The 56,108-nt window shown below is 60.6% G+C and carries 56 protein-coding genes (2 of these 56 running past the window's edge); 29 read left to right on the forward strand and 27 right to left on the reverse strand.

Features of this window, described 5'->3' with window-relative positions; genetic code table 11:
- Together ACT7DV_RS08805 and ACT7DV_RS08810 are read right to left on the reverse strand one after the other, a co-directional pair.
- On the reverse strand, positions 1-2,045 hold the 5' end (the start) of the coding sequence (locus tag ACT7DV_RS08805; RefSeq protein WP_444661873.1) for an FtsK/SpoIIIE domain-containing protein. 2,410 nt of this gene lie to the left of the window's left edge; only the first 2,045 of its 4,455 coding nucleotides appear in the window; it begins with the start codon at positions 2,043-2,045; its stop codon lies beyond the left edge, outside the window.
- A complete protein-coding gene (locus ACT7DV_RS08810) occupies positions 2,042-3,085 on the reverse strand; it encodes an RDD family protein (RefSeq protein ID WP_444661875.1) in 1,044 nt (347 codons plus the stop codon). Before ACT7DV_RS08810 ends, ACT7DV_RS08805 begins: the two co-directional genes overlap by 4 nt.
- A gap of 146 nt (positions 3,086-3,231) precedes the next feature.
- Between ACT7DV_RS08810 and ACT7DV_RS08815 the strand changes: the two genes are divergently transcribed.
- From ACT7DV_RS08815 to ACT7DV_RS08840, 6 genes are all read left to right on the forward strand, one after another.
- Positions 3,232-3,519: a WXG100 family type VII secretion target gene (locus tag ACT7DV_RS08815; RefSeq protein ID WP_347038139.1), complete on the forward strand. Its 288-nt coding sequence runs from the start codon at positions 3,232-3,234 to the stop codon at positions 3,517-3,519.
- Between the two features lie 117 nt (positions 3,520-3,636).
- On the forward strand, positions 3,637-3,951 hold the full coding sequence (locus ACT7DV_RS08820) for a hypothetical protein (protein ID WP_444661877.1): 315 nt from the start codon (positions 3,637-3,639) through the stop codon (positions 3,949-3,951).
- 30 nt (positions 3,952-3,981) lie between these two features.
- On the forward strand, positions 3,982-5,337 hold the full coding sequence (locus ACT7DV_RS08825) for a putative T7SS-secreted protein (RefSeq protein WP_444661879.1): 1,356 nt from the start codon (positions 3,982-3,984) through the stop codon (positions 5,335-5,337).
- A 174-nt stretch (positions 5,338-5,511) separates the two neighbouring features.
- The gene (locus ACT7DV_RS08830) at positions 5,512-6,024 is read left to right on the forward strand and encodes a hypothetical protein (protein WP_444661881.1); all 513 of its coding nucleotides are present in this window, start codon (positions 5,512-5,514) and stop codon (positions 6,022-6,024) included.
- Positions 6,021-6,611: a hypothetical protein gene (locus tag ACT7DV_RS08835; RefSeq protein ID WP_444661882.1), complete on the forward strand. Its 591-nt coding sequence runs from the start codon at positions 6,021-6,023 to the stop codon at positions 6,609-6,611. Before ACT7DV_RS08830 ends, ACT7DV_RS08835 begins: the two co-directional genes overlap by 4 nt.
- Positions 6,611-7,231: a hypothetical protein gene (locus tag ACT7DV_RS08840; protein WP_444661883.1), complete on the forward strand. Its 621-nt coding sequence runs from the start codon at positions 6,611-6,613 to the stop codon at positions 7,229-7,231. The genes ACT7DV_RS08835 and ACT7DV_RS08840 overlap by 1 nt, the downstream gene beginning before the upstream one ends.
- Before the next feature lie 91 nt (positions 7,232-7,322).
- Here the strand turns inward: ACT7DV_RS08840 and purB are convergent, their stop codons facing one another.
- Complete coding sequence (purB, locus tag ACT7DV_RS08845) at positions 7,323-8,729, reverse strand: adenylosuccinate lyase (protein WP_444661885.1); 1,407 nt, start codon at positions 8,727-8,729, stop codon at positions 7,323-7,325.
- Positions 8,730-8,868: 139 nt separating this feature from the next.
- Here purB and ACT7DV_RS08850 point away from each other — a divergent pair, with 139 nt between their 5' ends.
- Together ACT7DV_RS08850 and ACT7DV_RS08855 are read left to right on the forward strand one after the other, a co-directional pair.
- Entirely contained in the window at positions 8,869-9,141 is a 273-nt protein-coding gene (locus ACT7DV_RS08850; protein ID WP_444661887.1) for a hypothetical protein, read from the forward strand.
- 2 nt (positions 9,142-9,143) lie between these two features.
- The gene (locus ACT7DV_RS08855; RefSeq protein WP_444661889.1) at positions 9,144-10,499 is read left to right on the forward strand and encodes a hypothetical protein; all 1,356 of its coding nucleotides are present in this window, start codon (positions 9,144-9,146) and stop codon (positions 10,497-10,499) included.
- A 66-nt stretch (positions 10,500-10,565) separates the two neighbouring features.
- On the opposite strand, the gene ACT7DV_RS08860 is transcribed toward ACT7DV_RS08855, so the two are convergent.
- Positions 10,566-10,958 (reverse strand): phage holin family protein, encoded by a 393-nt coding sequence (locus ACT7DV_RS08860; RefSeq protein WP_444661891.1) that lies wholly within the window; start codon positions 10,956-10,958, stop codon positions 10,566-10,568.
- Positions 10,959-11,039: 81 nt separating this feature from the next.
- Between ACT7DV_RS08860 and ACT7DV_RS08865 the strand changes: the two genes are divergently transcribed.
- From ACT7DV_RS08865 to ACT7DV_RS08900, 8 genes are all read left to right on the forward strand, one after another.
- Positions 11,040-12,155, forward strand: coding sequence for a histidinol-phosphate transaminase (locus ACT7DV_RS08865; protein ID WP_444661892.1), 1,116 nt, complete (start codon positions 11,040-11,042; stop codon positions 12,153-12,155).
- 121 nt (positions 12,156-12,276) lie between these two features.
- Positions 12,277-13,419 (forward strand): pyruvate dehydrogenase (acetyl-transferring) E1 component subunit alpha, encoded by a 1,143-nt coding sequence (pdhA, locus tag ACT7DV_RS08870; protein WP_444661894.1) that lies wholly within the window; start codon positions 12,277-12,279, stop codon positions 13,417-13,419.
- Positions 13,420-14,397, forward strand: coding sequence for an alpha-ketoacid dehydrogenase subunit beta (locus tag ACT7DV_RS08875; protein ID WP_444661896.1), 978 nt, complete (start codon positions 13,420-13,422; stop codon positions 14,395-14,397).
- A 21-nt stretch (positions 14,398-14,418) separates the two neighbouring features.
- Entirely contained in the window at positions 14,419-15,834 is a 1,416-nt protein-coding gene (locus tag ACT7DV_RS08880) for a dihydrolipoamide acetyltransferase family protein (protein WP_444661898.1), read from the forward strand.
- A 134-nt stretch (positions 15,835-15,968) separates the two neighbouring features.
- Positions 15,969-16,409 carry a carboxymuconolactone decarboxylase family protein gene (locus ACT7DV_RS08885; protein ID WP_444661899.1) on the forward strand — a complete coding sequence of 147 codons (441 nt, stop codon included), beginning with the start codon at positions 15,969-15,971 and terminating at the stop codon, positions 16,407-16,409.
- Positions 16,410-16,438: 29 nt separating this feature from the next.
- Entirely contained in the window at positions 16,439-17,335 is an 897-nt protein-coding gene (locus ACT7DV_RS08890) for a sigma factor-like helix-turn-helix DNA-binding protein (RefSeq protein WP_444661901.1), read from the forward strand.
- A 57-nt stretch (positions 17,336-17,392) separates the two neighbouring features.
- Positions 17,393-18,895: a hypothetical protein gene (locus ACT7DV_RS08895; protein ID WP_444661903.1), complete on the forward strand. Its 1,503-nt coding sequence runs from the start codon at positions 17,393-17,395 to the stop codon at positions 18,893-18,895.
- Positions 18,895-21,471 (forward strand): hypothetical protein, encoded by a 2,577-nt coding sequence (locus ACT7DV_RS08900; RefSeq protein WP_444661904.1) that lies wholly within the window; start codon positions 18,895-18,897, stop codon positions 21,469-21,471. Before ACT7DV_RS08895 ends, ACT7DV_RS08900 begins: the two co-directional genes overlap by 1 nt.
- A 31-nt stretch (positions 21,472-21,502) precedes the next feature.
- On the opposite strand, the gene ACT7DV_RS08905 is transcribed toward ACT7DV_RS08900, so the two are convergent.
- Positions 21,503-23,569, reverse strand: a complete 2,067-nt coding sequence (locus tag ACT7DV_RS08905; RefSeq protein WP_444661906.1) for an alpha/beta fold hydrolase — start codon at positions 23,567-23,569, stop codon at positions 21,503-21,505.
- Positions 23,570-23,613: 44 nt separating this feature from the next.
- On the opposite strand from ACT7DV_RS08905, the gene ACT7DV_RS08910 reads away from it, so the two are divergent.
- Entirely contained in the window at positions 23,614-24,756 is a 1,143-nt protein-coding gene (locus ACT7DV_RS08910) for a hypothetical protein (protein WP_444661908.1), read from the forward strand.
- Between the two features lie 25 nt (positions 24,757-24,781).
- Positions 24,782-25,330: a hypothetical protein gene (locus tag ACT7DV_RS08915; RefSeq protein WP_444661910.1), complete on the forward strand. Its 549-nt coding sequence runs from the start codon at positions 24,782-24,784 to the stop codon at positions 25,328-25,330.
- A gap of 162 nt (positions 25,331-25,492) precedes the next feature.
- Here ACT7DV_RS08915 and ACT7DV_RS08920 read toward each other — a convergent pair whose 3' ends face one another.
- The 8 genes from ACT7DV_RS08920 to ACT7DV_RS08955 all read right to left on the reverse strand — a co-directional run bounded on the left by ACT7DV_RS08920 (position 25,493) and on the right by ACT7DV_RS08955 (position 33,134).
- Positions 25,493-26,965, reverse strand: coding sequence for an amino acid permease (locus tag ACT7DV_RS08920; RefSeq protein WP_444661911.1), 1,473 nt, complete (start codon positions 26,963-26,965; stop codon positions 25,493-25,495).
- 13 nt (positions 26,966-26,978) lie between these two features.
- Positions 26,979-28,394, reverse strand: a complete 1,416-nt coding sequence (locus ACT7DV_RS08925) for an aspartate ammonia-lyase (protein ID WP_444661912.1) — start codon at positions 28,392-28,394, stop codon at positions 26,979-26,981.
- A gap of 45 nt (positions 28,395-28,439) precedes the next feature.
- A complete protein-coding gene (locus ACT7DV_RS08930) occupies positions 28,440-29,435 on the reverse strand; it encodes an asparaginase (protein WP_444661914.1) in 996 nt (331 codons plus the stop codon).
- On the reverse strand, positions 29,432-30,136 hold the full coding sequence (locus ACT7DV_RS08935; RefSeq protein ID WP_444661916.1) for a FadR/GntR family transcriptional regulator: 705 nt from the start codon (positions 30,134-30,136) through the stop codon (positions 29,432-29,434). Before ACT7DV_RS08935 ends, ACT7DV_RS08930 begins: the two co-directional genes overlap by 4 nt.
- Before the next feature lie 137 nt (positions 30,137-30,273).
- Positions 30,274-30,711 (reverse strand): SRPBCC family protein, encoded by a 438-nt coding sequence (locus ACT7DV_RS08940; protein ID WP_444661918.1) that lies wholly within the window; start codon positions 30,709-30,711, stop codon positions 30,274-30,276.
- Positions 30,712-30,720: 9 nt separating this feature from the next.
- Positions 30,721-31,701 (reverse strand): TIGR03086 family metal-binding protein, encoded by a 981-nt coding sequence (locus ACT7DV_RS08945; RefSeq protein ID WP_444661920.1) that lies wholly within the window; start codon positions 31,699-31,701, stop codon positions 30,721-30,723.
- On the reverse strand, positions 31,698-32,045 hold the full coding sequence (locus ACT7DV_RS08950; RefSeq protein ID WP_444661921.1) for an ArsR/SmtB family transcription factor: 348 nt from the start codon (positions 32,043-32,045) through the stop codon (positions 31,698-31,700). Before ACT7DV_RS08950 ends, ACT7DV_RS08945 begins: the two co-directional genes overlap by 4 nt.
- Positions 32,046-32,183: 138 nt before the next feature.
- The gene (locus ACT7DV_RS08955; RefSeq protein ID WP_444661923.1) at positions 32,184-33,134 is read right to left on the reverse strand and encodes a beta-ketoacyl-ACP synthase III; all 951 of its coding nucleotides are present in this window, start codon (positions 33,132-33,134) and stop codon (positions 32,184-32,186) included.
- A 271-nt stretch (positions 33,135-33,405) separates the two neighbouring features.
- Between ACT7DV_RS08955 and ACT7DV_RS08960 the strand changes: the two genes are divergently transcribed.
- The 4 genes from ACT7DV_RS08960 to ACT7DV_RS08975 all read left to right on the forward strand — a co-directional run bounded on the left by ACT7DV_RS08960 (position 33,406) and on the right by ACT7DV_RS08975 (position 36,266).
- A complete protein-coding gene (locus ACT7DV_RS08960) occupies positions 33,406-34,212 on the forward strand; it encodes a metallophosphoesterase (protein ID WP_444661925.1) in 807 nt (268 codons plus the stop codon).
- A 62-nt stretch (positions 34,213-34,274) separates the two neighbouring features.
- A complete protein-coding gene (locus ACT7DV_RS08965) occupies positions 34,275-34,835 on the forward strand; it encodes a histidine phosphatase family protein (protein WP_444661926.1) in 561 nt (186 codons plus the stop codon).
- 97 nt (positions 34,836-34,932) lie between these two features.
- Positions 34,933-35,415 carry a transposase gene (locus ACT7DV_RS08970; protein WP_444661928.1) on the forward strand — a complete coding sequence of 161 codons (483 nt, stop codon included), beginning with the start codon at positions 34,933-34,935 and terminating at the stop codon, positions 35,413-35,415.
- 47 nt (positions 35,416-35,462) lie between these two features.
- Positions 35,463-36,266 carry an IS3 family transposase gene (locus ACT7DV_RS08975; protein WP_444664817.1) on the forward strand — a complete coding sequence of 268 codons (804 nt, stop codon included), beginning with the start codon at positions 35,463-35,465 and terminating at the stop codon, positions 36,264-36,266.
- A gap of 73 nt (positions 36,267-36,339) precedes the next feature.
- Here ACT7DV_RS08975 and ACT7DV_RS08980 read toward each other — a convergent pair whose 3' ends face one another.
- From ACT7DV_RS08980 to ACT7DV_RS08995, 4 genes are all read right to left on the reverse strand, one after another.
- Complete coding sequence (locus tag ACT7DV_RS08980; protein ID WP_444661929.1) at positions 36,340-37,509, reverse strand: acetyl-CoA C-acyltransferase; 1,170 nt, start codon at positions 37,507-37,509, stop codon at positions 36,340-36,342.
- Entirely contained in the window at positions 37,506-38,156 is a 651-nt protein-coding gene (locus ACT7DV_RS08985) for a CoA transferase subunit B (protein WP_060702671.1), read from the reverse strand. The genes ACT7DV_RS08980 and ACT7DV_RS08985 overlap by 4 nt, the downstream gene beginning before the upstream one ends.
- Before the next feature lie 2 nt (positions 38,157-38,158).
- Entirely contained in the window at positions 38,159-38,863 is a 705-nt protein-coding gene (locus tag ACT7DV_RS08990; RefSeq protein WP_444661931.1) for a CoA transferase subunit A, read from the reverse strand.
- Between the two features lie 164 nt (positions 38,864-39,027).
- The gene (locus tag ACT7DV_RS08995; RefSeq protein ID WP_444661933.1) at positions 39,028-39,483 is read right to left on the reverse strand and encodes a VOC family protein; all 456 of its coding nucleotides are present in this window, start codon (positions 39,481-39,483) and stop codon (positions 39,028-39,030) included.
- A gap of 68 nt (positions 39,484-39,551) precedes the next feature.
- Here ACT7DV_RS08995 and ACT7DV_RS09000 point away from each other — a divergent pair, with 68 nt between their 5' ends.
- Positions 39,552-40,343 (forward strand): IclR family transcriptional regulator, encoded by a 792-nt coding sequence (locus ACT7DV_RS09000; RefSeq protein WP_444661935.1) that lies wholly within the window; start codon positions 39,552-39,554, stop codon positions 40,341-40,343.
- A gap of 107 nt (positions 40,344-40,450) precedes the next feature.
- Positions 40,451-41,551 carry an alanine racemase gene (locus ACT7DV_RS09005; protein WP_444661937.1) on the forward strand — a complete coding sequence of 367 codons (1,101 nt, stop codon included), beginning with the start codon at positions 40,451-40,453 and terminating at the stop codon, positions 41,549-41,551.
- Here ACT7DV_RS09005 and ACT7DV_RS09010 read toward each other — a convergent pair.
- Positions 41,548-41,712, reverse strand: a complete 165-nt coding sequence (locus tag ACT7DV_RS09010) for a hypothetical protein (protein ID WP_444661938.1) — start codon at positions 41,710-41,712, stop codon at positions 41,548-41,550. The two genes, ACT7DV_RS09005 and ACT7DV_RS09010, sit on opposite strands and share 4 nt — an antisense overlap.
- Positions 41,713-41,907: 195 nt before the next feature.
- On the opposite strand from ACT7DV_RS09010, the gene ACT7DV_RS09015 reads away from it, so the two are divergent.
- Complete coding sequence (locus tag ACT7DV_RS09015; RefSeq protein ID WP_444661940.1) at positions 41,908-43,596, forward strand: long-chain-fatty-acid--CoA ligase; 1,689 nt, start codon at positions 41,908-41,910, stop codon at positions 43,594-43,596.
- 34 nt (positions 43,597-43,630) lie between these two features.
- Here the strand turns inward: ACT7DV_RS09015 and ACT7DV_RS09020 are convergent, their stop codons facing one another.
- From ACT7DV_RS09020 to ACT7DV_RS09040, 5 genes are all read right to left on the reverse strand, one after another.
- On the reverse strand, positions 43,631-45,226 hold the full coding sequence (locus ACT7DV_RS09020; RefSeq protein WP_444661942.1) for a dipeptide ABC transporter ATP-binding protein: 1,596 nt from the start codon (positions 45,224-45,226) through the stop codon (positions 43,631-43,633).
- Complete coding sequence (locus ACT7DV_RS09025) at positions 45,223-46,020, reverse strand: ABC transporter permease (RefSeq protein ID WP_444661943.1); 798 nt, start codon at positions 46,018-46,020, stop codon at positions 45,223-45,225. Before ACT7DV_RS09025 ends, ACT7DV_RS09020 begins: the two co-directional genes overlap by 4 nt.
- Positions 46,017-46,949 (reverse strand): ABC transporter permease, encoded by a 933-nt coding sequence (locus ACT7DV_RS09030; protein WP_444661945.1) that lies wholly within the window; start codon positions 46,947-46,949, stop codon positions 46,017-46,019. The genes ACT7DV_RS09025 and ACT7DV_RS09030 overlap by 4 nt, the downstream gene beginning before the upstream one ends.
- Positions 46,950-46,955: 6 nt before the next feature.
- A complete protein-coding gene (locus ACT7DV_RS09035) occupies positions 46,956-48,617 on the reverse strand; it encodes an ABC transporter substrate-binding protein (RefSeq protein ID WP_444661947.1) in 1,662 nt (553 codons plus the stop codon).
- A gap of 131 nt (positions 48,618-48,748) precedes the next feature.
- Complete coding sequence (locus tag ACT7DV_RS09040) at positions 48,749-49,357, reverse strand: NAD(P)-dependent oxidoreductase (protein WP_444661949.1); 609 nt, start codon at positions 49,355-49,357, stop codon at positions 48,749-48,751.
- A gap of 83 nt (positions 49,358-49,440) precedes the next feature.
- On the opposite strand from ACT7DV_RS09040, the gene ACT7DV_RS09045 reads away from it, so the two are divergent.
- Positions 49,441-49,845, forward strand: coding sequence for a winged helix-turn-helix transcriptional regulator (locus tag ACT7DV_RS09045; RefSeq protein ID WP_444661950.1), 405 nt, complete (start codon positions 49,441-49,443; stop codon positions 49,843-49,845).
- On the opposite strand, the gene ACT7DV_RS09050 is transcribed toward ACT7DV_RS09045, so the two are convergent.
- A complete protein-coding gene (locus ACT7DV_RS09050; protein ID WP_444661952.1) occupies positions 49,829-50,317 on the reverse strand; it encodes a GNAT family N-acetyltransferase in 489 nt (162 codons plus the stop codon). The two genes, ACT7DV_RS09045 and ACT7DV_RS09050, sit on opposite strands and share 17 nt — an antisense overlap.
- Positions 50,318-50,433: 116 nt before the next feature.
- Here ACT7DV_RS09050 and ACT7DV_RS09055 point away from each other — a divergent pair, with 116 nt between their 5' ends.
- Positions 50,434-51,570: an acyl-CoA dehydrogenase family protein gene (locus ACT7DV_RS09055; protein WP_444661954.1), complete on the forward strand. Its 1,137-nt coding sequence runs from the start codon at positions 50,434-50,436 to the stop codon at positions 51,568-51,570.
- Between the two features lie 7 nt (positions 51,571-51,577).
- Here ACT7DV_RS09055 and ACT7DV_RS09060 read toward each other — a convergent pair whose 3' ends face one another.
- Positions 51,578-52,315, reverse strand: a complete 738-nt coding sequence (locus ACT7DV_RS09060) for an NUDIX hydrolase (RefSeq protein ID WP_444661956.1) — start codon at positions 52,313-52,315, stop codon at positions 51,578-51,580.
- A 238-nt stretch (positions 52,316-52,553) separates the two neighbouring features.
- On the opposite strand from ACT7DV_RS09060, the gene ACT7DV_RS09065 reads away from it, so the two are divergent.
- Positions 52,554-53,333, forward strand: coding sequence for a 3-hydroxybutyrate dehydrogenase (locus tag ACT7DV_RS09065; protein ID WP_444661957.1), 780 nt, complete (start codon positions 52,554-52,556; stop codon positions 53,331-53,333).
- 13 nt (positions 53,334-53,346) lie between these two features.
- On the opposite strand, the gene ACT7DV_RS09070 is transcribed toward ACT7DV_RS09065, so the two are convergent.
- On the reverse strand, positions 53,347-54,408 hold the full coding sequence (locus ACT7DV_RS09070) for a YeiH family protein (RefSeq protein WP_444661958.1): 1,062 nt from the start codon (positions 54,406-54,408) through the stop codon (positions 53,347-53,349).
- A gap of 72 nt (positions 54,409-54,480) precedes the next feature.
- Here ACT7DV_RS09070 and ACT7DV_RS09075 point away from each other — a divergent pair, with 72 nt between their 5' ends.
- Entirely contained in the window at positions 54,481-55,410 is a 930-nt protein-coding gene (locus ACT7DV_RS09075; protein WP_444661960.1) for a LysR family transcriptional regulator, read from the forward strand.
- Between the two features lie 113 nt (positions 55,411-55,523).
- Here ACT7DV_RS09075 and ACT7DV_RS09080 read toward each other — a convergent pair whose 3' ends face one another.
- A protein-coding gene (locus ACT7DV_RS09080; RefSeq protein WP_444661962.1) for an MFS transporter crosses the window boundary here: on the reverse strand, positions 55,524-56,108 show its 3' portion. The gene runs 753 nt beyond the window's last position; 585 of the gene's 1,338 nt are visible here — the last part of the coding sequence; its start codon lies beyond the right edge, outside the window; its stop codon occupies positions 55,524-55,526.

The raw sequence follows: 56,108 nt of genomic DNA on the forward strand, positions 1-56,108 counted from the left end.
GTGCCCTGGCCGATGTAGGCGCGCAGCGTTCCGGCGCGCTTGAGCCGCGGCCTGGAACCGGTGGCGGCGCGGTCGATCACCGAGTTGTTCTGCTTCCAGCGCTCGAGCACCGCCTCGGGGGACTCGGCCAGCTCGGTGCCCAAAACCCGCAGCAGGGACACCGAGTCGGGGATATCCGAGGAGTCGGGGATCAGCGAGCTGGAGTCCACCACCGGGGCCAGCCGGCGGGCGAAGTGCTCGGCGTGCTCGCGCGAGACCCCTTCCACGGTGACCTGCTGCGCTTCCTCGCCGGCCCGGACCCACCCGACCCGGGCAGCGTCCAATCCATCGGTGACATCGAGGAATGTGCGGCAGGCCGCGGGCAGGGACTCGACGGTGGGGGCCACAAAAATCGTGTAGATGCCCACGGCCGGGCCGCGCTCGATAATCTGCGAGAGCCGGGCGCGGTCCACCGGGGCGTCATTGCTGACAAAGAGCACCAGCGAGAGGTCCTTGGCTGGCGGAACCTTGGAATTCTGCTCGCCGACCTCCTTGCCCATTTCCATCGAGGAATCATTGGTGGCCAGCGGGCCCAGGCGGTAGGAGGAGGGGTCGTTGCGCCGGGCGATCAGCTCTTCGAGGGCGTTGAGCAGCACCGTGCCCGAGGGCTGGGTGTCGGCCATCGCGATATTGGCCAGCGGGGAGCGCGGGCCGGTGGTGTGCGGCAGCCACTTGAACCATTCCAGGTCCTCGGTCCAGGCCGGGTCGATGATCGCCGCGGTGCACAGGTCATTGGGAGCATGCAGGCCGAAGAGCTGCACGGCCAGGGAGCGCAGGGCGTCAGCGGCCTGAATGCGCGGCCCGGCGATGCCGATGGCCCCGGCGGCGGGCAGCAGCTCGATGATCGGGACATCGTCGATCATCCGGTATTTCTCGGTGAGCTGCTCCACCCGTTCCACGTAATCCTGCAGCCCTGCACGGTCCGAGAGCTCGGCGACGGTGGTGCGGCTGCGCGCAGAGCCGGAGCCCAATCGTAGGGAGAGGTAATTCCAATGCTCGGGGCGCCGGGTCCACAGCAGCGGGCCGAGCGACTCGGCCTGCTCGAAGACCGTGGCGGTGGCCGGGGCCTCGCTGCGCCGGTGCGCCCGCTCGGCTTCCTCCCCGTCCAGCAGGGCATCTTCGAGCTGCTCGAATTGCCGTTCGAAGGTCTCGATTTCCAGCCGCAGCTTGTTGTTGTTCTGGGTGCGCTGGCCGATCAGGTTGCCCAGCATCATCAGCGGGGAAATCAGGACCACGATCAGCGAGAGAACGCGCTGGGTCAGCGAGAAGATGGTCAGGCCCATGATCATCGGGGCGAAGATCATCGGCCAGGGGAAGAGCTTGGGACTGGCTTCCTGCGGAATCGCGGGGCGGGGCAGCTCCTGGCCCGGATGGCGGATTTCCACGCGGGGGGAGCGGTTGAAGATGATCGAGCCGCCCTTTTCGTGCACCGGGGACTGCCCGGTGGTATGCCGGGGCAGCAGCTCGAAGTAGACGTCGGTGGCGCCGAGGGTAATGAGCTGCCCGGGGATCACGGCCACCCGCTGCACCAGCCCGCCATCGACCAGGATGCCGTTGGCGGAGTTCAGATCCACGAGCTCGATCTTGCTTCCCACCTCGATGCGGGCATGTTTGGTGGAGACCAGCCGGTCGTTGAGCACCACGGTGGATTTTTCCGAGCGCCCCACCGTTGAGGTGCCCGCGGGCAGCGCAAACGCCATGCCGGCATCCGGCCCATTGGCGATGCGCAGCACCGCGGCGGCCGAACCGCCCGAGACGAAGGCATCGGTGGTCGGCACGACCTCGATGGCGAAGCCGGAGCCGAGCTCGGCCTCGGCCAGCAGGGTCTGCGGGTCCAGCTGCACCGGCGCGGTGCCGGCGGCCGTTGCCAGCAAGGTGGGGCGCTCCGGGGACTGTTCGCCAGCCAGGGCCCGCGCCGCGTCGCCCACCGTGGCGGTGGCATCGCAGGTCATCACGATATCGACGGTACTGTGGTCCTGGCGCCTGAGCGTGGCCTTGATTTTCACTGGTCGGTCTCCTGGAAAGTGATGCGGAAGGATCGGCTGCCAACGTGGACGATGTCGCCGTCGTTGAGGTTCACCCGGGTCCGGGACGAGATGTTATAGGGAGCGCCGGAAGCCACGGTGATCTGGGTTCCGTTGCCGGAGTCCAGATCCATGACCCACACGCTCATCCCGTCGCAGCCGAAGGCCAGATGGGTTTTGGACAGCAGGCGCTGGGGATCCTTCAACGCGATCAGCAGCTCGTTGCCGGCACTGCCCTGGGCTTGCGGAGCCCGGCCGATGAGCCCGGATTCGGGCACCGGGATATATGAGCCGTCATCAAATGCGAAGGCCGCGCGCCGGATGACTCCGCCGAAATTCTCCGGCGCCGCATGCCAATCGCTGTTCTGCGCGCCGATGATGCCCGCAGTGGACCTTGGACGGGAGGGCAGCGAAAGCTCGTCCAGCTCGGCGCCGCCATCCACCGTGCCCAGCGATGGCAGATGCTCGGAGACATCGCGTTCGGGCCGGGCGAGCAGATACTCTGCCCGGGCCAGCGCCCGAGGATTGGTGGGGTCCAGCCCATTGCGGACGTCCACCACGAAGGTTTGGGCGATCTTGTCCAGCCAGCTGCGGCCGTGTTCCTTGTCGAACAGGCAGGAGAGCAGCAGCAGTGCCGGGCCGATGACCGGGAGAAGATGGCTGAGCAGGAAGACCAGGCCGGCGACCAGTACGCGGGCGAAACCAGGGGCCTGGAACGTGCCCACCTGGGCCGAGCGCAGGCGCATGGCTGACTTGCCCGGGGAACTGCCCTTGCGGCTGTTCATCGAGATCAGCACTATTGCATAAATCAGCATGAGCAGGGCGCTGACTGCGCTCAGTGCCATGGGGACCGTTGAGAAGGCGCCGCTGACCCGGAAGATCACCAAGCCGATGCCTGCAGGCAGCAAGGCAGCGAGCGCCACGGCGTAGTCAATCAGGTAGGACCAGATGCGCAAGCGAGCATCGGCCGGCCGCATTCCGAGTATGCGGGATTTGGCGAGGGTTGCTGCGACGACGTCCATAGGATCTTTCTACTTCAATGGGATATTGGTCCGCCACGGGGACTTCTCCCCATTGTATTAAAGCCATTTGCCACATTAGCGTAGATTCCGTTACCTGCCATTGCGGTCCGAACAACGGGCTTGCTGAATTCTTGAGGAGAATAGTTATGACTGATTTCAAGGCCAATTACGGTGAAATGGAAGCCATGGCGTCGAAGCTGGATACCGGCCGCGATGACCTGGACGGCATCCTGGATCAGCTGCACTCCGGTGTTGACAAGCTGCTGGGCGAGGATTTCACCACTGAGCACGCTTCGGGCCAGTTCGGCGAGGGCTACAAGGAATTGGACCAGGGCCTGAAGAAGGCTTTCGAGGGCATCAACGACATGGCGACGGCACTGCGCGACATGATGTCGCAGATCCAGGACACCGACCGCGGAATGGCCGGCCAGTAGCATCTGGAATTAGTGCGACATGAGGTGGCCGCCAGGCATATTCAAGGCGGCCACTTCACTGGTCGTTCAAGCAATTCATGTTGTCGTGGATCTATCGAAAAAAGGAGCCGTTGACCAGTGGGCGATATCATCTACTTGGCCCGACTTGACGAGATCGTTGCCGACCTAGGGGCGAGCATCACGGATTTCAAAGATGCTTCCGAGGTCGCGAAGGACATTGCGCGCTCGGTTGGCACGCCCAAGGGCAAGGGGGACCTCAAGGATCGTGTTGAAGATTTCGAGAATGACTGGAATGACACGCGCGACGATCTGGTGGAGAAACTGGACGGCGTTCATAAGCAGTTGAAGGATATCCGAGACGGATTCAAGGAATGGGACACGAAAACCCAACAAGCATTCCTGAATTCGCGGAAAAGCGATACTCCCAAGTAAACACGGCAGACCAACAGAAGGAACGCAGCCATGACCCTGCAATCACCAATCACCGGCGAGAGCCTTGAACTGATTGACGGAGATGCAGAAGACATTCATCGCCATGCCGTGGAATTGATTCGCTCCAGCGAGGCCATGGACCGTGCTGCCAATCGCCTGGAAGACATCAGCAACGGAACTACTGATTTAACCTCTGAAGCCATCACCAAGGTTCGGGAATCAGCCGACGAGGTTTTCCCAGATCTGCGCAAGGCCGCGATCCGATACAACGGCACGGGAGAGGCACTGAAGAATTATTCTTCCGCATTGGCCAGTGTCCAAGGCGCCTTTGCCCAATGTACTGCTCAGGGCGGGGTTGATACCTATGCTTCACTGGGCACTTTGATTGAGGATATCCAGGAAGCCAATACGACCGCGGAGTCGAAGCGGAACCTCGAAGACGATGCTCAAGGCCTTGTCAATGAGCACGACGGGTTCCTCGGCATGGGCGAAGGCACTGACGAGCAGAAGGAAGAAGCCGCCGAGGGCCTGAAGGATGCCCAGACCGCGCGACAGAATGCCGAAGAGGAGCTCGAGGAGCTCTGGGGAAAATTCGACGGCCGTGTCTCCTACTGGGAGGACGCATATGACGAGGCCGTAGGAAAGATCGAGGATGCTTTTGAGGCCGCGGGAAATGACGATACCGCCATGCAACTCATTGGGGATATCCTCAACTATGTCGCTCTAGCCGCCGCGATTATTGCGATCTTCGTCACCGGCCCCCTCGCTTTGGTGCTTGGTGCCATTGCGCTGGTGGCTTCCGTGATTGTTTTGGGCATGGAGATATATAAGATGGCCGTTGGCGACGGTTCTTGGTCGGACCTGGCATTTGCCATCATCGGATTGGTTCCTTTTGGCCGTGTCTTTGGCAAGGTATTCTCCAGTATGGGCAAGGGCTCAAAGGGCTTCTTCAAGGCCCTGACGAAGACACGCACGAGCAGTGCCAAAGGTATCGTCAGGTCTTCGGTCAAGCCTGTTGGAAGACGCCCACGCATGACCCGGGTGAAAGGCAACGGGCCAAGGCGCCAGCAAATCCGTCGGCAGAACGATGTCAAGAAGCAAAGATTCCGAGATGCCCACAACCGGCGAAAAGATGCATATATGCAGGGGTTCGAGGACTCCTTCTCGAAGAATAAATTCAAAATGTATGTGACCTACGCGCTGGATGGAGGTGCGGCGAAGCAACGCGCCTTGGCCGAGTATGTGGAAAATAACCCTCACCAGGTGTCACGAGTCGCCGAAGAATGGGCCAAGGGTGTAGGCAAGGGAGCGACACGGGAAGAATTCGGACAGTGGCTGATCTCGGTGGGCCTCTTCGGGCTCCAGAACAAGATCAATGAAAAATAATGCCTGATTTCCCTGGCCTGGTTCCAGACAGCAAATATCGAGTGGTGGCGGAGAGAAATCATGGCCCAAGGTCAAATGCAAGCTAGCCCAGTGCCTGCCGGGATCCGGTACCGTATGGTTTTCCCTCCTGGATGGCGTGAATTCAGGACCAGCATAGAGTTCGAAGAGGCCCTGGTGAAGCTGGTCACGGCTGAGCCCCGGGCGCAGGGTCGTGCCGATGTCGTGCTTATGCTGCGCCAGAAGGTCCATGAGATGTTCGAGGACCTGCGACGGCGTGGATCGCTTAGCTTCGCGATACCGGCAGAGCGCGGCAAAGCAGGGGTCTGGCCGGTCTCGTTGATCGTGACACCGCTGAAAACCGGCCCGAGCGGCACCTTGGCTGAAGCCGTACAACGTGCCGCTCGCGGGTGCACGGTGGACACGGAATCCGTCGAAGATGCCGATTGGTACTTTTGGAACACGAGTACCAGGGCGAAGGACGCCCCGGAGCTTCAAAGCCATGGCATAAATATGGTGGTGCCCCGCCCGTTGCCAGATGGTGGTGTGGATCCTGATCCCAAGGCGGGGCTTTGGCTGATGTACACCTATGCTGAGTTGGATCAGGTGAAACAGGACGAAGTGAATGAGGGGCTGAGACAGCTGGGATATGCGATATTGGGAAGCTTCAAGTGGGTGCCGGTGCAATGACCGCCTATGAAATCGAGCCGGATCTGGAATTTTGGCTGCCGGTGCCTCGGGAATTTCCCGGAGATGGCTTCCAGACTCCGGAGGAATGGGCCGAAGACCTGTCCCAATGCGCAATTCCCGACGATGCAGACTTGCGCGAGACCTACCGGCAGCTGGCCTTGGAAGTCGCGGTGAACCAATTCGAGGAATCCTCGCACACCTTCTGGTATTCGCCGGAAGACGGACACGCCCTGGGAACGGCGCATCTGGCGATCTTCGAGGATGATCCGGAGTCGAGCCTGGAGGAAATTGCCAAGCCGGAATACGAGTCGGTGACCCCCTTGCACCTGGAATCCTTCAAATCCGGGGTTTTTGGCGAGCTTGTCCAATCTGCATCGACCATCGCTTCGGAGGAAATTGCCGTTGATCAAATTCAGGCTGCCGCCGCAATCGGGCATATAAGGACCGTTGGACGCAGCCATGGAATGATTTTTGTGCTGGAAGCCTATGACGCAGACCTGACCACTTTGGGATTCATGATGGAACCAATGGTCGAATTCTTCGAGGCGGTCTCATTCGCAGAAGACATCGAGGGAGAGGAGCCCTGATGGGCAACGGGAAATCCGGTGCGCCAAGCGTCACCGGGTTCGTGACGCAACCGCACCACCACCTGCCGAGGCTGCGGAAAAGCCTGGTCCTCCTGGCTATCGGCGCGGTACTTGCCTACCTCGGTTACTACCTGATCAGCAACGACCTCCCCGAATCCTCCTCCCGTCGAGCTCAAATCGGCCTGCAAAGTATTCCAGCCGCATTCGGCGGCGCGTTCCTGATCTTTGGAGCTATCGGCTCGGCGACGGCCTTGGCAGGCCTCAAGCGCACCGGAGCTGAAGCTATCGACATGATTGTCGAGAAATCCGGACTTGTGGTGCGAGGAGAACGGCGGATCCCGTGGGAATCTATCGAATCGGTCACCAGCATCCAGTATAAAAATGAGGCGAAGGTCAAGCTCCTGTGGGACCCGTCCCAGCTTCATCGTTCGCTGCTGCTGAAGGTCGCGGGCGACGCAGGCCTGCCCGGACGGCAAACTGCGGATGGCGGTGATGAGGTCAAGATCGCTTTGGTGCGATACCCCGCGGCAGACTATTCGAAGTACTTCAAAATGGCCATGGGCCAATTTTCACTCCACGGCATCGCTGTGGAACATAAGACGAAGTGGATGCAAACGTGATGGCTGTCTGACACGCGGTGCATAGGAAAGGCCCGGCGCATCTTGGAAGTTTCCAAGATGCGCCGGGCCTTTCCCGTGGCGGCGTGGCCTGCTACTTCAGGTGGTCAACCAGCTGGGAAGCAATGCCGTTGTAGGTGCCAGGGGTCAGCGACTGCAGGCGCTGCTCGGCTTCAGCGGACAATCCGAGCTCTCCAACGAATTCCTTGAGGCGGGCTGCGTCTACGCGCTGTCCGCGGGTCAGGTCCTTCAGGCGCTCGTAGGGGTTGTCCATGCCTTCGACGCCTGCGATGGCCTCGGCGCGCATGACCATCTGGATGGCCTCGGCGAGGACCTCCCAGTTGTGGTCCAGGTCGTCAGCCAGCACTGCCTCGGCCACGGACAGTCGGTCCAGGCCCTTGGCAACGTTGGAGATCGCCAGCACCGAATGGCCGATGGCGGTGCCGATGTTGCGCTGCGAAGAGGAATCCGTCAAATCGCGCTGCCAGCGGCTGGTCACCAGGGTAGATCCCAGGGTGTCGAGCAGGCCGTTGGAGATCTCCAGGTTGGCTTCCGCGTTCTCGAAGCGGATTGGGTTCACCTTGTGCGGCATGGTCGAGGAACCGGTGGCACCTGCCACTGGGATCTGTGCGAAGTAGCCGATGGAGATGTAGCTCCAGACATCGGTGCACAGGTTGTGCAGGATGCGGTTGAAGCGGGCGATGTCTGCGTAGACCTCGGCCTGCCAGTCGTGGGATTCGATCTGGGTGGTCAGCGGGTTCCACGTCAGGCCCAGGTGCTCGACGAAGCTCTTGGAAATCTGCTGCCAGTCGGCGCTTGGCACCGAAGCGTAGTGGGCTGCGTAGGTGCCGGTAGCGCCGTTGATCTTGCCAAGGTACTCGGTCTTCTCGATGCGGTCCAGCTGGCGGGTCAGGCGCCATGCCAGCACTGCCAGTTCCTTGCCCAGGGTGGTTGGGGTAGCTGGCTGGCCGTGGGTGCGCGAGAGCATTGGGACTTCGCGGGAATCTTCAGCCATCTTGGCCAGCTGTGCGACAAGGTCGCGGGCTGCTGGAAGCCAAACGCTGGTCACGCCGCCCTGGACGCCCAAGGCGTAGGAGAGGTTGTTGATGTCTTCGGAGGTGCAGCCGAAGTGGACCAGCGGCTTGAGGTTGCCAATGCCGATAGCTTCGAGGCGGTTGGCGATGTAGTACTCCACTGCCTTCACGTCGTGAACGGTGACTGCTTCGATCTCTGCCAGTTCCTTCACGGAATCAGCATTGAAGTCGGTGACGATCTTGCGCAGCGCAGCCTTCTGCTCATCGGAGAGCGGCGAGGTGCCTGGAAGAACGGAATTGTCGGTCAAGTGGATCAGCCATTCAACTTCAACGTGAACGCGATCGCGGTTCAAAGCCGCTTCGGAAAGGTAGTCAACCAGCGGTGCCACGGCGCTGCGGTAGCGTCCGTCGAGGGCAGTCAGTGCCAGTGGTTCATTAGCAAGGGAAGTGCGCGCAATCTCAGCCATACCCATATTCTTCCATTCCTTGCCCGCCTTCACATCTTTTACTTCATGCAGGTTTCCACATCGAGGGCCCTTCCCGCTCTGATTCGTGGCGTCCACGGCCATGATGGGCAACAGAATTCGAATGACGAGGAGCAGGAAAATGATGTTCTCAGCAACATTGGACTCGATGGCTTTTCAGTTGGATGATGCCCAGAAAACCACCCGTTTTGCCATTGCGCAGCTTGATTCCATTGGTTCGTTGACTTGGAAATCTGCGGCGGGCCGGGCCTTTTATGACCGGGTCTTGGAGCTAAGCACCTGGTTGGAGCAGCTGAACCGGGAGCTGGCGGAAGCCGAGTCGTATGTGGGTGCCGCAACCCGGGAAATCCAGGAACTGGAGTTGCAGATCATGAAGCAGAAAATGGCATTCTGATCATGGGGTATGACGTCAATTACAACCAGTTCGATTACGCGAAAGCGGATGAGGTCTGCCGGCAGGTTTCACGCGACCTGGCTGAGGTTCGCGAGCGGGTGCTCTGTGCTCAGCGCGCAGCGAGCCGATGCCAGAATGACCTGGTCGCGGCGGCTGCGGGTGCCTGCGTGGTTGCACGGAGCCCTAGCTTAGACTTCCTCGTATGGCGGCTGCGTGCAGCGATGTTCCGGGCCGAGTCGTCCGCTTCGGAGAGCGAGCAGCTGAGCTCTGCTATTGGGCAGGCCAGCCGTAATTACGAATCAGCCGAGAACCGGGTGGAGCACCGAATTCTCGCCATGACTTTTGTGCAAAAGCTTGGCGATGTCATCCAAAGCATCAAGATCAACAACATGCGCCCGCCCACGGAACAAATGGAGACGATCCTGTGTATGTTGATGCTGATGCGCCCGGATTTAACGTTGGGCTGGGGCAAGAGCTTCGGCGATCAAGTTGAAATCCAGACCAAAGAGCTTACCGGGATGATCCGGCACTTCAGTTCACATCGTGATACCGACATCGTCATTACACAGCAGGACCCGCCGCAAGAAGTTCGCGTGAATGGCGGGCCGGAAAGCTTCTACGAACTCCACAGCATGCTCGAGGACCGCGGCCCCGAGGAAAATGGGAAGTTCATGGTTGTGGAGGTTGATGGGAATACCTATGCGGTGATTCTTCCCGGAACCCAACCTTCGGAAGGGGATGGAGTTCCTTTTGATGAGTGGGGAATTGCTGATGCATTAGGCCTTGAATCTGAGAACTATGTGGATGCGATCGCTGATGCCATTGAAGCCAGCGGTGCCAAAGAGGGAGACGAGATCATTCTTTCCGGGTACTCGCAGGGCGGGATTCATGTGGCGCAGTTAATCAAGAACAAGTTCTTGAATCGCAAGTACAAGATGAACAAGATGATCACACTGGGATCGCCCATCGGTGGAATCGAAATCCCAGATCGGGTCCGCAGCCTATCTGTGGAGGACGATAAGGACATGGTCCCGGGAACCGACGGAACGCCGAATAAAAATCGGGGCCGGAACCATTACACGACAATCTTTGACGGGCCACGCGAGAGGATCAAGCCGTTGCTTGATGACGATTCCTTGTTCGGTGCGCCGCATCAACTCAAGAACTACGGGGATCACTTGCGCGAGTTGGGCGAGAACCCGAAACCTGAAATCCGCGAGCATCTCGGGCACTTCCAATTGCCGAAAACTCCGATGAAAATACGGAAGTTCAAGATTGAGCGCGTACCTCGGAGAATGACTGAGAAACAACGACTAGACAACGAAAAGAGACTCAAGAACATGAGCCTTCCCCATTGATTCGAAAAAGGGCAGTAAAAAGTGGTTTCCGGAGGGAAACCACTTTCCTATGCTACGAACGCCCGATCAGAGTTGGTCTCGGTCGCTTTTGACGAACAATCCCAGGACCGCGGAGACGATCGCAATGATGATCGTGCCTGCAATGGCGTCCCACCAGAAGCGCTCAATGGAAAGCTCGATGGGAGTGAAGCTGGTCAACCAAGAAGTGAGCAATAGCATCAAGGCATTGATCACTATGGTGAACAAGCCCAACGTCAAGCAGGTGATTGGCAAGGAAAAGAACTTCACGATGGGTCGCACCAAGGCGTTAACCAGGCCGAAGATGCCTGCGACAACGAGGTAGGCGATCGCGGTACTTGCCGCTCCATCGCCAACAGCGTGAATCTGCAAGCCGGGAACGATCCAAACAGCGGCCGCGAGGGCCAAAGCATTAATGATGACTCGAATGAGGAAGCTCATGCTTTAACTCTGTCATAAAAAGCTGAGATCGGTATGTGGATGGGATGTAATCAGCCCCCAGATGGAGGATACCCTTTAGCTATGACTGAGAATCCGGTGACCCAGGACCAGGTGCAGCCACGCCCCGTCGTTGCACGTTTGCCAAAATACGCTGCGGGTAAGCCGCCAGCATCTGTAGAAGGCATCACCGCCTTCAAATTGTCATCGAACGAGATCCCATTTGGCCCTCTGGACACCGTGAAACAGGCAGTGATTGAGCAGAGCAGCTTGAATCGCTATCCAGATCCGTTGTCGACCAAACTGCGCGAGGCCCTTTCCGAGTATCTGGACGTTCCCGCCGAGGATATCGTCACGGGTGCCGGGTCGCTCGGCGCCTTGACCCAGATTCTGAGCACCTTCTCGGGGCAGAACGAAGACGGCATCCAAGACGAAGTGATCTACGCCTGGAGATCATTCGAGGCTTACCCGATCCTCGTTCAGTCTGCCGGCGCGCTCCCAGTGGAGATTCCGCTGCTGGAAGATGGACGCCACGATCTTGAAGCGATGATTGCCGCCGTCAACGAAAACACGTCAATCATTTTGCTGTGCACGCCGAATAACCCGACCGGACCCATCCTGACCCAGGCCGAAGTTGATGACTTCTTGGCACGAGTACCCAAAAATGTTCTGGTGGTCCTGGACGAGGCCTATATCGAGTTCGTGCGGGACGAGAAGTCGGTGGATGGACTTCATACTTATAACGCACATGAGAACGTCGTGTTGCTCCGCACCTTCTCCAAGGCTCACGGCCTGGCGAACCTCCGCGTTGGGTACTCGGTGGCCCACCCGGAAATCACCAACAATCTTCGTGTGATGGCCACGCCTTTTGCCGTATCCAGTGTTGCCGAGGACGCGGCGGTCGCATCGCTGTCGCAGATTGACCAGGTGCTCGAACGCGTTGATTCCTTGGTTCAAGAGCGTGAGCGCGTGGTGGCAGCACTGAAGGAACAGGGCTGGAAGATTCCTTCAACCCAGGCGAACTTCGTCTGGTTGCCTTTGGGGGAGAAGACCGCAGAATTCGTTGAGCGGGCGAATGCGGTGGCGCTTTCGGTACGTGGTTTTGCCAATGAAGGCGTGCGGGTATCGATTGGTGAAGTGGAAGCGAACGATCGATTCATCGAGCTGTGTAAGGAATCACTGTATTTGGCGCATAGCTGATTGGTGCTGTTGTCTCGCGTTTTAGCAGCCAATGGCTATAGGCTTAGGAGTTAGACAAGCCGTATATGTCCCATGCGGAATGTATTCCGTGTGGGGCATATTTAAGATCAAAGGAAGATATATGACGCGTGCTGCGACTGAGGCGACGGAGACGGATCTGATTCAGATCTTGACCCCGGACGGCCAGCGTCACTCCCACGAAACGTACGATGCGTATCTGGGTGACGTTGACGATCAGATGCTCCGCGGTTTCTACCGCGACATGGCATTGACCCGCCGGTTCGACCAGGAAGCCACAGCGCTGCAGCGTCAGGGCCAGTTGTGCCTCTGGGTTCCACTGCGTGGCCAGGAAGCGGCGCAGATCGGCTCGGGCCGTGCTACCCGTCCGAACGACTACATCTTTCCTACCTATCGAGAGCACGGAGTCGCCCTGACTCGCGACGTGTCTTTCTCGGAGATGCTTCGCCTCTTCCGCGGCATTTCCGGTGGAGGTTGGGACCCTCGGGAAAACAACTTCCACATGTACACCATGGTTCTTGCCGCGCAGATGCCTCATGCGGCCGGATACGCCATGGCCTTGAACATGGAACAGCAGGGCTGGGACGAAGAACGCCGCGCAGCCGAGGGCAACGCCGTCGTGGCCTACTTCGGTGACGGCTCATCGACGGAAGGCGAAACCCACGAGTCGATGGTGTTCGCCAGCTCCTTCGACGCGCCAGTGGTGTATTTTTGCCAGAACAACCAGTGGGCTATCTCGGTTCCTTTCGAAGTGCAGTCCAAGGTTCCACTGGTAACCCGCGCGGCCGGCTACGGCATGCCCGGCGTCCGGGTAGACGGCAACGACGTCCTGGCAGTGCTCGCTGTGACCCGCTGGGCCCTGGAGCACGCCCGCAGCGGCAAGGGACCGGTGCTCATTGAAGCTGTGACCTACCGGCTTGGCGCGCACACCACCGCGGATGATCCCACCAAGTACCGCATGAGCGAAGAAGAGAAGCAGTGGGCGCCGAAGGATCCGCTGATCCGCCTGGAAACCTACCTGCGCGACAACAACCTGGTTGATGACGCATTCTTTGAACAGCTCGCTGAAGATGCTGACGCGATGGCCGCCAAGGTCCGTGAGGACGCCATGGCATTCCCTGTCCCGCCATTGGCCAAGTCCTTTGAACAGGTGTACGCGGAAGCGCACCCGCTGATCAAGGAAGAACTGGCGTGGCACCTGGAGTATGAAGCCGGATTCGCAGATGCGGCCGAGGGAGAGCAGTAAATGACCACCACAATGACCCTGGCCAAGGCCATCACCACTGGCCTGGACAAGATCCTGGAATCCGATGACAAATCCTTGCTCATGGGCGAGGACATCGGACGCCTCGGCGGCGTCTACCGCATCACCGATGGGCTGATCGACAAGTACGGAACCCACCGAGTCATCGACTCGCCATTGGGAGAGGCCGGCATCGTCGGCACCGCCGTGGGCATGGCCCTGCGCGGCTTCAACCCGTTGGTGGAGATCCAGTTTGACGGATTCGTCTTCCCGGCCTTCAGCCAGATCACCACGCAGCTGGCCAAAATGCATGCCCGCTCAGAAGGACGCCTGACCGCCCCAGTGGTCATCCGCATCCCCTACGGCGGCGGCATCGGCTCCATCGAGCACCACTCCGAATCCCCGGAAGCGCTCTTTGCCCACACTGCGGGTCTGCGCATTATCACCCCGTCCAACGCCCATGACGCGTATTGGATGATCCAGCAGGCAGCAGCCTGCCAGGACCCGGTGATCTTCTTCGAGCCGAAGCGCCGCTACTGGCTCAAGGGCGAGGTGGATACCGAAACGCCGGCCTTGGACGCCTTCAAGGCACAGGTGGTTCGCCCCGGCACCGATGCAACTATCGTGGCCTACGGCCCCTTGGTTCCTATTGCCTTGGCCACCGCGGATGCTGCGTTGGAAGATGGCCGAAGCATCGAGGTGATCGACTTGCGGTCGATTTCCCCAATCGACTTCGACACCATCACCGAATCGGTGCAGAAGACCGGACGGCTGATCGTCACCCACGAAGCCCCGACCTTCGGTGGCATCGGTGGCGAAATAGCAGCCCGGATCACGGAGCGCGCCTTCCTTTCCCTGGAAGCACCGGTGCTGCGCGTCGGAGGATTCCACATGCCCTACCCGATATCCAAGGTCGAGTCGCAGTACCTGCCTGACATCGACAAGTTGCTCGAAGCCCTCGACCGGTCATTCGCTTACTAAAGCGGGACCCAAGGAGTAGAAATGACAGTTTTTAACCTCCCCGATGTGGGCGAAGGCCTGACCGAAGCAGATATCGCCTCGTGGAAAGTCAAAGTGGGCGATACCGTCGAGGTCAACCAGATCTTTGTCGAGATCGAAACCGCAAAGTCGCTCGTTGAGCTGCCGTGCCCTTTCGCCGGTGTCGTCACCGAACTGCATGCCGCCGAAGGCGACACCGTCCTGGTGGACAACCCGCTGATCAGCATCGACCAGGACGGCAACGCCGCACCTCCAACCGGTGTGCCTGAACCGGTGGAAGCACTGAACACTGCAACCCCGCAGGCTTCGGAAGAACCTGGCCCGCTGGTCGGCTCCGGGCCCACCGCGGACTCGTCGGTACGCCGCCAGCGCACCAGCCGTCCGGCCCCATCCACTGCCGGCACTCGCGCCGCAGCGGTGCGCACTTCCGGCTCGGCACTGGCAGACACCATTACCCGACGTGCCCAGTCGCTGGGCAGCGTCGTACGCGAAGAAGTGGACCGCCGCAAGCCCGCGGTGGCAAGCTTTGTCGACCGCGTGCTGGCCAAGCCCCCGGTGCGCCGCCTGGCCAAGGAACTCGGCATCGATATCAATGATGTCGTCGGCACAGGTAGCCAGGGCGAGATCACTCGCGAAGATGTGAACAGCTACCAGGCCCAGCGCGAGGCTGAGCATGCAGCAGCGCCAACCTACTGGGCGCACGGCCAACTGGCCGATGCCCGGGTGGAACGCACTCCGGTGCGCGGCGTCCGCAAGGCCACGGCCAAGGCCATGGTGGATTCAGCCTTCACCGCACCGCATGTCTCGATCTTCGTTGATGTGGATGCCAGTCGCACCATGGAATACGTGCAGCGCCTGAAGAAGTCCCGCGACTTCGAAGGCATCAAGGTTTCGCCGCTGCTGGTGCTGGCTCGTGCAGTCATCTGGGCCGCGGCACGAAACCCATCGGTGAACGCCAGCTGGGTGGAAACGCCAAACGGCGCCGAAATCCACCAGAAGCGCTTCATGAACCTGGGCATCGCCGCGGCCACCCCGCGTGGCCTGCTGGTCCCGAATATCAAGGACGCCCAGAACCTGAACATGAAGGAACTGGCCGTTGCCCTGAACGAGTTGGCCACCACAGCCCGAGCTGGCAAGACTCGTCCAGAGGATATGCGCGACGGTTCGCTGAGCATCACCAACATCGGCGTGCTGGGCATTGATACCGGAACCCCGATCATCAACCCGGGAGAGGTGGCCATCGTTGCCTTCGGCACCATCCGCCAAAAGCCATGGGTTGTAGACGGCGAGGTAGTTCCACGCTGGATCACCACGCTGGGCGGGTCATTCGACCACCGCGTAGTCGATGGTGACCTTTCGGCCCGCTTCATGGCTGACGTTGCTTCCATCCTGCAGGAACCGGCAATGCTGCTCGACTAGCAAACCGCACTGACGCCCCGGGGAAAAACTTTGAAAAGTTTTTCCCCGGGGCGTCACAGTTAAAGCTCCTGAAACGACGTATCTATTGACGGCATAAAAATTGCCGTGAACGCCGAAACAACGGGAGCAATGCCATGCGCATGAACTTGAGCAAGACCCACAAGAAGGGATACGCAGCTGTCTTGGGACTGGAATCCTATGCCAGTTCTGCGGTGCCCAAGGAACTCTATGAACTGGTCAAGCTCCGTGCATCAATCCTCAACGGCTGTTCTTTCTGCACGGACATGCACTCGCATGATGCGATGAACGTGGGCATTCCTGCAGCTAAGCTCTTCGCCGTGGCCGCGTACAACGATTCGCCACTATTCAACGACGCAGAGCGTGCCGCCCTGCGATTGACCGACGAGGTCACTCGACTGGATGCAGCGCACGGTGTGAGCGACGAGGTATTCAACGACGCGGCCGAAGAATTCAGCGAGGAAGAAATCGGAAATCTGATCTTGGCCATTTCAACGATCAACGTCTGGAACCGAATCGCCATCACCACTCAGCTCGAACCACCAGTACGCGGTTAATGGCAAGACCAGCTGATACGATCGGGCGCGTGGAACAACGCGAAGCCCGCATGGCGCTGGAGCAATGGCAAGAGGCCATGCCCCGGCTGACGATGCTGGCCTACAACATGCTCGGCGTGTGGGCTCAAGCAGAAGACGTTGTTGCCGCAGTCGGTGAACAGGTCTTCAGGCTTGAGCCCCATCAGGTCGCCGCAGTGGAGAACTGGCCAGGGTTCCTGACCACGCTGACGACCCGCCGATCCATTGATGTGCTGCGTTCGGCCCAGCATCAGCGCACCGACTATGTCGGCTCCTGGCTTCCCGAGCCGATCGACCAGAATGCGCTGCCCGAAGAGGCCGCGATCAACGATTCGATGCTGCGGCTCGGCGTCCTGTTTCTGCTCGAGGAGCTCTCCGCCCAGTCACGAGCTGCCTACGTGCTTCACCATGCCCTGGGATATACCGCCGCCGAAATCGCCCCGGTCTTGGAAACCTCGCCGGCAGCAGTGAGGCAATTGCTCAGCCGCGCCGCCAAGAAGCTCGGCCAAGCCCAAGCCCCGCAACTTGAAGTGTCCCGTGTCGCGTCGCTGCTGACCGAGATCGTACAAGCCATACATCGTGCCGACATCAACGGGCTGGTCAAGTTGCTGGCCCAAGACGCGGTACTCTACTCCGACGGCGGCGGGAAGGTGCGTGCCGCGCTTAATCCGGTCTATGGTGCGCAGAAGATCGCTCGATTCATGATTGGAGTGGATCGAAAGAACCCGGGGCGCCGGATCTGCACCGGCCGCATCAATGGCGAGCCGGCTTTGCTGTTCGCCATGGAGGGCAGGGAAGACGTGTTGGTCATTGATGTTGTTTCGGGATCCATCCAGCGCATCATGCAAGTTTCGAACCCCGATAAATTAGGCAGGGCCGGGAGCAACTGGACTGAGTTGCGAACCTAGGATTACCCGCGGCGAACCGCAATAGTTAGTCAACGCCCTGTTGATACAGTAGATTTCATGACTCGCATCAGCCGTGGAAGACCACTTCGCTACACTGTTTTGCTGGCCAGTGCGGTGGCCATGGCGGGCGCACTGAGCTTTGGCGCGGTCAGCGCTCCGGCACAGGGGGCCGGCTGGGCAGCTTCCTCTGATTCCGCTGAACCGGTATATCCGTCATCGTCGCCCAGCAGCGAGTCAGAGAACAAAGACACCATTCTGATTCCCTCGGTCACTTCCCAAGAAGGCAAGTTCTACCTGGCAGTGACGGATGCAGCGATCGATGACATCGATTCAGAACAAATCATGGGTGCGGTCCGTGAAGCAGTGGATGGGCAAAACGCCAAGATTCTTCTCGGCGTAGATAAAAAGCCCAATAACCTCAAAGGCGCGAGCCAACTCGTCCGCGGCATGCTGATGTTCGGGGACAGCGACGCACTCAGTGATGACTGGCTGGAGAACGGCAAAACCAAAGGTTACGTGGGCGAGGGCTGGATTGCGGTGGGCGTGATGCTTCCGGAATCGGCCGACGGGGAAGTCGAGGTTTTTGTTGATCCCGGGCGCAACGTCAGGGAAACTGAACCAGGCAGCAAAGACAAGATCCTAGAAGCTGGCAAGGCGGAATTCGAAGCTGGCGACTACACCGCTGGAATCAGCGCTGTCGCGATGTCAACCACTGAAAACCTTCGTGCCCCGCTGGATCAGAAGATCGCCCTGTCGATCGCCCTCGGAGTGCTGGCACTCATCGTTGGCGTGCTCGTGTTCTTCGGATTGCGCAACAAGCGCCGCAAATTGCTGCAAGCTGCTGCCCAAAAGCGAACCAAGCAGGCCGAACGCTGGGAATCCGCTATTCAGCAGGATCTTAATGCGCTTCGGCGTATTCCGGCCACACCCCTTGACGTGCAGGCAGGTAATCGCAGTGCCCTGGCCTTGCACGAAATCCAGGTGCAACGAGAGCAAGCCCTTGCCGACTATGGTTCAACGACAGCCGGCCTCGTCGACACCAGCGCTGGTGCTGGAATTTCTGAAGCCCAGGCACAGCAACTTGAGCAGCAGTCCGAACACCTTTCCCTGTTGCGCCGGGCAGTTGAGCTGGCTCGCAGCCTGCAAGGACCGGCCAGCAGCTCTGTGAAGTCGTGGAACCAGATCATCGAACAGCACCGAGGCGGGCTGGAGCTGCTGGTGCGGTTCCTCGATGGAGACGGGGCCGCCCAACTGGAAATTGCCCCACAAGTTCGCACCGCAATTGTCACACACACCGATGCACTCGACCAGCTCCACGAACGAGCAAAGTCCAAGCCCGGCCCGCAACAGGCCGCCGATTTGCTGGACGACCTATGGGTGCTGCGCGACGAACTGGATTCACTGGTGGATGCTGCCTTGGCCCAAGCCGATGCGGCACGCGTGAAGGCCGACGCAAAGCTGGTTGAGCAGATGCGCTCCTTCCTGCCCAGCGCGGCAGCCGCAAGCAATGATCCGATTTCGGTGCTCAGGACCTTCTGGCAGGAAGGCGGGAAGCACTAATGGCCGCACGATTGATGCACGATTCGATGGGCCGAAGCTTGCGCCGCCCCTATCATTGGACGGCTTTTGCAGCGATTTTTCTTGCTCTGGTGACCACCTTGCTGGGGGTACGCGCCGGGTTCGCAGTGCACGCCGCCAGCGTGCCGCTGCCCTATGAAGTCACCGTCCAGATCAAGGGAGAACAAGATTTCAATATCACCCAGGAGCACGTCGACGCGGAACTGGCTGCGCACCCGGTACGGTCTTCGCAACCGCTGACCCTGATACTGGTGGACCGTTGGCTGACCGGTGACGAAAAGCTGCGCGGCGAGATCCCGGATAACCAGATCATCATCTCTTCCAAGCTGGACAACCTTGAAACCAAGGATACGGATGTCGAGGAACGCTTTAGCGGAGTAGCGCTGGCCAGGAATCTTGCGGGCGGCGATGATGCGCATACCGACTTGAGCTACGACATCGCGAAGGCCTTCACCAAGAATGTTTCTGTAGGCCATGGATCCAAGGCAGTGGTCGCCGCCGCGCACACCGCGTCGGTGGTGCTGGATAAATCGGCGACGAGCTCGGTCATTTTCTGGTTCTCCATAGTCGGACTCAGTGCCATGCTCACGGCGGCTTTCCTTGTTCCTGCATTGCGTTTCCGTTCCCGGTGGGAATCGAGGCACCGCCGCCTGGCTGTGGCCCAGCGCAAGCTGGCCCGTGTGGTGCTGGACTTGGAAGCCTTGGAGGCCACATATTCCGCCACTGAACCCTCGAGGCGTCCCGAAGGTTTCAGCGCAGCATGGACGCAGCTGCAGAAGCTGTCGCTGAATGCCGCCCGCGATGAGGACCCATTGGTCGGTGCACTTTTTGACCGCGAGCAATGCCTGGGCAAGGAAACCGGCGAGAAGCTCGCGGCCTTTGAAGCCACCACGCGCAAGCTGACCGGCTTGGCTGATAGCCTCATGGGTGCCGGTTCGGTGCATGCACGCCTGGCCGGTACCGGTTCCACTTTCGACAAGCTGAGCAGCCCGATCAACGATGCGGCGACAGCGCTGTTGATTCGCCTCGAAGACGCACCGGGAAGGATGGTTGCCGGCGCGGATCTGGCAGCACTTCGCGAAGCGTTGGGAAATCTTCTAGATGCAGCCCAGGGCGATATTGAGCAGATCGATGCCGTGCAGGCGTGGTCTGCCGCTGAAGAAAAGCTTTCAAGCATTGCCCAGCGGCTGATCCGTCAGCTGCGCCGCTACCCCCATGGGAAGAGGCCGCCTATCCCGGAAGTGGGCGTGGAGCACAACCAGCTGCGCTCGACCCTGGGCTTGGCACCCGTCTCGCAACATGGCGCCCTGCATCAGCTGCATGTCGCCAACAGCGTGGCTCGGTCAATTCTCGGCGATACGCTCAGCACGGACCAAAGCCAGAAAACGCAAACCAAGCGCACTTCGTGGCTCGTTGCGTTGCTGAACAAATTCGCTACCGCACGCCCGGGCGGCAAGGATGAACCGGGCAAGCTCGGCCGAGCCAAGATCATCGGACTGCTCGCGGTACTGCTGTGCGCCAGCCTCATTGCCGCCGGAATCATCGTGTCCTCGGTGACCAAAAAACCGCAGGCAACTTACGATGGGTCGGGCCAAGGCATGGTCTTGGAATTCGATGACAAGGCCGGTTTGGTTGACGAGGCCGAGATCCGCCGGTATATGGAGGAAGACTTCGAGGTAGAACAGCACCTGCTGGTAGCCGTTCGCGACGCGGAATCCTATCTGGACCTGCATAACAGGGAAGGCTCGGAATATCGCGAGTCGACGCCTCAAAGCGTGCGGCAGGCCATTTGGAGGATCAAGAACGAATACAAGGATCGGATGGATCCAGTCAGCCAGGAACTGCCCGAAAACCTGACAATCATCCCGTTGCTGATCACCGATGAAGGCAAGGGGATCATGCCCGGCCTGATATCAGGTGCTGTCATCAGCGGGACTGCTTCGTGGGGAACAACTAGCGGTTGGGAGTACGGAAGCATCTATGAATCCCGGTACCCGTCGATGGAAGTGGCCCATGCGGCCGAGGACTTCGCGACGGTGCTCAAGCGCGCTGGATATGAAGAACCTGACTACAACACGGCTCTGTTGTTCTGGATCCTCACGTTCATGTTCTTCTTCACGGTGCTCAACCTGATCCAACTGGTTCAGTACCTATTGGGTGCCACCACGCGCTTCAACCGATTCTCCCGCGGTTCGCGCTCGCTTCAGCAGGCACGGCGGCGGTTGGAGCGCTTGGCCCTGGGCCTGGACGATTCGCAGATCAACGCCGTTGCTGTTTTGGGTGCCTCGGAGTCGGGGCACGCTGATGAAGCGGGGCAGCGTCTCTTCGAACGTGCGCTGATGATGGCTTGGCGCGAAGCCGAGGAGCTGTCCGCCATGAGCCTGTCCGAGCGTCTTGGCTCGGGTTATGCCGCACGGGCTGATCATTTGCAACGTCTGGTCGCCTTGCTCGGTGAACGCGATGAGGACGTGGCCAAGCGTGCCCGCGACCTGGTTCTGGCCAGCCGCGGGGCCGGCGGGGATGCGCCGCGGCCGGTGGTATTGCCGGGGCAGCAGTAAGCGCCACCCCGGCAGCCGGTGCATGCCGTGGCTAGCCTAGGAGCTCAGGCAGTTCGCCGGGCGCGTTGCCCAGGACCTTCTGGGACAGGAATTCGGTCACGACTTCGTACCAGATCTTGGCGTGCTGCGGGGAGAGGATCCAGTGGTTCTCATCCGGGAAGTACAGGAACTGGTGCTCGGTGCTGCCGTCTTCCTTTTGCGGCAAACCGGAATCTGCCAGCAACTCGTACCACAAGCGCAGTCCTTCGCCGATGGGCACACGGTAATCCTTGTCGCCGTGGATGACCAGCATCGGCGTGACAATATTGCCCACCGAATGATGAGGCGAATTCTGCTCGCGCATTTCCGGGCTCATCTCGCGGGTCCAGTAGAAGGCCGCATCGGTGGTTTTGCCGAACCCTTCCAATGCCCACAAGCTTGCGTGGGTGACGATAGCTTTGAAGCGGTCGGTGTGCCCCGCCACCCAGTTGGCCATGTAGCCGCCGAAGGAACCACCCATCGCGGCCGTGCGGGTTTCGTCGATGTCTTCGCGGGCCTCGGCCTCATCGGTGATAGCCATCAGATCCGTAAATGGTTCTTGGCCCCAGCGTCCCCAGCCGCGCTGGATGAACTCCTGGCCGTAGCCGGTAGACAGCGCAGGGTCGGGCAGCAGCACCGCGTAGCCTTGGGCCACCAATAACCAAGGGCTCCAGCGCCAGCTCCACGCGTTCCAGGAACCCAGCGGCCCGCCATGGATCCACAGCAGTAGCGGTGCCTTGTTTTGCGCCGAGGCAGATTCCGGCAGTGCCAGCCAAGCGCGCACCGTGGAACCGTCTTCCGCGGTAGTGCTGACTTCGGTCAATGTTCCCGGAAGCTGCGGGCGGGGAGCAGGGGAGAGCAGCTGAGTCAGATCGGCGAAGTCGCCGGCTTCAAGCTCGTGGACATGGGTCAGGTCAACCGCCACCGGCTCGGCAGGGTACAGATAGCTGGAACGCAGCGCGTAGGCGGTGCGGGAATCACGACTGATGGCCACGTCCGTGAAGCTGCCCTCATCGGTCAGCCGGGTGATCTTGTCGTTGTACAGGCTCAGGTGGAAGATCGGGCTGTGCCCGTTGTCATCGGCGATCAGCAGCAGCGAACGCCCATTGGGAACCCATTGGATGTCATTGGCCCAGTGGTCCCACCCGGCGGCAATCTGGTGGGTGGATCCATCGGCCAAGTGCATCAGCCACAGTTCAAAGACCGGTGCGGTATCTGCTGTTGAGCGGTGCCAGCGAGCGTAGACCAGCTCTTTGGAGTCTGGGCTGATTTTGCCCAGCGTGTACTCGAAAGTGTCATCTGGGGCCAGGAGCAGATCCTGGGCGCCAGTGTGCAAGTCGATGCGCATGAGGCCCGGGGCCAGGGAGGCCCGACCTTCGTTCACCTGCCATTCGGTGATCAGGAATTCGCCATTGGGTGCCACATCAAAGGCGGCCTCCTGGAGGTTCGCGCCGATGCCCGGGGTCAGATCCGTGAGCTCAGTACGGGCAGAATCCTGATCCTCTGGAAGCGTGCCGGTGTAGAGGTGCGGGGTGGATGGGCCGAGGTCATGGTCCCAGTAGCGCACCGGATAACCGGTGTGCAAAATCGCAGAGACCTTCTTGTCCTTGCGGGCCGTGCGCAGCTTCTCTTCGGCATCAAGGTCCATGGCCCGGCTATGAGCACTGGTGCGAAGGACGATGGTTTGCGGGGATTGCTCGCAGATGCGCAGCGAGTCAACGCCGGCCGGGTGGGAGATGACCGGGCGAGCTTCACCGCCTTCCGACGGGAGTAGCCAGCCCTCGGGCTTGGCGTCGTCCTTGCTGGAGCGCTTGGCCACGAAAAGCAGGTCGCCACTGGCGGTGTACTGCGGCTGGGATTCGCCCTGTTCTCCGAAGGTGAGCCTGCGTGCGGGGGCTTGACTTTTGGGATCGATGGCCCACAAGGCGCTGTCGTAGCTGGTTTCATCCTCGGACAGGGTGCTCATGGCGGTGACCAAGCGCGTTCCGTCGGGGGAGAGAGCTAGGCCGCCGAGCCGGGGCATTGAGATGTACGAATCCAATTTATGAAATGAATGCTTAGAGTGTTCCACCTCACTCATCTTGCCACTGATTAGAGTCTGAAACTAGCGCCTGCAAAAAATACTTGAAGCTCAATCCGGAGTTTATTACTGCATTTGTCTATTGCGAAGTAGGGGATTTTGAGGCGTATTTCCCGCTAAATAGCCGTAAGGACTCGGTGCTGACTGTTGTTTCGGGGGTTGCTGCATCGGGGCTCGCTCTTTCGATAGCAATTGCGCCGGCTCAGGCGGCCAATGCATCACGTTCTTCCGTTGCTCCCGAGGCTCGGTCTCTGGTGGTCGTACCGTATGCACTTGGGTGGAAAGACGTCCTGATGACCGCATTCGAATACGTGCTTGAAAATGTCAAGTCACTAAAGAAATACCCGGCAACTTTCTCAGATAATGGTTCCAGAGCGACCGTGACCCCGGGGAGCGTGCAATTCAATAAGGGTAGTAATGGTGTCAACATGGTCGACAAGAAAGTCTACGCGCAGAAAGCTGGACATAGAATTGAAATGTGGGCAAATTCGCAACAGCCTTTCTATAGGGGAAGCATTGGTGTGGTACTTCGTAAGGGGTCATTCAAGCCGATTAATCGTACGGTCGGCCATAACCAATACAGTACATACAAGGTCGGAAGTGGAAGAACCGGTAATTATATAGCGTCGTTTAATTCAACGTCCAAACACAAATGGCGCATAAGGATTGGGTACAACCATTGTGGAGTCAAATCATACCGAGCGTTAGGTGATCTTGACGCGCCGAGTGTTGGGAGTTTCGTCGACGTTGGAGATGAAAAATTTCTAGTCCCATCGGATTCCTTCAAGCGTCCTAAGCCGGCGCTTCGGGCTCTTGGTGGTCCAGAGGGAGAATATGACTTCAGCGGTCTTTATGAGGAGTTTTATGACAGTGAGCTAGACTCCTTGGTTGACGTTCCGAAGACATTGCCTGTGGATTCGTCCGTAGTGGTCAGTAATAAGATCAGCCGAGTTCACTCCAACGCCGAGGAGGACGCGACTTACTTCCATTTTGACAATGCAAGGGTCGCGGTGGAACTGCCATTTGCAGGCAATTTAACGAAAAGGTTTGCGGTAGGAGATCGCGTTAAGTTTAAGTTCCAAATGAATCGTGTTATTGATGGTTATGACTTCGTGACTTTTGATTATACCGATTCGACGTCTGCAGAGGGCGTTTTCCCGAAAATTGAAAAATTTATCGACGGCTAAAATTTTTACGCGAGAAAGTGGATTCATGAAGAATAAGTGGCTGAAAATATCTGTTCTATCGGTTGTTGCCATAGGGATTATATTTTGGATCTTTCGGGGAATTGCGTGGGGTCCGATGACTGCTCAAGAGAGTGAATTTGAGCCGTCTGATATTTCGTCCGCGATAGAAGATTTAGGATATTCAGTTTCTGTACCAAAATACTCGCCTCAGGGTTATCACTTGAGCCAAATCCTAGTGACGCACCTTCCTCCAGTAAAGGACAACAATCCTAAAGAACTAACCCTAGTTTATGAACGTCAGGGATATGACACGTTTGAAGTCGTTGCGCGAAAGATGCAAGTCTCGTTTGCTGAGGAAGTCACCAGACAAAAGTATCCAACGGATGTTCAATCATGGATCAAGATACATGAGTCGGAAGCTGCCATTCTTCAAACGAAGGCGAAAGATAGTCCTTCTCTCCGGATGCTCTATGCTCCAAGCATGGATCGTTCCTACGAAGTTCGAACTGAAAATCGAACGGGTCGATCTCTGGGGGAAGCTGATATGCGTGAAATTCTGGAGTCGATTAAATAAGTTAGGCATCGTAGGAGGCCGCTAACTCTGCATGGAAACTTAGCGGGTAACTAGATGATCCATGTATTCTTTAGGCCTTATAAATAAGAATCAGCGGCCGAGGTAAACCAGTTACTGGATTACCTCGGCCGCTATGGTGTGATTTCTAATTGTTCCCTCAGACTACTCGACCGACGCCTTGGCGTTCATGCGAGCCTGGGCCAGTTCGTTGATGCGGCCGCGGCACAAGTACCAGCCGCCGATGATCATCGGAATGATGATGACCAGCGAGGCGATGGTCCAGGTGCCTACCGGGTTGTCAAAGGCCATCATGATCAGCACCATGACCAGGAAGGCCAAGGTGACCCAACCGGAAATCGGCGCCAGCGGCATGCGGAAGCTCGGGCGATCCTGCTCGCCGCGCTTGGCCGACTTCACCAAGGCCATCTGGCACAGCACGATCATGGCCCACGAAGCGATGATGCCGATGGCGGCAAAGTTCAACACGATCTCGAACGCTGCAGCGGGAACTATGGCGTTCAGGACAACACCGAGCACGGCCACCACGGCGGTGATCACAATGCCGCCGTAAGGCACACCGGCCTTGTTCATGCGTCCGGCGAAACGCGGAGCCGAGCCGTTCAGCGACATCGAGCGCATGATGCGGCCGGTGGAGTACAGACCGGCATTCAACGAAGACAGCGCCGCGGTAAGAACCACCAGGTTCATGATCACGTCCATGCCCTGGATGCCGATCGATCCGAAGAAGGTCACGAAGGGCGATTCCCCGGAGCTGTAGGCGGTGTAGGGCAGCAGCAGCGAAAGCAGGACCAGGGATCCGACATAGAACACGGCGATGCGGATGATCACGGTGTTGATGGCCTTGGGCATGACCTTTTCAGGGTTCTTGGCCTCGCCGGCGGCGGTGCCGATCAGCTCGATGGAAGCGTAGGAGAACACCACGCCCTGCATTAGCACCAGAACCGGCATGAAGCCGTTGGGCAATAGCCCGCCGTTATCGGTGATCAGCGAGAAGCCCACGTCGTGGCCTTCTACCGGGGTGCCGAAGATGACAAAGTAGCAGCCGATGATCAGGAAGGCGACCAGCGCAATTACCTTGACCAGGGCGAACCAGAATTCCATCTCGCCAAAGGCCTTGACCGAGATCAGGTTCATGGTCAGCACTACGGCCAAGGCCAGCAGCGCCCAGACCCACTGTGGGACGGCGTTGATCCAGGCGACGTACTTGCCGAAGAAGCCCATATACAAGGCCACTGCGGTGATGTCCACAATGGCGGTCATCACCCAGTTCAGCCAGTACAGCCAACCGGTGGCGAAAGCGGCCTTCTCGCCGTAGAACTCGCGGGCGTAGGAGACGAAGGAGCCGGTGGAAGGGCGGTGCATGACCAGCTCGCCGAGCGCGCGCAGAATCAGGAAGGCGAAAAAGCCGCAGACTGCGTAGCTGATGACAATGCCGGGGCCGGCATCGGCCAGTCGGCCTCCGGCGCCCATGAACAGGCCGGTGCCGATGGCGCCGCCGATGGCGATCATCTGCATCTGCCGGGAGGAAAGGCCCTTGTGGTAATCGTTGTCGCCGGCGGTCAGCGCGGCGTCAGGCACGTGCGCCGCAGTGGCGTGCGGGGTGGAATTGTCCATCGGGATCCTTGTTTTAGTCGGAGAGGTTGGCGAGGCGCTCGGGGGAGAGCAGCTCATTGAGGTCGTCGGCGGAAAGCAGGCCTCGTTCGAGCACCAGCTCGGCCACGCCGCGTCCGGTGTGCAGCGCTTCGAGCGCCACCGACGTGGAGGCGGCATAGCCCAGGCGCGGGTTCAGCGCGGTCACCAGCCCGATGGAATTCTCCACCTCGCGGCGCAGCGCTTGCTCATCTACGGTGATGCCGTCGATGCACTTCTCCGCCAGCGTCAAGCAGCCATTGGTCAGGTGCTTCAGGGACAGGGCGATGGAATGGGCGATCACCGGCTCGAAGGCGTTCAGCTGCAGCTGGCCGCCTTCGGCCGCCATGGTCACGGTCAAATCGTGGCCGACCACCTGGTAGGCGATCTGGTTGACAACTTCCGGGATCACCGGGTTGACCTTGCCTGGCATGATCGACGAACCTGACTGCACGGCCGGCAGCTGGATGTCGTTCAGCCCCGCCCGCGGACCGGAGGAGAGCAGGCGCAAGTCGTTGCAGATCTTCGAGATCTTCAGGGCCACGCGCTTGAGCACCCCGGAGAGGTGCACAAAGGCGCCCACATCACTGGTGGCTTCGATCAGATCCGGGCTGGTGGTCAGCGGCAGCCCGGTCAGTTCGCGCAGGTGGCGGCAGGCTGCCTCGGCATATCCGGCCGGTGCATTCAGGCCAGTGCCGATGGCGGTGGCACCCAGGTTGATCTCGGTGACCAAGCTCAGCGACTCGGCCAAGCGGGCCCGATCCTCGCCCAGGGTCACAGCCCAGCCGCGGAACTCCTGGCCCACGGTCATCGGCACGGCGTCCTGCAGCTGGGTGCGGCCCATCTTCACTACGGTGCGGAATTCAGCGGCCTTGGCATTGCAGGAACCCTGGAGCACCTCGATGGCTGCCAGCAGCGGCTGGGTGGCGAAGTGGGTGGCGATGTTGACCGCGGTCGGGTACGCGTCGTTGGTCGACTGCGACAGGTTCACGTGGTCGTTCGGGTGCAGGTACTGGTACTCGCCCTTTTGGTGGCCCAGGATTTCCAGCGCCAGGTTGGCGATGACCTCGTTGGCGTTCATGTTGGTGCTGGTGCCGGCCCCGCCCTGGATCGGATCCAGGATGAACTGGTCGTGCAGCGACCCGTGCGCGATGGACTCGCAGGCCTGGTCGATGGCGCGGGCGCGGTCCGCATCCAGCAGCCCCAGTTCGTGGTTGGCACGGGCCGCGGCCTGCTTCACGCGCGCCAGTGCGCGGATCAGATGCGGGTTGCCAGCCAGGGTGGTGCCGGTGATGTTGAAATTGTTTTTTGCGCGCAGGGTGTGCACGCCCCAGTAGGCTTCCACTGGGATGTCGAGGTCGCCAATCAGATCATGCTCGCTACGCGTTTCGCCGCTGAGCAAGGTTTCAGACATGGTGGATGTATCTCCAAAAAGGTAGTGGTTCGAGTAAGAAAGGATCTAGAGGGCAGCCAGCACGCCCACTGGCGCACCGCCGCCCATTGCGGGGGAGCTGGCCAGTTCGCCCAGGGCCGCAGGAGCGGCATCACCGAGGTGCTCGGCCAGGAGCTTGACGGTGATCGGCATGCGCGCGCGGTCCGAGCCATCGGCGATCTTCACTGCCAGGGCGGCGCCATCGGGCAAGGCCACGGCCTGGATGCCCTCGAAGCCGTCCTTGGCTACGGCACCTGGGAGGGCGCGCATCAGCTCGGTGACATCGCGGCCCACGCCGGCCACCAGTTCCGGGTATTTGGACATCGCTGCGGCCACGCGGGCCTCGGGGGTGCCTGCTGCGGCGGAGGCCAGGCGGGCGAATCCGCGGGCCAGGCCGATGAGGCTGATCAGGTAGACCGGGGTGCCGCAGCCATCGGTGCTTTCGCCGCTGATCTTCTCGCCGGTGAGCTCTTCGACGGTCTCCTGCAGCATCTGCAGCAGGCGCTCGTCGTGGAGGTAGTCGGCGGTGTCCCAGCCCTTCAGCTCGCTCAGCGCGGCCAGGGCCGCGTGCTTGCCCGAGCAGTTCTGCGCCAGCTGGGTGGCGGTGCCGCCAGCGGCCAGGTACTCCTGCTGCTCGGCCACGCCGTAGGGCAGGTCGGTGGAGTTGCGCAGCGCGGTTTCATCCAGCTTGGCCGCTGCCAGGGTGGAGCTGGCTACCTGCTGGTGGATTGGCGCACCGGAGTGGCTGGCCGAGGCCAGGGCCAGCTGCTGGTCGTCCAGCTGCAGGCCGGCGCGGAGCATGCCCACGGCGAACAGCGGCTTGAGCGCCGAGCGGGGGTAGTAGGCGGCCTGCGGCTCGCCGACGGAGGCGAGCACTTCCCCCTGCGCGTCCAGCAGCACTGCCGAGCCGTAGTGGATGGATTCCACAACTTGGCCGCGGGTGGCGGCTACCAATGGCGCGTGCTGTGGCAAAACCGGGTTGGCCAGCGGGTCGGTCTGCGACTGCGGGTGGGCGGGGATCACTTATTGCTCCTGACGATGGTGGACACGGCATGTTGTACAGCTGCTAGATGATCGCCCATGGCCTGGTTGGCGGCCTGGGGATCTTGTGCTTGGATGGCCCGGTAGATGGCCAGGTGCTCGTCCTTGGAAGGGCTGCGCCGCCCGGCGACGAGGTTCACGGTTTCGGATTGGCGGGCCATGGCCTCGCGGATATCGGAGACCACCTTGGTGAACACCGAGTTGCCGCTGGCTTGGGCGATGGCGGCGTGGAAGGCGGCATCCAATTCCACCCAGGCGGCGGCATCGTCTTCCTGGTCCATCTGCTCGATCAGCCCGCTGATGCGTTCCAGATCTTCGGCGGTGCGCCGGGTGGCCGCGAGCGTGGCGGCCGGAATTTCGATATGCGGGCGGGCTTCGAGCAGGTCGTCGGAGGAGAAGACGCCCAGCTTCAATTCGCGGGTGGGGCGGTGCGAAATGACAAAGGTTCCGCGCCCGGTTTCGGTGCGGGTCAACCCCAGTGCTGCGCAGGAACGCAATGCTTCGCGGACCACCGAGCGACTCACGCCGTAGTCGGCGGCGAGGGCCGCTTCGGAGCCCAGCTTGCTCCCGACCGGGATTTCCTGGGCTTCAATGGCAAGGCGGAGTGCGTGGAATACGGCTTCGGCAGCGGAGCGTCGCTCGATCGGCTGCTGTCCGGGTGTCCAGCTGTCTGACAGGTTCACGAGTACAAGTGTGCGGGTGTGATGCACCCAACGTCAAGTCGAAAATCTTAGTGAGTGGGAACACTCAGGTCAGTAGCGCACCGGTGCCGTGGACACCATGCTGGCTGCATGGCGTCCACGGCACCTGAACATCATTGCTAGGCCCGCTCCAGGATCTTCTTCAGGGCTCGCAGATCAGCCATATTGGCACGGCGCATCATGGGTTTCATCAGCGGGGCGACGAGCTTGCTGAAACCCGTAGGCTGTCCATCATTGCGCAGCCGGACCTGGGTTGCCGTTGGGCCCACTGCTTCGAATCGATAAGTGGTGCGCATGGGGAATGGGCCTTGAGCGGTGGCCATGACCAGTTCCTCGTCCTCCAGCATCGACGTGACTTCGTAAGTGTAGGAGAGGTCCCGACCGAGGAAGCGAGCTTCAAAGGAGGTGCGGGAACCGACCCCAAATTCTTTCTGGTCCAGCCGGCGCACCGAGTGGATATTCTGATACCACGTCGGTGCGTTCAATGGATTCATCGTGTAACCGGCCACCATGGCCAGCGGCCGGTCAATCACGATGCTGGTCGAGACATCAACCATCAGTGGTCCTCAAACCCCTGCGGGAACGCGGCCGGTGAAGGCAATCAAGCGATCCAGGCTGCTGGCGGATTCGGCAATGACAGCTTCTTCCGCGAAGGAGCCTGACGCGCGCTGTTCTGGACCTATGGTCTTGCGTGCCAGGCCGAGAACGTACTCGGCATGGCCCGGATGGATCTCAAAGCCCTGCCCCGTGGCCTGGGCGAAGTCCCACCCGTGAACCATCAATTCAAGATTCAGGATGCTGGCGACAACTTTTGCCGGCATCGCAGCGAAACCGAGATCGATTTCGCCTTCCAGGCCACGAGCTGCGAAGGCTTCCAGGGTCTGCTGCGCCAAGTTGGCGATGCGAACTTCTGGCGCGAGCGCTGGGTCGTCAGAAACCGCTGCTCCCAGGCCCATGCCGATCGAACAGATCGAACCTGCAAGGTGATCCAGCAGCTGGCTCACCGAGAACTTAGCGCAGGGGGTGGCCTTGCCAAGGTCTGCTTCTGAAATGCTGTTCAGGGCAAATTGCAGTGCCGCCAAGGATCCCTCGGCAGAAATGAACGGGTCCTGGGGCTCGGGAACGGCGTTCCACTGGTCGATCACTGCCTCGCCGGATTGGGCAAAGCTCGTGAGGCGATCCAGGAAGTGGTTCCATCCTTCTGCATGGCCCGAAGACTGTTCTGCGTTCAGGCCTTCATGGCGCAAGGTGACTGCGGTGCCGTTCTTCCAAGGTTCCAAGGTGATGAAGACCGTTGAGTCGCCCGGCGGAACGGCGTCGGAGCCTTCCCAGCCCCATGTGAACACCAGGCGCTTGCCCGGCTCGATTTCGGTGAAGGTGCCCGTGGCCTGATGGCCCGGGCCCATGGTGAAGCGGAAGCCCCCGCCCATTCGAAGATCAACGCGGTTGGCAACTGTTTGCCAGCGGCGAAGGCGTTCGGGGTTGGTGACAAGGTCAAAGGCGGTGTCGGCGTCAACGGGGAGGAGGACAGTTCGTTCGAAGCTCATGGCATTTCTCCTGGTGGCTGCTGTGGCGAATTCGGCGGTGTGCCGAGTGCTGCCAAATCGGCGGCTTCGGCGACGAGTAGATCAAGTTCGGTGTTCCAAAACGAGTCAAGGAGGACCTTGAGCTTCGCGATGCCTGCTGGGTTCAGCGAGTAGTAGCGGCTGCGTCCATCCTTGCGCGCTTGCAGCAGTCCTACGTCAATTAAAAGCAGCAGGTGTTGTGAGATGGCGGAACGAGAGACCGTAAAATTTCCCGCCAGTTCCGTCACCGTGCGTTCTCCGGAACCCAGCAACTGAATCAAGCGCCTTCGCGTTGGTTCGGATGCGACTTCCAGTAGATCAAGCATAAAAGATACGTTAGCAGTGACTAACGCATTTGGGCAAGGGGGTGGGGGAATGATTTTGGATCTCCCGTGCAACGCTGTTAAAGCACTAGTGGGCGCCCTGGCAAGAATGCCGGAGCGCCCACTAGTGGTGGTAAATGCTTACGGGATGGTGATGATCTGGCCAGCGTAAGCCAGGCCGCCACCGAAGGCAAAGAGCAAAGCCTTGGAACCTGAAGGCAGTGGCTCATCCGAGGCCATCATCTTCGACAAGGCCAGGGGAACCGATGCCGCCGAGGTGTTGCCCGAGTAGACCACATCGGTGGCCACCCGTGCGTTCGGAGCGCCGATCTTCTCGGCCAGCGGCTCGATGATGCGAAGGTTGGCCTGGTGCAGGACAATCGCGTCCAGTTCTTCTGGCTTCATGCCTGCGCGGTCGATAATTTGCGAAGCAATCTTTGGAAGCTGCGTGACGGTCCAGCGGTATACGCTCTGGCCATTCTGCGCGAACTTCATGTCGTTTTCGGTTTCAATGCGAACCGCATCGGACAGCGATGGAACCGAGCCCCAAACCACTGGAGAGATCCCATTATCTTCAGAAGCGGTGATGATGAACGCGCCAGCTCCATCCGCGGTCAACACGCAGGTGGTGCGGTCGGAGAAGTCAGTGTAGTCGGTGAGCATTTCCGAACCGATGACCAGGGCGTTCTTCGAGGAGCCTGCGGCAATGGCTCCCTGGGCGATGCCGACTGCATGGGCGAAGCCCGAGCAAGCGACATTGAGGTCCATGGTGGCAGGACCCTGCTCCATATTCAGGGCGTTGGCAACGCGAGCGGCCATATTCGGCGAGCGGTCGGTGGCGGTGCAGGTAGCGACGACGATCAGATCGATATCCGTTGCCTTGATATCTGCTGAATTGCGCAAAGCCATCTCGGCGGCCTTGATGGCCATGGAGTCTACGGTTTCAACACCGGTGCCCCAGCGGCGTTCCTCGATGCCAACGCGACGGGTGATCCATTCATCGCTGGTTTCCACCAGCTTTTCCAGCTCGGTGTTAGGGACGATGCGCTCCGGCTGGAAGTGGCCAAAGGCGACGACTTTGCTGCCCGTCATGGATATAGCTCCTTGGTGGATTCAAATCTGCTCTTCTAAGGGTAGTCGTTTTGGGTGCTACTCGCTGTTCATATACCGCAGATCGCATGTATTGCGGGCAATATCCCATGATTTCGGCAATTTTCGTTCGGTAATCGAAAAACAGGGATTCGCTAGGACTTCACATCTCGTCGGTTCCTTGTTCACCTGATCGTCAGAACCGAACAGTTCAATGGAACGAACGGCAGCAGGACGCGGGGAGGGATCGATGAAGCCACTGACAATCATTCATATGAGCGACACCCATCTGTGCCCTGAAGGCCGGTTGCTTCATGGAAGCATTGATTCCTGGCGGCGAACTCGCCAGGCCCTGCGGGTCTCGCAGCACTTTTCGCCAGACGCAATCGTCGTGACCGGAGACATCGCCGACCGAGGCGCTCCGATCCACCCGGCGGCCGCGGCGATGCTCAATGACATCCAAGAGGAGCTTGGATGCCCGGTGATCAGCATTCCGGGCAATCACGATCCACTGGGAAGCGTCGGTCCAGAATTCAATACCCAGCGGTTATCGACCGGCCCCTACCCGGCCAATACCGTGCACGAAGTACTGGGATTGCGGATTATCGGGCTGGACAGCGGAGGATTCCAGCTGGCGCAAGGCGAAGTGGACCAGGCCCAGCTCGCGTGGCTGCAGTCATTGCTCACCGTGCCGGCCCCACTTGGTTCGCTACTGCTATTGCACCACCCGCCGGTGGAAGCCACGAGTTCAGCAAGAGCCGGGCGTGGATTAAAGGATCCGATGGCGTTGGCCGCGATCACCGTCGGCACCGACATCCGGGCCATCCTCTGCGGGCATTATCACCAGGCTGCAACGAGCCAGTTGATCAATACCCCGGTGTTCATGGCGCCAGCAGTTTCCTACAACATGAATCCTTTTGCCCCTGATGAAATTCTCGCGGAATCCGGATCAGGATTTGGGGTACTTCAAATGGGGCAAGAAGCACTGAATTGGTTCATTGCCTACAGCGACCACATCATGACCGGACCGCAGGATGCGGCGCCAACACCGTCGGTGGGCGGCCAGCGGGCCGCCAACTGATATCGGCAAAACTTCGCATTCAAGATCAGGATCTCGAAGTGCACGCAAGAAAGAAGAAGACGATGAGTGAACAGAAAATTGTATTGATCCGCCATGGCCAGACCGAGTGGAACAAGGCAGGGAGGCTGCACGGACGCAGCGACCTGCCGATGAACGACACCGGAGTGCGCCAAGCCCGGCAGCTGGCAGCCGACCTCGCGATGCAAGGGCCGTGGGCCGCGGTCTATTCCTCTCCGCTGTTTCGGGCGCTGCAGACTGCGCAAATTATCGCCAACGGAGTCGGCACCCGTGCCCTGTACGAAAACCCGGAGCTCATGGAGCAGGACTTCGGCGATTGGGAAGGCAAGCTGGTAGGTCACCCGGCCGATGAACAACGCCAAGTGCACATTGGATCTGGCGAAACCGAGCAGCACCTCATTGAACGCGCGATCAACGCCCTGTTCAAGATCAGCCAGCAGCACCCAGGAGAAAACGTGCTGGTGGTAAGCCATGGAGCATTGATCAGCTCGGTGCTCAGCGCATTGACCTCAGAATCCGATCCACGGGTGGCCAACGGGACTTGCCGCGAACTGGACGCGCGGTTGCTGAACACCTACGTGTCCCGCGAACCGCTCTGGCACTAGAAGCCCAACTGCGAGCAAAAGGCTGCCAGCGGAAATTCGTGAACTGCTCCACAAAAGTTGGACTGAGAAATCAGAACTACTTCTGGGGAGCATTTTCATGCGAACACGCAGCACATTAACCGAGGGCCAACGAGAACGACTCGTTGATCTTTTTGAAGCCGGCATGGGATCGAAAGCTGCTGCCAGCCAACTGAACGTTCGTTACTCCGCCACGGAGAAGCTTTACGATCGGTGGAGATTACATGGCAGGCTTTGTCTTATGGAAAAGCCAACCAAGACCACGTATTCCTTTGAGATCAAGAAGGAAGTCGTTCAGCGGTACCTCGCCGGTGAAACTGGTATGGATCTCGCGGCCGAGTTCCATATCAGTTCAAAGGAATTGGTGAAGAGTTGGACGCGAGCATGGCGCCAAGGTGGGGACGAAGCGCTCATGCCCAAACCCAAAGGACGGCCTAAAGGCGCCGCTCGGCCTGAACCTTTGAGCGAAGAAGAGAAGCTTCGCCGGGAGAACAAGCGACTGCTCGCCGAGGTGGCCTACCTGAAAAAATTGCGGGACTTGAGGGAGCAGGGGCACCGCTAAAAACCAAGGCGATTGTCACTCTCAAGTCAGAACACGACCTCACAGACCTGCTTGCCGCGGCAGGATTGGCCAGGTCAACCTATTACTACCATCTGAAACTGATGGACCAGGCGGATCCGCACGCGGAACTCAAAACAGCCATCACCACGTCCTTTGAGACCAGCAAACGGCGCTACGGGTACCGAAGAGTTCACATGGACCTTCGCGCTGAAGGCTGGAATGTTGGTAGGAAGCTGGTCCGCAAGCTCATGCGGCTCCTCGGATTCCAATCCAAAGCGCGCCCGAAGCGGCGTTATAACTCGTATCAGGGTGAGCAGAGCAAGATCGCTGAGAATCTGTTGCAACGACAGTTTGATGTTGAAGCTCCGGATACCGTTTACGTCAGTGACGTGACTGAGTTCAGAGTTGATCAGAGAAAACTGTATTTGTCACCGATTATGGATCTGTTTGACCACAGCATCCGGAGCTACACGATCGCCTCGTCACCTACTACGGCGTTCACCAGTCAAAGCTTGGCACTGGCTTTAGGTTCCCGGGACTTCAACAAGAAGCTGCTGGTGCATACGGACCAAGGATTCCAGTATCAGCATCAATCGTGGAAACGATTGCTGGAGGAGCAAGGCGCGGTGCAGTCCATGTCTCGTAAAGGCAATTGCTTCGACAACTCGGTCATGGAGAATTTCTTTGGACATCTCAAGTCAGAGATGTTTCATGGAGAGCATTTCGCGGATTATGAGGAGCTCAAGGTGGAGGTTGAGGTGTATATCGATTGGTACAACAGCAGTCGTCGTAAGGAACGGCTGAAGGGTATGACTCCGATGGAATATCGGTGTCATACCCTTGCAGCCTGAGCCGGACTATTATTTAGTAAGTCCAACTTTCGGGACCCAGTTCATTCGCCGGCAGCCTTTTGGGTTGTTCGAGTTACAGCGAGCGAAGCACCACGGCGGTGCCCTGTCCGCCGCCACCGCAGATGCCGATGGCACCCAGCGAGCCTGCCGGCAAGTCCTGCAGCTGGCGGGCCAGCGTACCGATAATGCGTGCGCCCGAAGCGCCGATAGGGTGGCCCAAGGCGGTGGCCCCGCCATGCTGGTTCACGATCTTCTCATCCAAGCCCAGAACTTTGGCCGACTGGACTACCACCGCGGCGAAAGCCTCGTTGATTTCGACTGCCTTTAAGTCTGCAGCTTGTACGCCAGCCTTCTGCAGCGCGGCGGCGATGGCGTTTGATGGCTGTTCATGCAAGGTGCGGTCCGGTCCGGCGACAAAAGCATGGGAGACGACTTCAGCCATCGGGCTCAGGCCCAGCCGCGCAATCGCAGCGTCGCTGGCCAGCACCACGGCTGCCGCGCCGTCGGTGATTTGCGAGGAGTTGCCTGCGGTAATGCTGCCGTCTTTCGAGAACGCCGGGCGCAAGGAGGACAGCGTTTCCACAGTGGTTGATTCGCGGATGCCGTCATCCTCGGAATAGGTGGTTTCACCCTTGCGAGTAGAGATGGTGAACGGGGCGATCTCCCCGGCGGCGAAGTCCCGGGAGGCGGCGGCGCGCTGATGCGACGCGGCGGCCACCTTGTCCTGTTCCTCACGGGATAATGACAGCTTGGCGTTGTGCTCTTCGGTGGAAGCACCCATCGAGCGCTTTTCTGCGGCATCGGTCAAGCCGTCGTATTCCAGGGTGTCGATCAATTCAATGGCACCGTACTTGGTTCCGGCACGGGCCCGCTGAACGTGAGGTGCCAGGGACATGGATTCCTGGCCGATGGCCAGGACGATATCGGCTTCGCCATTTTTGATGAGGCGAGTGCCCGCAACTACAGCTTCGGCTCCGGAAAGGCAGACGGCGTTGACCGCGATGGCCGGAACATTCAGCGGAATGCCCGCACCGACAGCTGACTGGCGAGCGGGGTTCTGGCCTGCTCCGCCTTGAAGCACCTGTCCAACGATGACCTGCTCTACTTCGCTGGGGTCAACACCGGCACGCTCCAGCGCCGACTTGGCGGCGTGGGCGCCCAGCTCGGTGGCTGGAACACTGGCGAAGGCGCCATTGAATTTCACAAAGGGGGTGCGGGCGTAGCCCACGATTTTGACGCTCATGCTTTCGGGTCCTCCAGGATGCCGACGGCAAATTCTGCTGCCGTGATCTCTTTAATGGTTTCTGGGCTTTCGCCCGGGGCTACGGCGCGCAGGGTCATTCGCCCTTGCTCGATGTCGAAAACCGCGCGGTCGGTGATGATGCGGTCAACCACGCCAACACCGGTCAGGGGCAAGTCGCAGGACTCCACGATCTTGCTCGTTCCATCTTTGGCGGTGTGGTCGGTCAGGACAATCACCCGGGGCGTGCCGGCAACCAGGTCCATGGCTCCGCCCATGCCCTTGACGAGCTTGCCCGGGATGGTCCAGTTGGCGAGGTCGCCGTTTGCGGCTACCTGCAACGCACCGAGGATGGCTGTTTGCACGTGGCCGCCTCGAATCATGCCGAAGGACGTTGCCGAGTCGAAGAAGCTTCCACCGGGCAGGATGGTGACTGTCTGCTTGCCGGCATTGATCAGGTCGGCATCTTCCTCGCCCTCATAGGGGAAGGGACCCATGCCAAGCAGGCCGTTCTCGCTTTGGAGCTTCACCGAGACGCCCTCGGGAAGGTGATTGGCCACCAGGGTGGGGATGCCGATGCCGAGGTTGACGTATTGCCCGTCGGTCAGTTCGCTGGCGGCAATCGCCGCCATTTCATCACGAGTCCACATGCCTAGGCCTCCTGCCTGCTGCGTACGGTGCGCTGTTCAATGTCCTTGACCTCGTCGGCCTGCACCAGGGTCTGCACGAAAATGCCCGGGGTCTCGACCAGGGATGGGTCAAGGTAGCCATCGAGGATGTGCTCGGCTTCGGCGAAGGTGTGGCGTCCGGACATGGCAACCAATGGGTTGAAGTTCCTGGAGGTCATCCGATAGCGCAGGTTGCCTTCGGAGTCGGATTGGTAGGCCTTGACCAGCGCGAGGTCTGCGAAGATTCCGCGTTCCAGGATCGCTGGCTTGCCGTTGAACTCCATGACTTCCTTGCCTTCGGCCACTGGAGTGCCCACGCCGGTGGGAGTGAAGAAGGCTGGAATGCCTACACCGCCTGCGCGCAAGCGTTCCGCGAGGGTGCCTTGGGGGCAGAATTCCACGTCAAGGTCCCCGTCGAGGAACTGTTGAGCGAATAGCTTGTTTTCTCCCACGTAGGAGGCCAGGACCTTGGAGACCTGCCGGTTTTCCAAGAGTATGCCCAAGCCTTTTCCATCCACGCCCATATTGTTGGACACGATGGTCAAGTTGGTGGCTTTGGAGTCCCGCAAGGCGGTGATCAGCCTGTTGGGGATTCCTGAGAGGCCGAAGCCTCCTACGGCGATGGTCATGCCATCCTTGACGACGGCGGCTAGTTCTGCGGCCGCGTCTTCTCGAAACTTCGTTGTCATCGATATCTCCCTGCGTCCACTATGTGGAGTGCGGATGTGTCTACTTCCAAAGTTACGTAGTCGCAGATGAGCATTCAATAGCGAACGGGACATTGCCTGCTTATTGATCGGATGGTGAGGAAAAACAGATTCTCTGTCCATAATATGAACGCTTTTGCAGAGAGCTAGACGACATCGAATTCGTTGCCTTCGGGATCGGCCATGCACACCGCAAAATGGTCCATCTCGGGCAGGTCCATCACCTCTCGGATGGTGGCGCCGAGGTCCGCCAACCGCTGCGCCTCCTGAGTCACCCGCTCCTTGCGCGTCTCGAATTCGACGCTGCGTCCGCCGCCAACGAGGAGATCAACATGCAGCCGGTTCTTGATGCTTTTGGACTCGGGCACCTGCTGGAACCACCAGCGCGGGCCGTTGCCTTGCGGGTCGACCAGCGACTCTGGCAGGTCGCCAACCCCGGGGCCCAATTCATCTTCCGGAACGCCCATGGCTTGCCAATGCTCGCGCCACGTTGCGTGGGGTGCCGGAGGCGGCTCGGGAATGTAGCGCATTGCCTGGGACCAGAATTCCACCATGGTTCGCGGGTCGGTGCAGTCAATGACTAATTGCCATGAATTCTCCATGCCCCACATTATGCGCCCCTGCTCGGACAAATACAGGGCAATGGACAAACTTCGTCCATAATATGGCCATGAGCAATTTACCGGCAGGAGCGCAGGTTGTCGGCCGGCTGGCTGCCGTGCTGCGAACCGTGAGCACCTCAATGCCCGCTGGCATTACGACCACCGAAGCGGCCCGCGCCACCTCACTGGCCCGGCCAACGGTGCACCGGCTGCTCTCGGCATTGGTCACCGAAGGATTCTGCGATCACGATCATCGCACCGGCAAATGGCTGCTGGGCCCGGAGCTGTACCTCATGGGAGCCGTAGCCGCCGAACGCTACGACATCAGCGAGCTGGCGCGCGAGCACGTCACGGCGCTGGCCGAACAGACCGGAGAGAGCGCCTTCCTCTCCGCGCGGCGCTCCGATGAAACCGTCTGCTTGCTTCGCCAGGACGGAGCCTTCCCGATCCGGTCCTTTGTGCTCTATGAAGGCCGGCGCTTCCCACTGGGAGTGGCTTCAGCGGGTATGGCAATTTTGGCTTTCTTGCCGGAAGAATCCATGAAGCGCTATCTGGCTGGCAGCTGCTTGGAAGCCGAATACGGGCCAGCCCATAGCGCCAGGGAACTGCGCAAGAAGATCGCTGAAACCAGGAAACTTGGCTATTCGGTCAATCCGGGACTGATCGTCGAGGGAAGCTGGGGAATGGGCGCGGCGGTCTTCGACAGTTCCGGGCAGCCGGCTTGGGCCTTGAGCCTGACCGGCATCCATACGCGGTTCGAGGCCGAACGGAGAAAAGAACTCGGCGACCTGTTGCTGCATCATGCCCATGAGCTGTCCACCAAGCTGGCTGCGCGTACCGGACCAGCTCAGCGCCAGTGAGCACTTGGCGTGTTGATAGGTACCTGCGGTAATCTCTCTGTTCGGCGGATTCAACTTCGGGCAGGACCGTAACCGCGATGCACAACAAGCACTAAGGAACGGTAGACGTGGCCACAATTCCGGCTGGAACCAGTACGCCGCACATCATGATCGATGTGGAGCAGCTGGAGAAGAACATCGAAAAAATGGCCCATCGGGTCGCCAGCCAAGGCCTGAAAATGCGTCCTCATGCCAAAACTCACAAGATGCTCGAGGTCGCCGGCCGCCAGCTGGAGGCCGGGGCGGTCGGGCTCACCGTGGCCACCGTGGGCGAAGCATTGAGTTTTGCCCTGCAAGGCGTGGCCAAGATCTTCATCGCCTATCCGCTATGGGTCGATGAGTCCCAGGCGCAACGGATCCAGGAATTGATGAAGCGTGCTAAGCTCAGCATTGGCACCGATTCGGTGGAGGCTGTGGAACAAATGGCCCGGATGCTCGGGCCGCAGGCAGCCAAGATCCGCCTCATGATCGAAATCGACAGCGGTCATCATCGCAGTGGCGTCAGCCCGCACGATGCGCTGGCTATCGCCGAAGCGGCGCGTGCCGCCGGCATGCGCGTGCATGGAGTCTTCACCTTCCCCGGGCACAGCTACAACCCTGACGGCATCGACTGCGCCGTCAATGATGAGCACAAGACGCTGGCCGAAGCGACCAGGATTCTGCGCGCGGGCGGGTGCACCATCAAGCGGATCAGTGGCGGATCAACTCCCACCGCGGCGCTGAGCGATAATTCGGTGCTGACCGAGGTGCGCCCGGGGGTCTATGTTTTCGGCGATGCCCAGCAGTATGAGCTCGGCCGCACCGGCTTTGACGAGATCGCCTTGACCGTGGCCGCGACCGTGGTCAGCCGCCATGAAGGCAATGAGCAGATTCCGCGCCGCGTAGTGCTGGATGCTGGAAGCAAAATACTGGGCAGCGATCGACCCGCATGGGCTACCGGCTATGGCCGCATTGCCGAGTGCCTTGACGCGCGGATCAGCGCGCTCTCGGAGCATCACGCCACGGTGCTGTGGCCAGAAAACCTCGAGCTGCCCGCACACGGCACGCAGCTGCAGGTGATCCCGAATCACGTGTGCCAAGCGGTGAACCTGGTTGATTCGGTGCTCGCAGTGCATCCTGATGGAAGTTCTGAACTGTGGGATGTGGCTGCTCGCGGGCTGAATTTCTAACCTGCCAAGGCATCCGGCACGGTCCAAACGGTGGCATCCTTCAGGGAAATCTGCAGGTTCGCTCCGCTTGCTTCATCCGCCAGCTGGCGTCCGCCAACCACCACTAGGAGGCTGCGCGCCGGGGAGAATCCGACATACAGCTGCTCGGCGGCTCGCTTCATGTCCTTGAAGCCCCTAACGCAAAGAAGGACCACGCTTCTCTCCAGCCCCTTGAACCCAAGCACATGGCCATAGAATTCATTCTCGCGAGCATGGAAAGCTGGCCAATGCTCCGCATCGAGCAGGCCCGTTCTCATAGTGGTCTTGGCGGCCAGTAGAATCGCTTTGCTACCGGCGCGTAGGGCATGATGGGAGCTATGGAGAACAGCGCTGCGCCCGCCTGGGTGGCCAATTACCAGCCCGGCGTCCCTGCAAGTATTGACCTGCCTACCGAAGCGCTCAGCCGCATGTTCGAACGCTCGGTGGCTGACGCAGGCCAGAGCCCGGCTACAGAATTCTTTGGGCGGCGCACCAGCTATGCGCAGCTCGGCGAACAGGTGGAGCAGGCGGCCGAAGGGCTGCGAAAGTTCGGGGTGCGTGCCGGGGACCGGGTGGCCCTGATCCTTCCCAACTGCCCGCAGCATGTGGTGGCTTTCTACGCTGTCCTGCGGCTGGGGGCTGTGGTGGTGGAGCACAATCCGCTGTACACCGCCCGAGAGCTGCGCCACCAGTTTGAAGACCACCAGGCGCGCGTGGCCATCGTCTGGGACAAGGTAGTGGGCACCGTGCAGGAGTTCCCCAAGGACGTGCAGTTGGACGCGGTGGTAGCGGTTAACCTGCTGGATGCCTTCCCTGCGCTGAAGAAGATGGCGCTGAACCTTCCAGTGAAGAAGCTGCGCGAGACCAAGGCCTCGCTGACCACCGGCACCTCGGGAACCACGGCGTGGAAAGACTTGCTCGGAAGCGGCCGGCTTGATACCAATCACCCGCACCCCGACGTGGATGACTTGGCCGTCATCCAGTACACCTCGGGGACCACGGGCCATCCCAAGGGCGCCATGCTCACCCACTTCAACCTGTACTCCAACGCGCTGCAAGGCGAGGCCTGGATGCTCGGCGCCAAGGAGCGCGAGGAAATCCTCTACGCGATCCTCCCGATGTTCCATGCCTTCGGCATGACCCTGTACCTGACCTTTGGCGTGAAAAAGCAGGGCCTGCTGGTGCTCTTCCCGAAGTTTGATGCCCAGATGATCCTGGACGCTTGGAAAAAATCGCCCGCCACGGTGTACTGCGCTGTTCCACCGATCTACGAACGCACCGCGCTGGCAGCCAAGGAGCGCGGCATGTCGCTCAAGAGCGCCAAGTACTGCATTTCCGGGGCCATGAACCTGCCGGATCATGTCGTGGAACTGTGGGAATCCATGTCCGGCGGGCTGCTGGTCGAAGGCTATGGCATGACCGAATCCTCGCCGGTGGCGCTGGGCAATCCCTTCCACCCCAGCCGCCGCACCGGAACCATCGGCGTGCCTTTCCCCTCGACCTTGATGAAGGTTGTCGAGGTGGATGATCCGTCCAAGGAGGTAGCCCAAGGCGAGGCCGGTGAACTGCTGATCAAGGGTCCCCAGGTGTTCCAGGGCTATTGGAACAACCCCGAAGAGACCGCCAAGGCGAAAACCGGCGATGGCTGGTTGCGTTCGGGCGACGTGGTCACCGTTGACGAGGACGGATTCACCCAGGTCGTGGACCGGGCCAAGGAACTGATCATCACCGGCGGTTTCAACGTCTCGCCGACCGAAGTGGAAATCGCGTTGCGCCAGCAAGCCGACGTGGTTGATGCCGCGGTCTTCGGCAAGGCGCTGGCCCGTGGCGGAGAGATGGTGGTCGCCGCGGTGCAGCTGGAACCCGGCGTTGAACTCAACGAGGACGGGCTGCGTGCGCATTGCCGAGAGCTGCTCGCCGCCTACAAGGTGCCCAAGCGCGTGGTCCAGGTCGAAGAGCTGCCGCGTTCATTGCTCGGCAAGATCCTGCGCAAGCAGGTCAAGGACGAACTGGCTGAAACCCTTTAGGACGCCTTGTCCATGGCTTGCCCCGCACGCAAATTCAGCGCAGCCGGGGCATCGCCGAGAGCAGCATCCGGGTGTATTCGTGCTGCGGGGAGGCGAAGAGGGACGCAGTGTCGCCCTGCTCGATGATTTTGCCCTGGTGCATGACCGCCACGGTATCGCTCATATGCTCGATGACCGACAGATCGTGGCTGATGAACAGGTAGCTGGTTCCGGTCTCCAGCTGGATCCGATCCAGCAAATCTAAAACGGTGGCCTGGATGGAAACATCCAACGCCGACACCGGCTCATCCAAAACCAGCACCGAAGGCCGTGGCGCCAGGGCGCGCGCGATGGCCAGGCGCTGGCGCTGGCCGCCGGAGAGCTCGCGAGGAGAGCGCGGGAGCAGGCTGGTGGAAAGTTCCACCTGTTCCAGCAATCCAGCCACCTCGTTGCGGTAGCCAGCGGTCCGCTTGGTCTTGCCGCCGCTGAGCGCATCGGCCAGCAGCTGGCCGACGGAATAGCGCGGATCAAAGGAACCCAAGGGGTTCTGGTAGATCGCGCCCATCTGCTCGCGAAGCTTTCGGCGTTGCCCCTCGGCCATGGGGGCGAAGCGTTCGCCGAGCAGGTCCAAGGTGCCAGAATCCGGTTTCTGCAAACCCAGCACCATGCGCGCGGTGGTGGTTTTCCCGGACCCGGATTCACCCACGATGCCCAAGGTTTTCCCCCGCGGCAAGTCGAAGCTCACCGCGTCCACGGCCGTGTGCTTTCCAAAGCTCTTCGACAGGTTGGTGGCCGAAAGGGCCGGCGGGCCAGCAACAATTTTCGGAGCGGGTGCTGGCGGCGGCACAGCGCCAGCTGCCGAGAGCGGCGCGAAGCGCGGGACGCCCGAGGGCACCGCTTGCAGTAGCTTGCGCGTGTAGTCATGCTGTGGATGGTTCAAGACCCGTTCGGCCGGTCCAGCTTCGACGATTTCTCCGTGGCGCATCACTGCGATGTCATCGGCCAGGTGGGCCACCTGCGCCAGATCGTGGCTGATCATCAGCACGCCGCGGCCCTGCTCCTTGAGCTTGCGCAGCTGCGAAAGGACCAGCGCCGTCAGTGCCGAGTCCAGCGCGGTGGTTGCCTCATCGGCGATCACCACCTGCGGGTTGCCGGCCAGCGCCTGGGCAATGAGGGCGCGCTGGCGCATGCCTCCGGAAAGCTCGGGGGAACGCTGCCTGGCGCGCAGTCCGGGGTCGGGCATGCCTACCGCTTGGAGCACGTCGTGCACCCGCTGCTCACGTTCCGGCTTGGACAGCGAGCCATGATCCTTGAGCCCGTCAGCGATTTCCCGGCCCACCGGTCGCAGCGGGTCCAAGGCCATCAGCGCATCTTGCAGAATCATCGAGATCGAATTGCCGCGAATCTTCTGCCACGCCCGGTCATCCAGGTCCAGCACATTCTGGCCGCAAATGGCCAGTTCGCGGGCGCTGACACTCCCGCCAGAGAGGCCCAAGAGGCTGCGCGCGGTCACTGATTTGCCTGATCCGGATTCGCCGACCAGCGCCAGAACCCGGCCAGGGCGGATGGCCAGGGAGATGTTCTTCACCGCGGGTGCTCCGTCGAAGCTGACCGACAGGTCCTTGACGGTGATGAGCTCTTGTTCACTCATAGCGACTTCACCTTTCCGCCTAGGGCGCGGCCGATCAGGGTTGCGGACACCGCCACGGCAACGATGGCTAGCCCGGGGAAGAGGCTCATCCACCATGCCAGGTGCAGGTAGGTGCGGCCGGCCGAAAGCATGGCACCCCATTCCGGAGCGGGCGGGGCAGCGCCCAGGCCGAGGAAGGAGAGGGCTGCGGCCCAAATGACGGCCTGGCCGATGCCCAGGGTCACCAGCGCCAGCAGCGGCTTGAGCGCATTGGGCACGAGGTGGTTGCGGACCTTGAGCCAGCTGCCGCGGCCGAGCACGGTGGCGGCCTCCAGCATTTCGGAATTCTTCAGGCTGCGGATTTGGCTGCGCACCAGCCGGGCATAGCCGGGAGCCGTGGATAGGCCGACGGCCACGATGGCCGGGCCCACGCCCGGACCGGTAAAGGCAATGATCAGCAGTGCCATCAGCAAGGAGGGAATGGCATAGAGCGCTTCGAGCACGCGCAGGATGATGTCATCGATCCAGCGCGGGGATAGCGCGGCAACGGTGCCCAGGATGATGGCCAGCCCCATGCCCAGGGCCGTGGCGGCCAAGCCGATGGATAGCGAGTCCGAGGCGCCATGGATGACGCGGGTGTAGATATCGCGGCCCGATTCATCGGTGCCGAATAAGTGCGCTGGCCCTGGTTTCTGGAAGGCTTGCACCGGGTTGATGGCCAGCGGGTCCCCGGGAGCCAGGACCGAGGGTGCCAGGGCCATCAGCAGCCAGAGGGCGATGACGATGGCGGAAAGGATTTTTGCGGTGCGGCTCATCGCTGCCCGCCTGCCGGGTTGATGAGCCGTTCGAGCCCTTCGGCCAAGGCCATGACCACGATGTAGACCAGCGCGGAGAACAAGGCGATGCCGGTAACCATCGGAATATCGCGGGCCAAGACCGCGGAGAGCAGGGAGCGGCCAAGGCCCGGGCGGGCGAAAATTGCTTCAACCACTACGGCTCCGGAGAGCAGCGAAGAAAACGCCCAGCCGGTCAGGCCCAGCGCAGGCAGGGCCGCATGGCGCAGGCCATGGCGCCAGAAGAGCTTGAGCCGGCTTTCGCCGCGGGCCCGGGCGGCCAGGGCGAACTGGCTGCCCATCGCCTCGCCCAGGGAATCGCGCATTAATTGAGTGAGGAAACCAGCCAGCGGCAGCGCCAGGGTCAGCACCGGGAGCACCAGGCCCTGGGCGGAGCCGTTGTCCACGGCAGGCAGCCAGCCCAATGCGGAAGAGAAGAGCATGATCAGCACCGCGCCGAGCCAGAAATGCGGGACGGCGGCGGCGATGATTTCCAGGAGGCTGCCCAGCTGGCTGCCAAAGCGGCTTGACCGGGTGGCAGCCGCGGCGAAGCACAGGGCCATCAGCCAGGCGGCGGCCAGGGCCAGCAGCGAGAGCCACAGGGTGCTGGGCAGAACCTCGCCCATGACCTGGGCGACCGGCTGTTTCAGGGAGTAGGAGGTGCCGAAGTCCAGTGCCAGCAGCTTCCCCAGATACAGCAGGTATTGCGCGAAGACAGGCTGGTCCAAAGCGTATTCTGCCCGGGCGGCTGCCAGGGCTTCGGCCGAAGCCTGAGAGCCCGGGCCGCCCATAATTGCTTCAGCCGGGTCGCCGGGGATCAGCCGGATGGCGATGAAGATGGCCGTGGCCACCAGCCATAGCACCACCACGGCACCGCCGATCTTGCGCCCAGCCCAAGCAACCGTGCCCATCAGAGGCTACTGATCCAGGAAGGTGTCGAAGTAGATCGGGGAGGACACCGCCGTGGTGGTTCCGACGCCGTGCACGTTCTTGCCGTAGAGGAAATGATTCTGCTGGTCATACAGCGGCAGCACGTAGTAGCCCTCGAGCACGATCTTCTGCGCCTGCTCGTAGAGCGAGGCGCGGCGCGCGCCGTCCTCGGTCTCTTCGGCCTTGTTCAGCAACTGGTCGAGCTGCTTGTTCTTCACCTGTGCATTATTGGCGAAGTAGCCCGAAGGAGCAGGAACCGTTGAATCGGAGTGGTAGAGCACGCGCAGCACCGACGGGCCGACCTTGGTGTACGGAGCGGAGACCAGATTGTACTCGTGCTTGGCTAGCGCGCCATACCAGCTGGACAGATCCAGCAGGTCGATCTTCACCTCGAAGCCCACGGCCTTGGCCTGGGCCTGGAACTGCTCGAAGAGGGACTGCTCGGCCGGGACCGACTGATTGGTGGAGACCGGGAAGACCAAGCTCAAGCGCTTGCCATTCTTCACGCGGTAGCCCTGGGCATCGCGTTCGCTCCAGCCGGCATCATCGAGCAGCTGGTTGGCCTTGGCGGTATCGGTGGTGAACAGCGATTCATCCGAGTATCCCAGAGGCTCCACCGAGGATAGCAGCGAATTGCTGCGCTTGGCGGTGCCGAAGAACAACGCGGAGACCCCGGTGTTCGCATCGACGGCGCGGATGAATGCTTCGCGGACTCGCTGGTCGTCAAATGGCGCCTTGGAGCTGTTGAGCTCGATGCGGTTCGAGGAACCGGGACGCGGTGCATCGAGGTGGCCTAAACCGGCATCGGAGGCCGAGGCAATGGTGTCCGGCTGGGCGTTGTCGATCACGTCGACTTCGCCGGATTGCAAAGCCGCGTAGCGGGTGGCGGCTTCTGGGATGAACCGCCAGGTAATTCCGTCAAGGTAGGCGGTGCTGCTGGTGCGCTTTTCGTCAGCGACCGGTAGCACATAGCCATCGTTGCGGACCAGGTTCACGGCCTTCTGATGCTCCCAGGATTCGACCTTGAACGGTCCGGTGCCCACTGGGGAAGCGCAGTTCGTGGCCTGATCGCGTTCCAGGGCCTTGGGGGATTCGATGGCGGTCCATGGCATCGCCAGGGATTCGAGCAGCGCGTTATCTGGAGCTGACAGCTTGAGGACGGCGGTCAGTTCATCTTTGGCCTCGACACTGACTACCTTGCCCACGGCGAGGTATCCGGTGGAGGAAGCGGTATTGGGGTCCTTGAGGTGCTTGACGTTGGCCTTGATGGCGTTCGCGGTGAGCTTGGTCCCATCGGTGAACTTGATGCCCTCCCGCAGCTTGATGGTGCGGGTCAATCCGTCCTTGGAGACTTCCGTGCTCTCGGCCAGCCATGGGATGATCTCGCCGTTGGCATCCTTGGTGAACAGGGATTCCAGATATTGGCTGGCCACCAGCGCCTGCGGGTAATTGCCGCCAACGTGCGGGTCCAGGCAGCTTGGCTCTGCGTCGCCCGAGGCGTAGACCATGGTGCCGCCGGTGACCGGTTCTTTGCCTTGTGCCGTGGAGTCGGAGCTGCCCGTTGTCGAGCAGCCGGCCAAGAGGGCGCCGATTAATGGCAGTGCGAAGGCACCGGCCAGAATACGCGAAGAGCGCGAGTTGCGTTGCATGGGAAGTAACTTACCTCGGGGTGCTAGTGGAATGACCACTCCAACTTTAGCCATGTACGTTGCATTCGTCAGATCGGCGCCCTGCGGCGCGGATCCGACGAATGCGCTGCACTGCTGCGGGCGTCGAGTATCTACTTTTCGCTGGCTACGGTCAGCCGGCGGTTTTCGTGTGCCGGGGTTTCGATTTCGTCGAGGATTGCCACCGCGAAGTCCTGGCTGGAAACGAAGTCGCCGGCCGGTGAATCGGTGCCCTTGGCGTAGCTTCCGGTGCGGCGTCCCGGTGCGATTACCGGGGCTGGTGCAACGACGGTCCAGGTGATTCCGGAGACGGAGGTGAACATGTCGTAGACGGCAGCTGCGGTGAGTGCTTCGGCCTTGTACGCTTCGGGGAAATCCGGGCTGTCGACCAGGCGGACACCGTTGACTTCGGTGGCTCCCGCGCCGCCAACGACGATCAGGCGCGCTGGGGTGAGGGTTTCGGTGATTTCCTCGAATGCGTCCAGGTATTCCTGGTGGTCTCCGCCGGTGCGCGATGGCGGAACGGAGATGACGATGACGTCATTGTTCTTGCCGAGCTCGCGGTAGGTTGCGGCATCGTCCAGTTCGGCTGCGACGGCGGTGGTGCCGGCGACTTCGGTGCCGGAGCGGGTTACCGCGGTGACTTCATGGCCGCGGGAAATGGCTTCGGCAACAACTTCAGTGCCGACCATGCCGGTGGCTCCGTAGACTGCGATCTTCATGGTGATTCTCCTGTTGATTGGTTGTCGTACAACACGATGATATCCTTTAGATATCGACTACTACAACGAAACTAGGTTTCCTAATGGATAGCCATGAGTCATTTAATGTCTTCGTGCAGAACTGTCCTTCACGTGAAATTATGCAGCGCCTCGGGGATAAATGGACACCGCTGGTCCTGCTTGGCCTAGCTGGCGGGCCGCAACGTTTCTCCGAGTTACGCCAGCGCATCGGCAGCGTCACTCCAAAAGTGCTCACCAGCACCCTGCGCACCCTTGAGCGCGATGGGCTGGTGAAGCGCACCGTCTTTGCCCAGGTCCCGGTCCGCGTGGACTATGAGCTCACCGAAGTTGGCCACAGCCTGCTGGGCCCCATGGAAACGCTGCGCAAATGGTCCGAGAACCATGCATCCAAGGTGCTCAAGGCCCGCGATGAGTTCGACGCCCGCGACGAGCGGCCAGCCGCGAGGCCGGCTAGCCCAGCTCTTTGAGCATGAAGTGCAGGCCCACCATGCCGTGTACCCGGTGGTTGTAGGCCCCGGGCACGGTGCCCAGGATCCTGAATCCCAGCGATTGCCACAGGTGCACCGCGGCGTAATTCGTTTCAACCACGGCGTTGAACTGGATTCCGCGATACTGCTGTTCCCTGGCCCAAGCGATGACATGCTCGCCCAGCATCCGGCCAGTGCCGAGGTTCCGGTAGCCGGGATCCACCAGGAAGGAGGCCGTGGCAAGATGCGCACCGCGCCCGGGCCTATTGGGCCCCATCTTGGCCGAACCGATAATTCTCCCGTCGTCCACGGCGACCACGCTCTGCCCCGGCGGTCGTTCCATCCACCAGGGTTCGGCCTCGTCCATGCTCTGGTCCTCGGGGAAGGCGTAGCTCTGCCCATCGGCCATGATTTCGCGGTAGAACGGATAGATGGCCGGCCAGTCGTCGGCGGTGGCTGTTCGGATCTGCATACCGGCCAGCCTAGCTGCTGGCGGTGATGGTGCGGGGCAAGCGGTGGGACTTGAGTTGTAGCGCGGGTCACATAGACTGTGCTCACATGGAGCAATAGCGGGCAAAGGAGCCGGTGGTGTTTGAAATAAGCGAAGACCAGAAGTCGCTGATCGGCATGGTCCACGATTTCGCGGAGACGAAGATCGCACCGATGGCCCAAAAATGGGATGAGGAGCAGCATTTCCCCATTGATGTGCTCGCCCAAGCCGGCCAGCTGGGCATGGGCGGAATCTACGCTTCAGAGGAGCACGGCGGTTCGGCGCTCACCCGCAGCGACGCGGTACTCGTCTTTGAGGAGCTGGCCAAGGCGGACCCCACGCTTGCCGCCTACATTTCCATTCACAACATGGTGGTGTGGATGGTGGACAGCTTCGGCAATGAAGAACAGAGGGCCGCCTGGCTGCCGGAATTGATCAGCATGGAAAAGCTGGGCTCCTATTGCCTGACCGAACCAGGCATCGGCTCCGATGCCGCGGCACTGAGCACCCGCGCCCGCAGGGATGGAGACGAATATGTGCTCAGCGGCGTCAAGCAATTCATCTCCGGGGCCGGAAGCTCGGGACTGTATATTGTCATGGCTCGCACCGCGGATACCGGAGCCCGGGGGATCAGCGCATTCCTGGTCCCCGCCGATCTGCCGGGACTGAGCTTTGGCGCCAATGAAAAGAAGATGGGGTGGAAAGCCCAGCCCACTCGACAGGTCATCATGGAAGGCGTGCGCATTCCCGCCGAAAACCTGCTGGGCGAGGAAGGCCAGGGATTCTCCATGGCCATGAAAGCGCTCAATGGCGGACGGCTGAATATTGCCGCCTGCTCGCTGGGCGGGGGCCAGCTGGCTTTGGACAAATCGGCCGCCTACCTCAAGGAGCGCCAAGCCTTCGGCGGGCCCCTGGCCAAGCAAGAAGCCCTGGTGTTCAAGCTGGCCGACATGGATATGGAGCTGGAAGCGGCCCGCTCTTTGCTGCGCCGCGCGGCCAGTGCCCTGGATGCAAAGAGCCCGGATACGGTGCGGCTCTGTGCCATGGCCAAAAAGGTCGCCACCGATGCAGGTTTCAACGTCGCCAACAGCGCCATCCAGCTGCACGGAGGCTACGGCTACTTGGCGGACTACGGCATGGAGAAGATCTTCCGCGACCTCCGGGTGCATCAAATCCTGGAAGGAACCAACGAGATCATGTCGCTGATCGTGGGACGGATCCTGCTGGAAGATTGAGCGGCGATCAGGATCTCGGAGCGCTGATTTCGGTGGAGCGCACCGGGTGCGACGAGTGGGAATCGCGCGGATCGGGATGGACCGCCTTGATGACCGGGCGGCTGGAGGCAATCTGATCGATAGCGCCCAGCGCCATGGCATCAAGCAAAGTGCGCTGGGTCGGCCGCATCATCTTCAGCTCGCCACGTTCCAGCGCCGCAAAAAGCTCCTCGGGCTTGGCCCAGTGGGATCGCACGGCCTCGGTGGTTTGGTGCGCCGGCTCCTGGCCCGCGGCCAATGCCGCGACAAAAAAGTAGGTATCAAATCGGCGCGGGAAGCCGGTGGGAGTAACCCAGTTTGCCCACGGGAAAAGCTGCCCGGGCTCAAGGGACAGCCCGGTTTCCTCATGCACCTCGCGCAGGGCGGCTGCCAGGATTTCCCCGGCTTTCTGCGGGGCTGCCGCTTCGCCTTCGTCCCACACGGCAGTGCCGGCCCACTGCTTGCAGTGTGCGCTAATGATCGTGTCGCCAAGATGTCCGCTGGCTGCCGTTGCGCTGTCCTTGGGATCAACGCGGCCCCCGGGATACACGACCATGCCAGCCGCGAAGTCCATGGTGGACACCCGATGCTGGATAAAGACTTCGAAGCCGCCATTGTTTTCGCGCAGCATCAGCACGCTGGCCGCACGGCGGATCGGGACGTCAAGTGGGGCATTGCTGATCGGTGAAGTCGTCATTGTCTTCCGGGTCTTTGGTTGTTGCGCCATTGGCCGCCGCCCTGGTGGCTGGCGGAAAGGAATGGTGGATCTTCTGCCAGCATAACTGCCAGCGCCTGCCCAGCGCGTGCCAGCACCCTCCGGGAGTTGTGCATGAACGCACATTGACCTGCGGAATCTGCACAGCGCGAATCGTTGACCCGAGTTGGAAATTGGCCATAGCTTGGCAGTGGGCATCCGAGATTCGGGCCCTTGCCGCAACGGTGCGCAAGAAGGGATATCACGGGCCATGACCCAGGAAACAGAATTGCCGGCCACCAGCAATGACGGCTTGCAAGGCCTACGCGCATTGGTCACCGGGGGTGCCAGCGGAATTGGATTCGCCTGCGCGCAAGCACTGGCCCAGGCAGGTGCCGCAGTCACGATCGCGGACAGGGATGAGCAGGCTGCCCGCGAGGCCGCGGCCCGTCTGGACGGGAGCGCCTGGGCGGTGGATCTTTCGCAGACCAAGGCCCTTGAACAGTGCAGCGTCGACACCGACATCCTGGTCAACAATGCCGGCATCCAGAGGGTGGCAGCCATCGATGAATTTGATCCCGAGGCGTGGCGGCTGATCCACCGGCTCATGCTGGAAGCGCCATTTCTGCTCATTCGTGCCGCCCTTCCCGGCATGCGCGAACGCGGCTTCGGTCGGATCATCAATATTTCCTCGATCCACGGCTTGCGCGCCAGCGCCTTCAAGAGCGCCTACGTCTCGGCCAAGCACGGGCTGGAAGGCCTGTCCAAGGTCACCGCGCTGGAGGGTGCTGAGCACGGAATCACAAGCAATTGCATCAACCCGGGATATGTCCGTACGGCATTGGTGGAACAGCAGATTGCCGATCAGGCCAAGCTGCACCAGATCCCCGAATCACAGGTAGTGCAAAAGATCATGCTGACCGAGGCGGCCATCAAGCGGCTGGTTGAGCCAGAAGAAGTCGCCTCCCTCGTGGCCTGGCTCAGCTCTTCGCAGGCGGGCATGGTCACCGGTGCCTCCTACACCATGGATGGAGGCTGGAGCGCGCGGTAGCCGCCGCCGGGCATTATCCAGGAGGGAAAAGAACTGTTCCGGTGGCGGCCACGACTGCAATGATCAGCGTTGCGACCAGCCCCAGGAGCAATGCCTTGATCCCGGAGGTGAAAATGCTGCGCAGGTGGACCCCGAGCCCTAAGGCAAACATGGCCGCAGACAAGAGCAGGGTTTGCACGGTGGAAGCACCGTCGATAAACACCTCTGGGAGATCCATGGTGGTGCGCACCAGCATGGTGGCCAGGAAACCAATAATGAACAAGGGCACCAGCGGCGGATTCTTGTCGCCGCGAACGCTGTGCTTGCGCCGCATATAAATTCCGACTCCGGCAACAACCGGAGCGAGCAGGAGAACCCTGGCCAGTTTCACGGTGACGGCCACGGCCAAGGCGGCTGCCGACACCGAGCCAGCACCGGCAACAACCTGTGCCACCTCGTGGGTCGAAGCGCCCACGAGCATGCCGATGCCGCGTTCATCCAAACCCAAAAGCAGGCCCAGTGCGGGCATGGCCGGAATCATCAGGGTTCCGAAAAGCACTACCAGGCCAACTGCTGTGGCTACTTGATGCTCCTTGGCCTTGATTGTTCCTTCAGCCCCAGCCACAGCTGCCGCACCGCAGATGGAAAAGCCAATGGCGATCAACAGCCGTTGCTCCAGGTCCAAGCCCATCAGCTTGCCGATCCAAGCGGTGAGCAGGAACGTGACAGTCACCGATGAAACCACCACCAGCAGCACGCCAGGACCAAGAGCAAGGATGGATTCCAAGGACAATTGGAATCCCAGAAAGACGATTCCCCACCGCAACATCTTCTTTGCCGAAAGGGCTACCCCGGAATCAACAACATGAGGCACGGGCGCCAGGTTGCGCCACAGGGCGCCAAGCACAATGGCGATGAGCAACGCGCTCACGGAACGGATGACATGGCTGGCGAGCATGCACAGCGCACCGACAGCCAGGCACAGCAGCACTCCAGGGACCGGGCCGGAGAGAAGCCGGGTGGCCAGCGGCGTTCTGCTGGCCATGCCGGCATCGGAAGCAGAAGCAGTGCTGGTGGAGCCCGAGAGGTGGTTCATGCTCACCATTCTCCGCCGATGCGCTATCCAGCGGTATTCACCTCCTGGCTATCGCGGGCATATGATCATGATATGTATAGCGATTCGCCATCGGGGCAGAACATGTCTCATTGGCTGCAAGTCTCATCATTGGAGTTGCTGGTTGGCATTGCCGATCACGGGAGCCTCAGTGCAGGTGCCCGGGCGGCCGGCATGGCACAATCCAACGCCTCGCGGGCGCTGAAAACCCTCGAGCGCCGATTGGGATATGCGCTGGTGACCAGAAAAACCAGCGGATCAACCCTGACCGCAGAAGGAGTGCTGACCGTTCAGTGGGCGCGTGAAGCGCTCGCCGGGTTGAACGCATTTTCCGCCGGTGTGCGCTCTCTGGCCGAGCATGGCAATAAGGAGCTGGAATTCGGGGCCAGCATGACGGTGGCAGAATACCTGGCCCCGTCATGGATCGGGCAGCTGCACGAGAAGCTGCCCAGCGTCACTCCGCGGATGAGAATCATGAATTCCCACGACGTGATTCAGGCGGTGGAACAGGAGCAGCTCAGCTTCGGATTTGTTGAAACACCTCAGCTGCCCACGTCCCTCAGGAGCCGTGAAGTGTTCCGCGATGAAATGCTGGTCGTGGTTTCGCCTACCCATCCTTGGGCCGCGCGGAAGGATCCGGTGACCTTGGAAGAGCTGCAGGAAACCGCGCTCATCGAGCGCGAGGAAGGCTCGGGGACCAGGGCCTTTTTGAACTCCTTGTCCGCCGTTGAGCGGGCCAAGCCGATTGCGGAATTCAATAGCAATGCGACCATCGGCCAGCTGGTAGCCGGAGGCATGGGGCCGGCAGTGCTCAGCCAGCTGGCGGTGGAGAACCTGCTCAAGCAAGGGTCGTTGGTTGAAGTTCCGTTTGCCGGCCCGGCGTTAATGCGCGAGCTGCGCGCCATTTGGCGTGAAGAGCGTGCGCTGAATGCCAATGAGCGGATGCTCCTTGGCATCGCCATCAACGAGTCGCCCAACGCTTGAGATCCAGGCGGTCCCGGGTGGCATGCTTGCATCCCTTAAAAGCAGTATCCCGGCCGTTTGGCTTTCCTTGAAGGGAAGGCAGGCCAAACGGGCCGGGATGCCTGCGAAGACGGCTAGGAGACCTTCTCGACCGCGTGGCCCAGCTGCTTGGTTGGGACACGATAGGTTTCGCGTGCAGTCAGTGCCGAGAGTGAAGCGATGACCGCGATCACCGCAGTGAAGAGGCTGATCTGGACCCAGCCGTTGGCTTCAAGCCCGCCTAGCGCGGCCACAATGGACGGCGCGAAACCGGCCATGAGGAAGCCAAGCTGGGTGCCGATGGCCAAACCGGAGAAGCGCACTTGCGAGGAGAACATTTCCGCGTAGAAGCTTGGCCAAACGGCGTTCGCTGCAGCGTAGGCGCAGGAGAAGACCAGGACCGACAGGGTGAACTGCAGCAACGCGTTGCTGGATTCCATGGACCGCAGATAGAACGGCATGATGGCCGCCGAGCCCAGGGCGCCGTAAATGAAGACCGGCTTGCGGCCGATCTTGTCAGCCAGCATGCCGAAGAGTGGCTGCGAAATCAATGCGCCGATGTTGCCGGCAACAACAAGCCACAGGGTGATCGACTCATCCATGTTTCCAATGACCTTGCCATAGGAGATGGCCAGGGTACCGTACACCGTGGAGACGGCGGCGATGAATGCGCACAGCAC

The sequence above is a fragment of the Glutamicibacter sp. TV12E genome, from assembly GCF_052441935.1.
In the GTDB taxonomy this organism is placed as follows: domain Bacteria; phylum Actinomycetota; class Actinomycetes; order Actinomycetales; family Micrococcaceae; genus Glutamicibacter.

Coding starts and splice junctions, on each gene's coding strand:
- ACT7DV_RS08920 (WP_444661911.1), bottom strand. CDS start 26,965: ATGGACAATTCCACCCCGCACGCCACTGCGGCGCACGTGCCTGACGCC.
- ACT7DV_RS08985 (WP_060702671.1), bottom strand. CDS start 38,156: ATGTGGACTCGTGATGAAATGGCGGCGATTGCCGCCAGCGAACTGACC.
- ACT7DV_RS08880 (WP_444661898.1), top strand. CDS start 14,419: ATGACAGTTTTTAACCTCCCCGATGTGGGCGAAGGCCTGACCGAAGCA.
- ACT7DV_RS08945 (WP_444661920.1), bottom strand. CDS start 31,701: ATGAGCTTCGAACGAACTGTCCTCCTCCCCGTTGACGCCGACACCGCC.
- ACT7DV_RS08865 (WP_444661892.1), top strand. CDS start 11,040: ATGACTGAGAATCCGGTGACCCAGGACCAGGTGCAGCCACGCCCCGTC.
- ACT7DV_RS08995 (WP_444661933.1), bottom strand. CDS start 39,483: ATGGAGAATTCATGGCAATTAGTCATTGACTGCACCGACCCGCGAACC.
- ACT7DV_RS09035 (WP_444661947.1), bottom strand. CDS start 48,617: ATGCAACGCAACTCGCGCTCTTCGCGTATTCTGGCCGGTGCCTTCGCA.
- ACT7DV_RS08915 (WP_444661910.1), top strand. CDS start 24,782: ATGAAGAATAAGTGGCTGAAAATATCTGTTCTATCGGTTGTTGCCATA.
- ACT7DV_RS08955 (WP_444661923.1), bottom strand. CDS start 33,134: ATGACGGGCAGCAAAGTCGTCGCCTTTGGCCACTTCCAGCCGGAGCGC.
- ACT7DV_RS08980 (WP_444661929.1), bottom strand. CDS start 37,509: ATGAGCGTCAAAATCGTGGGCTACGCCCGCACCCCCTTTGTGAAATTC.
- ACT7DV_RS09000 (WP_444661935.1), top strand. CDS start 39,552: ATGAGCAATTTACCGGCAGGAGCGCAGGTTGTCGGCCGGCTGGCTGCC.
- ACT7DV_RS08905 (WP_444661906.1), bottom strand. CDS start 23,569: ATGAGTGAGGTGGAACACTCTAAGCATTCATTTCATAAATTGGATTCG.
- pdhA (WP_444661894.1), top strand. CDS start 12,277: ATGACGCGTGCTGCGACTGAGGCGACGGAGACGGATCTGATTCAGATC.
- ACT7DV_RS08835 (WP_444661882.1), top strand. CDS start 6,021: ATGACCGCCTATGAAATCGAGCCGGATCTGGAATTTTGGCTGCCGGTG.
- ACT7DV_RS08940 (WP_444661918.1), bottom strand. CDS start 30,711: ATGGTTGATGTCTCGACCAGCATCGTGATTGACCGGCCGCTGGCCATG.
- ACT7DV_RS08875 (WP_444661896.1), top strand. CDS start 13,420: ATGACCACCACAATGACCCTGGCCAAGGCCATCACCACTGGCCTGGAC.
- ACT7DV_RS08970 (WP_444661928.1), top strand. CDS start 34,933: ATGCGAACACGCAGCACATTAACCGAGGGCCAACGAGAACGACTCGTT.
- ACT7DV_RS09010 (WP_444661938.1), bottom strand. CDS start 41,712: ATGAAGCGAGCCGCCGAGCAGCTGTATGTCGGATTCTCCCCGGCGCGC.
- ACT7DV_RS08810 (WP_444661875.1), bottom strand. CDS start 3,085: ATGGACGTCGTCGCAGCAACCCTCGCCAAATCCCGCATACTCGGAATG.
- ACT7DV_RS09025 (WP_444661943.1), bottom strand. CDS start 46,020: ATGAGCCGCACCGCAAAAATCCTTTCCGCCATCGTCATCGCCCTCTGG.
- ACT7DV_RS08950 (WP_444661921.1), bottom strand. CDS start 32,045: ATGCTTGATCTACTGGAAGTCGCATCCGAACCAACGCGAAGGCGCTTG.
- ACT7DV_RS08815 (WP_347038139.1), top strand. CDS start 3,232: ATGACTGATTTCAAGGCCAATTACGGTGAAATGGAAGCCATGGCGTCG.
- ACT7DV_RS08900 (WP_444661904.1), top strand. CDS start 18,895: ATGGCCGCACGATTGATGCACGATTCGATGGGCCGAAGCTTGCGCCGC.
- purB (WP_444661885.1), bottom strand. CDS start 8,729: ATGGCTGAGATTGCGCGCACTTCCCTTGCTAATGAACCACTGGCACTG.
- ACT7DV_RS08965 (WP_444661926.1), top strand. CDS start 34,275: ATGAGTGAACAGAAAATTGTATTGATCCGCCATGGCCAGACCGAGTGG.
- ACT7DV_RS08885 (WP_444661899.1), top strand. CDS start 15,969: ATGCGCATGAACTTGAGCAAGACCCACAAGAAGGGATACGCAGCTGTC.
- ACT7DV_RS08895 (WP_444661903.1), top strand. CDS start 17,393: ATGACTCGCATCAGCCGTGGAAGACCACTTCGCTACACTGTTTTGCTG.
- ACT7DV_RS08925 (WP_444661912.1), bottom strand. CDS start 28,394: ATGTCTGAAACCTTGCTCAGCGGCGAAACGCGTAGCGAGCATGATCTG.
- ACT7DV_RS09045 (WP_444661950.1), top strand. CDS start 49,441: ATGGATAGCCATGAGTCATTTAATGTCTTCGTGCAGAACTGTCCTTCA.
- ACT7DV_RS09050 (WP_444661952.1), bottom strand. CDS start 50,317: ATGCAGATCCGAACAGCCACCGCCGACGACTGGCCGGCCATCTATCCG.
- ACT7DV_RS08960 (WP_444661925.1), top strand. CDS start 33,406: ATGAGCGACACCCATCTGTGCCCTGAAGGCCGGTTGCTTCATGGAAGC.
- ACT7DV_RS09060 (WP_444661956.1), bottom strand. CDS start 52,315: ATGGCGCAACAACCAAAGACCCGGAAGACAATGACGACTTCACCGATC.
- ACT7DV_RS09065 (WP_444661957.1), top strand. CDS start 52,554: ATGACCCAGGAAACAGAATTGCCGGCCACCAGCAATGACGGCTTGCAA.
- ACT7DV_RS08860 (WP_444661891.1), bottom strand. CDS start 10,958: ATGAGCTTCCTCATTCGAGTCATCATTAATGCTTTGGCCCTCGCGGCC.
- ACT7DV_RS09030 (WP_444661945.1), bottom strand. CDS start 46,949: ATGGGCACGGTTGCTTGGGCTGGGCGCAAGATCGGCGGTGCCGTGGTG.
- ACT7DV_RS08990 (WP_444661931.1), bottom strand. CDS start 38,863: ATGACAACGAAGTTTCGAGAAGACGCGGCCGCAGAACTAGCCGCCGTC.
- ACT7DV_RS09020 (WP_444661942.1), bottom strand. CDS start 45,226: ATGAGTGAACAAGAGCTCATCACCGTCAAGGACCTGTCGGTCAGCTTC.
- ACT7DV_RS09075 (WP_444661960.1), top strand. CDS start 54,481: ATGTATAGCGATTCGCCATCGGGGCAGAACATGTCTCATTGGCTGCAA.
- ACT7DV_RS08825 (WP_444661879.1), top strand. CDS start 3,982: ATGACCCTGCAATCACCAATCACCGGCGAGAGCCTTGAACTGATTGAC.
- ACT7DV_RS09015 (WP_444661940.1), top strand. CDS start 41,908: ATGGAGAACAGCGCTGCGCCCGCCTGGGTGGCCAATTACCAGCCCGGC.
- ACT7DV_RS08850 (WP_444661887.1), top strand. CDS start 8,869: ATGATGTTCTCAGCAACATTGGACTCGATGGCTTTTCAGTTGGATGAT.
- ACT7DV_RS09070 (WP_444661958.1), bottom strand. CDS start 54,408: ATGAACCACCTCTCGGGCTCCACCAGCACTGCTTCTGCTTCCGATGCC.
- ACT7DV_RS08855 (WP_444661889.1), top strand. CDS start 9,144: ATGGGGTATGACGTCAATTACAACCAGTTCGATTACGCGAAAGCGGAT.
- ACT7DV_RS09040 (WP_444661949.1), bottom strand. CDS start 49,357: ATGAAGATCGCAGTCTACGGAGCCACCGGCATGGTCGGCACTGAAGTT.
- ACT7DV_RS08840 (WP_444661883.1), top strand. CDS start 6,611: ATGGGCAACGGGAAATCCGGTGCGCCAAGCGTCACCGGGTTCGTGACG.